This is a genomic window from Salipiger sp. ABF4_146 (genome assembly GCF_056161345.1).
In genome coordinates, this window is sequence record NZ_JBSWYX010000001.1 from 275,498 (window position 1) to 333,168 (window position 57,671).

General features: G+C 65.3%; 49 protein-coding genes (2 of these 49 running past the window's edge). 24 read left to right on the forward strand and 25 right to left on the reverse strand.

Annotated features, from left to right (window positions below):
- The 3 genes from ACXAJT_RS01390 to ACXAJT_RS01400 all read right to left on the reverse strand — a co-directional run.
- Positions 1-631, reverse strand: the start of a protein-coding gene (locus ACXAJT_RS01390; RefSeq protein WP_475232185.1) for a xanthine dehydrogenase family protein molybdopterin-binding subunit. The gene continues 1,730 nt to the left of window position 1, outside the view; the window shows 631 of its 2,361 coding nt (coding positions 1-631); the start codon lies at positions 629-631; its stop codon lies beyond the left edge, outside the window.
- A 229-nt stretch (positions 632-860) separates the two neighbouring features.
- On the reverse strand, positions 861-1,346 hold the full coding sequence (locus tag ACXAJT_RS01395) for a (2Fe-2S)-binding protein (protein WP_475232187.1): 486 nt from the start codon (positions 1,344-1,346) through the stop codon (positions 861-863).
- Positions 1,347-1,404: 58 nt separating this feature from the next.
- Complete coding sequence (locus tag ACXAJT_RS01400; RefSeq protein ID WP_475232189.1) at positions 1,405-1,935, reverse strand: CoxG family protein; 531 nt, start codon at positions 1,933-1,935, stop codon at positions 1,405-1,407.
- A 268-nt stretch (positions 1,936-2,203) separates the two neighbouring features.
- Here ACXAJT_RS01400 and ACXAJT_RS01405 point away from each other — a divergent pair, with 268 nt between their 5' ends.
- Positions 2,204-3,256, forward strand: coding sequence for an Ldh family oxidoreductase (locus tag ACXAJT_RS01405; protein WP_475232191.1), 1,053 nt, complete (start codon positions 2,204-2,206; stop codon positions 3,254-3,256).
- A 3-nt stretch (positions 3,257-3,259) separates the two neighbouring features.
- Here ACXAJT_RS01405 and ACXAJT_RS01410 read toward each other — a convergent pair whose 3' ends face one another.
- Positions 3,260-3,682, reverse strand: coding sequence for a PaaI family thioesterase (locus tag ACXAJT_RS01410; protein WP_475232194.1), 423 nt, complete (start codon positions 3,680-3,682; stop codon positions 3,260-3,262).
- A 54-nt stretch (positions 3,683-3,736) separates the two neighbouring features.
- On the opposite strand from ACXAJT_RS01410, the gene ACXAJT_RS01415 reads away from it, so the two are divergent.
- Positions 3,737-4,537, forward strand: coding sequence for an enoyl-CoA hydratase (locus ACXAJT_RS01415; protein WP_475232196.1), 801 nt, complete (start codon positions 3,737-3,739; stop codon positions 4,535-4,537).
- A 103-nt stretch (positions 4,538-4,640) separates the two neighbouring features.
- Positions 4,641-5,018 carry an excinuclease ABC subunit A gene (locus ACXAJT_RS01420; protein ID WP_475232199.1) on the forward strand — a complete coding sequence of 126 codons (378 nt, stop codon included), beginning with the start codon at positions 4,641-4,643 and terminating at the stop codon, positions 5,016-5,018.
- Between the two features lie 142 nt (positions 5,019-5,160).
- Here the strand turns inward: ACXAJT_RS01420 and uvrA are convergent, their stop codons facing one another.
- From uvrA to ACXAJT_RS01450, 6 genes are all read right to left on the reverse strand, one after another.
- A complete protein-coding gene (uvrA, locus tag ACXAJT_RS01425; protein ID WP_475232201.1) occupies positions 5,161-8,052 on the reverse strand; it encodes an excinuclease ABC subunit UvrA in 2,892 nt (963 codons plus the stop codon).
- Between the two features lie 187 nt (positions 8,053-8,239).
- A complete protein-coding gene (locus tag ACXAJT_RS01430) occupies positions 8,240-9,331 on the reverse strand; it encodes an ABC transporter ATP-binding protein (RefSeq protein WP_475232203.1) in 1,092 nt (363 codons plus the stop codon).
- Positions 9,332-9,367: 36 nt separating this feature from the next.
- Entirely contained in the window at positions 9,368-11,014 is a 1,647-nt protein-coding gene (locus tag ACXAJT_RS01435; RefSeq protein WP_475232206.1) for an alpha-amylase family glycosyl hydrolase, read from the reverse strand.
- Between the two features lie 15 nt (positions 11,015-11,029).
- Entirely contained in the window at positions 11,030-12,169 is a 1,140-nt protein-coding gene (locus ACXAJT_RS01440) for a carbohydrate ABC transporter permease (protein ID WP_475232208.1), read from the reverse strand.
- 14 nt (positions 12,170-12,183) lie between these two features.
- Positions 12,184-13,182: a carbohydrate ABC transporter permease gene (locus ACXAJT_RS01445; RefSeq protein ID WP_475232211.1), complete on the reverse strand. Its 999-nt coding sequence runs from the start codon at positions 13,180-13,182 to the stop codon at positions 12,184-12,186.
- Between the two features lie 84 nt (positions 13,183-13,266).
- Positions 13,267-14,631 (reverse strand): ABC transporter substrate-binding protein, encoded by a 1,365-nt coding sequence (locus tag ACXAJT_RS01450; RefSeq protein WP_475232213.1) that lies wholly within the window; start codon positions 14,629-14,631, stop codon positions 13,267-13,269.
- Between the two features lie 282 nt (positions 14,632-14,913).
- Here ACXAJT_RS01450 and ACXAJT_RS01455 point away from each other — a divergent pair, with 282 nt between their 5' ends.
- From ACXAJT_RS01455 to ACXAJT_RS01505, 11 genes are all read left to right on the forward strand, one after another.
- On the forward strand, positions 14,914-15,939 hold the full coding sequence (locus ACXAJT_RS01455) for a LacI family DNA-binding transcriptional regulator (protein ID WP_475232215.1): 1,026 nt from the start codon (positions 14,914-14,916) through the stop codon (positions 15,937-15,939).
- A 39-nt stretch (positions 15,940-15,978) separates the two neighbouring features.
- A complete protein-coding gene (locus tag ACXAJT_RS01460; RefSeq protein WP_475232217.1) occupies positions 15,979-17,304 on the forward strand; it encodes a GH1 family beta-glucosidase in 1,326 nt (441 codons plus the stop codon).
- Between the two features lie 48 nt (positions 17,305-17,352).
- Positions 17,353-18,324, forward strand: coding sequence for a glucokinase (locus tag ACXAJT_RS01465; RefSeq protein ID WP_475232219.1), 972 nt, complete (start codon positions 17,353-17,355; stop codon positions 18,322-18,324).
- Between the two features lie 117 nt (positions 18,325-18,441).
- A complete protein-coding gene (locus ACXAJT_RS01470) occupies positions 18,442-20,817 on the forward strand; it encodes a glycogen/starch/alpha-glucan phosphorylase (RefSeq protein WP_475232221.1) in 2,376 nt (791 codons plus the stop codon).
- Positions 20,818-20,871: 54 nt separating this feature from the next.
- Positions 20,872-23,067, forward strand: coding sequence for a 1,4-alpha-glucan branching protein GlgB (gene glgB, locus ACXAJT_RS01475; RefSeq protein ID WP_475232223.1), 2,196 nt, complete (start codon positions 20,872-20,874; stop codon positions 23,065-23,067).
- A 61-nt stretch (positions 23,068-23,128) separates the two neighbouring features.
- The gene (glgC, locus tag ACXAJT_RS01480; RefSeq protein ID WP_475232226.1) at positions 23,129-24,391 is read left to right on the forward strand and encodes a glucose-1-phosphate adenylyltransferase; all 1,263 of its coding nucleotides are present in this window, start codon (positions 23,129-23,131) and stop codon (positions 24,389-24,391) included.
- On the forward strand, positions 24,388-25,809 hold the full coding sequence (glgA, locus tag ACXAJT_RS01485) for a glycogen synthase GlgA (RefSeq protein ID WP_475232229.1): 1,422 nt from the start codon (positions 24,388-24,390) through the stop codon (positions 25,807-25,809). The genes glgC and glgA overlap by 4 nt, the downstream gene beginning before the upstream one ends.
- Positions 25,806-27,863, forward strand: coding sequence for a glycogen debranching protein GlgX (gene glgX / locus ACXAJT_RS01490; protein ID WP_475232231.1), 2,058 nt, complete (start codon positions 25,806-25,808; stop codon positions 27,861-27,863). Before glgA ends, glgX begins: the two co-directional genes overlap by 4 nt.
- Positions 27,860-29,728 (forward strand): 4-alpha-glucanotransferase, encoded by a 1,869-nt coding sequence (locus ACXAJT_RS01495; protein WP_475232233.1) that lies wholly within the window; start codon positions 27,860-27,862, stop codon positions 29,726-29,728. Before glgX ends, ACXAJT_RS01495 begins: the two co-directional genes overlap by 4 nt.
- Positions 29,725-31,362: an alpha-D-glucose phosphate-specific phosphoglucomutase gene (locus ACXAJT_RS01500; RefSeq protein WP_475232235.1), complete on the forward strand. Its 1,638-nt coding sequence runs from the start codon at positions 29,725-29,727 to the stop codon at positions 31,360-31,362. The genes ACXAJT_RS01495 and ACXAJT_RS01500 overlap by 4 nt, the downstream gene beginning before the upstream one ends.
- Before the next feature lie 15 nt (positions 31,363-31,377).
- Positions 31,378-32,268, forward strand: a complete 891-nt coding sequence (locus ACXAJT_RS01505) for a DMT family transporter (RefSeq protein WP_475232237.1) — start codon at positions 31,378-31,380, stop codon at positions 32,266-32,268.
- 14 nt (positions 32,269-32,282) lie between these two features.
- Here the strand turns inward: ACXAJT_RS01505 and ACXAJT_RS01510 are convergent, their stop codons facing one another.
- Positions 32,283-33,470 (reverse strand): mechanosensitive ion channel family protein, encoded by a 1,188-nt coding sequence (locus tag ACXAJT_RS01510; protein ID WP_475232240.1) that lies wholly within the window; start codon positions 33,468-33,470, stop codon positions 32,283-32,285.
- A 249-nt stretch (positions 33,471-33,719) separates the two neighbouring features.
- Here ACXAJT_RS01510 and eno point away from each other — a divergent pair, with 249 nt between their 5' ends.
- Positions 33,720-34,997: a phosphopyruvate hydratase gene (gene eno, locus ACXAJT_RS01515; RefSeq protein WP_475232242.1), complete on the forward strand. Its 1,278-nt coding sequence runs from the start codon at positions 33,720-33,722 to the stop codon at positions 34,995-34,997.
- A gap of 211 nt (positions 34,998-35,208) precedes the next feature.
- Here eno and ACXAJT_RS01520 read toward each other — a convergent pair whose 3' ends face one another.
- Together ACXAJT_RS01520 and ACXAJT_RS01525 are read right to left on the reverse strand one after the other, a co-directional pair.
- Complete coding sequence (locus ACXAJT_RS01520) at positions 35,209-35,631, reverse strand: cell division protein ZapA (protein WP_475232244.1); 423 nt, start codon at positions 35,629-35,631, stop codon at positions 35,209-35,211.
- A complete protein-coding gene (locus ACXAJT_RS01525; protein ID WP_475232246.1) occupies positions 35,631-36,167 on the reverse strand; it encodes a hypothetical protein in 537 nt (178 codons plus the stop codon). The genes ACXAJT_RS01520 and ACXAJT_RS01525 overlap by 1 nt, the downstream gene beginning before the upstream one ends.
- A 334-nt stretch (positions 36,168-36,501) precedes the next feature.
- Here ACXAJT_RS01525 and tkt point away from each other — a divergent pair, with 334 nt between their 5' ends.
- Positions 36,502-38,520 (forward strand): transketolase, encoded by a 2,019-nt coding sequence (gene tkt / locus ACXAJT_RS01530; protein ID WP_475232248.1) that lies wholly within the window; start codon positions 36,502-36,504, stop codon positions 38,518-38,520.
- 146 nt (positions 38,521-38,666) lie between these two features.
- On the opposite strand, the gene ACXAJT_RS01535 is transcribed toward tkt, so the two are convergent.
- Complete coding sequence (locus ACXAJT_RS01535) at positions 38,667-39,635, reverse strand: DUF808 domain-containing protein (protein WP_475232250.1); 969 nt, start codon at positions 39,633-39,635, stop codon at positions 38,667-38,669.
- A 231-nt stretch (positions 39,636-39,866) separates the two neighbouring features.
- On the opposite strand from ACXAJT_RS01535, the gene gap reads away from it, so the two are divergent.
- Positions 39,867-40,868, forward strand: coding sequence for a type I glyceraldehyde-3-phosphate dehydrogenase (gap, locus tag ACXAJT_RS01540; RefSeq protein WP_475232252.1), 1,002 nt, complete (start codon positions 39,867-39,869; stop codon positions 40,866-40,868).
- A 100-nt stretch (positions 40,869-40,968) separates the two neighbouring features.
- On the opposite strand, the gene ACXAJT_RS01545 is transcribed toward gap, so the two are convergent.
- From ACXAJT_RS01545 to ACXAJT_RS01565, 5 genes are all read right to left on the reverse strand, one after another.
- A complete protein-coding gene (locus tag ACXAJT_RS01545; protein WP_475232254.1) occupies positions 40,969-41,520 on the reverse strand; it encodes an NADPH-dependent FMN reductase in 552 nt (183 codons plus the stop codon).
- Positions 41,521-41,686: 166 nt separating this feature from the next.
- A complete protein-coding gene (locus ACXAJT_RS01550) occupies positions 41,687-42,895 on the reverse strand; it encodes a beta-ketoacyl-[acyl-carrier-protein] synthase family protein (protein WP_475232256.1) in 1,209 nt (402 codons plus the stop codon).
- Entirely contained in the window at positions 42,892-43,152 is a 261-nt protein-coding gene (locus ACXAJT_RS01555; protein ID WP_475232258.1) for an acyl carrier protein, read from the reverse strand. The genes ACXAJT_RS01550 and ACXAJT_RS01555 overlap by 4 nt, the downstream gene beginning before the upstream one ends.
- Before the next feature lie 47 nt (positions 43,153-43,199).
- Entirely contained in the window at positions 43,200-44,312 is a 1,113-nt protein-coding gene (lpxD, locus tag ACXAJT_RS01560) for a UDP-3-O-(3-hydroxymyristoyl)glucosamine N-acyltransferase (protein ID WP_475232261.1), read from the reverse strand.
- Between the two features lie 30 nt (positions 44,313-44,342).
- Positions 44,343-45,971 (reverse strand): L,D-transpeptidase family protein, encoded by a 1,629-nt coding sequence (locus ACXAJT_RS01565; RefSeq protein ID WP_475232756.1) that lies wholly within the window; start codon positions 45,969-45,971, stop codon positions 44,343-44,345.
- Between the two features lie 344 nt (positions 45,972-46,315).
- On the opposite strand from ACXAJT_RS01565, the gene mepK reads away from it, so the two are divergent.
- The gene (gene mepK / locus ACXAJT_RS01570) at positions 46,316-46,885 is read left to right on the forward strand and encodes a peptidoglycan L,D-endopeptidase MepK (protein ID WP_475232263.1); all 570 of its coding nucleotides are present in this window, start codon (positions 46,316-46,318) and stop codon (positions 46,883-46,885) included.
- A gap of 137 nt (positions 46,886-47,022) precedes the next feature.
- Here mepK and ACXAJT_RS01575 read toward each other — a convergent pair whose 3' ends face one another.
- On the reverse strand, positions 47,023-47,541 hold the full coding sequence (locus ACXAJT_RS01575) for a 3TM-type holin (RefSeq protein ID WP_475232265.1): 519 nt from the start codon (positions 47,539-47,541) through the stop codon (positions 47,023-47,025).
- On the reverse strand, positions 47,538-48,167 hold the full coding sequence (locus ACXAJT_RS01580) for a holin-associated N-acetylmuramidase (protein ID WP_475232267.1): 630 nt from the start codon (positions 48,165-48,167) through the stop codon (positions 47,538-47,540). The genes ACXAJT_RS01575 and ACXAJT_RS01580 overlap by 4 nt, the downstream gene beginning before the upstream one ends.
- Positions 48,168-48,277: 110 nt before the next feature.
- On the opposite strand from ACXAJT_RS01580, the gene ACXAJT_RS01585 reads away from it, so the two are divergent.
- Positions 48,278-48,700: a cupin domain-containing protein gene (locus ACXAJT_RS01585; protein WP_475232759.1), complete on the forward strand. Its 423-nt coding sequence runs from the start codon at positions 48,278-48,280 to the stop codon at positions 48,698-48,700.
- Between the two features lie 70 nt (positions 48,701-48,770).
- Here the strand turns inward: ACXAJT_RS01585 and ACXAJT_RS01590 are convergent, their stop codons facing one another.
- From ACXAJT_RS01590 to zwf, 4 genes are all read right to left on the reverse strand, one after another.
- Positions 48,771-49,466 carry a PRC-barrel domain-containing protein gene (locus tag ACXAJT_RS01590; RefSeq protein ID WP_475232269.1) on the reverse strand — a complete coding sequence of 232 codons (696 nt, stop codon included), beginning with the start codon at positions 49,464-49,466 and terminating at the stop codon, positions 48,771-48,773.
- Positions 49,467-49,577: 111 nt separating this feature from the next.
- Positions 49,578-51,179, reverse strand: coding sequence for a glucose-6-phosphate isomerase (pgi, locus tag ACXAJT_RS01595; protein ID WP_475232761.1), 1,602 nt, complete (start codon positions 51,177-51,179; stop codon positions 49,578-49,580).
- 18 nt (positions 51,180-51,197) lie between these two features.
- Positions 51,198-51,875 carry a 6-phosphogluconolactonase gene (gene pgl / locus ACXAJT_RS01600; protein WP_475232271.1) on the reverse strand — a complete coding sequence of 226 codons (678 nt, stop codon included), beginning with the start codon at positions 51,873-51,875 and terminating at the stop codon, positions 51,198-51,200.
- Positions 51,872-53,329, reverse strand: a complete 1,458-nt coding sequence (zwf, locus tag ACXAJT_RS01605) for a glucose-6-phosphate dehydrogenase (protein WP_475232273.1) — start codon at positions 53,327-53,329, stop codon at positions 51,872-51,874. The genes pgl and zwf overlap by 4 nt, the downstream gene beginning before the upstream one ends.
- A 228-nt stretch (positions 53,330-53,557) precedes the next feature.
- Here zwf and ACXAJT_RS01610 point away from each other — a divergent pair, with 228 nt between their 5' ends.
- The 5 genes from ACXAJT_RS01610 to ACXAJT_RS01630 form a co-directional block, all read left to right on the forward strand.
- Entirely contained in the window at positions 53,558-54,493 is a 936-nt protein-coding gene (locus ACXAJT_RS01610; protein WP_475232275.1) for a nucleoside hydrolase, read from the forward strand.
- Positions 54,490-54,933 (forward strand): N-acetyltransferase family protein, encoded by a 444-nt coding sequence (locus tag ACXAJT_RS01615; RefSeq protein WP_475232277.1) that lies wholly within the window; start codon positions 54,490-54,492, stop codon positions 54,931-54,933. The genes ACXAJT_RS01610 and ACXAJT_RS01615 overlap by 4 nt, the downstream gene beginning before the upstream one ends.
- Positions 54,934-54,981: 48 nt before the next feature.
- Complete coding sequence (locus ACXAJT_RS01620; protein WP_475232279.1) at positions 54,982-56,400, forward strand: protein adenylyltransferase SelO; 1,419 nt, start codon at positions 54,982-54,984, stop codon at positions 56,398-56,400.
- Positions 56,401-56,546: 146 nt separating this feature from the next.
- Positions 56,547-57,278: a DUF533 domain-containing protein gene (locus tag ACXAJT_RS01625; RefSeq protein WP_475232287.1), complete on the forward strand. Its 732-nt coding sequence runs from the start codon at positions 56,547-56,549 to the stop codon at positions 57,276-57,278.
- Between the two features lie 15 nt (positions 57,279-57,293).
- Positions 57,294-57,671, forward strand: partial view of a DMT family transporter gene (locus ACXAJT_RS01630; protein WP_475232289.1) — the start only. The gene runs 588 nt beyond the window's last position; 378 of the gene's 966 nt are visible here — the first part of the coding sequence; its start codon is at positions 57,294-57,296; its stop codon lies beyond the right edge, outside the window.

Genomic DNA, 57,671 nt, shown 5'->3' on the forward strand with positions numbered 1-57,671 from the left:
TGTACTCGCCAAGCGCCACGCGCGGCTCCATCGGGTTGGCGACCAGCCGGTTGTTGACCAGCTCCAGCGTGGTGACATGGGCCGCGTCGGCAAAGGCTTGGTCCACCGCCTCCTGATCCGAGCCGAACTGCCAGTCGTAGCAGAGGTTGTCCGCCAGATCGTCGTGCACCTTGGCCGAACCGCTCTCCAGCGCCGCCTTCATGTCGACCACCGCCGGAAGGTCTTCGATCTCTACCTCGATGGCCTCGGCCGCATCGCGCGCCTGATCCAGCGTGTCGGCGATCACCGCGCAGATCGGATCGCCCACGTGCCGCACCTTGCCCTGCGCCAGCACCGGGTGCGCCGGTTCCTTCATCGGCTCGCCGTGCTTGTCGGTCACCTGCCAGCCGCAGGGCAGCCCGCCGATGCCTTCGAAATCCTTGCCGCTGAAGATGCGCACCACGCCGGGCATCGCCTCGGCGGCGCTGGTTTCGATCGAGGTGATCTTGCCATGCGCCACGTCCGAGCGCAGGAAATGGCAGTAAGCCTGCCCGTAGGTGTTGATGTCGTCGGTGTACTGACCTGCGCCGGTCAGAAAGCGCACGTCCTCGCGCCGCTTCTGCGACGCGCCGATACCATGATCCTTCGGCATGGGGTCTCCTCCCTGATATGCCGGCGGGCCTGCCCGGGCTGTCTGTCGCGCCCGGCCCGCCTAGAACTCTCCATCCGGCGCTCTTTGCTTCGGCCGGTCCTCCCGTCACCGATGGCGGTCTCCCCTCCGCCTCCGGTCCGTCAAAAGCGCCGCTCAGCGCCTTTCATCTTTCCCAAAATACTCACAGCCGAACGCCTCCAAACGTCCCGCCGGTATTATTTCGCCCGCGTCACTCCGCCGCGATGCTGCTCACGTCCTGACCGCTGGCGGCCATGATCGCCTTGACGATGTTATGATAGCCGGTGCAGCGGCAGATGTTGCCCTCAAGATAGTGCCGGATCTCGGCCTCAGTGGGGCTGGGGTTTTCCTTCAGCAGCGAGGCGGCGGCCATCACCATGCCCGGCGTGCAAAAGCCGCACTGCAGGCCGTGGTGGTCCTGAAACGCCTGCTGGATCACGTTCAGAGACCCGTCGGCATTCGCCTGCCCTTCGATCGTGCCGACCTCTGCGCCGTCGCATTCGGCGGCGAAGATGGTGCAGCCCTTCACGTTCTCGCCGTCGACGTGGATCGTGCAGGCGCCGCACTGCGAGGTGTCGCAGCCCACATGGGTGCCCGTCAGGTGCAGCTCGTCGCGCAGGAACTCGGTCATCAGCATATTGCCCCTGACCTCCTTGCTGACGGATTTGCCGTTCACCGTCATCGTTACCTTGGTCATACGTACCCTCCCTGGGATGACTGTTCGGTTGTCGGTTGGCGTCACTCTGGCACGGGCGTCAGCCCGAGACCATCCGTTTGAACCAGCCTTTCTTCTTGCCCTCTTCCGCAGCGTCGCCCTCGGCTTCGGGGGCCGCGTCGGGATCGGCCGGCCCTTCGACCGCGTCCTGCAGGTTGGTGAAGAACTGGTCGGCCATCTTCTTGGCGAAACCATCGATGATCCGGCTGCCCAGCTGCGCCAGCTTGCCGCCGACCTTGGCGTCGACGTGATAGGTCAGCTCGGTGCCCTCATCGACCTGCTTGAAGCTGACGTCAGCGCCGCCCTTGGCAAAGCCCGCGGCGCCGCCCTTGCCCTCGCCCGACAGTGTCAGGCTCTCCGGCTCGTTCATGTTCGACAGGGTCACGGTGCCCTTGAAGGTCGCCTTCACCGGGCCGACCTTCTGCACCACAGTGGCCTCGTACCCGTCTTCGGGCGTGCCGCTTAGCTCGGTGCAGCCCGGCACGCATTCCTTCAGCACCTCGGGGCTCAGGATCGCCGCCCAGACCACCTCACGCGGGGCCTTGATCACGCGGGAATCGTTCATCTGCATGGCTCAAATCCTTCTTCGGGTGCGCCCAGCTTACCAGCCCGTGCCGGGGCGCCTATTAGACCATCGGCTGAGGCGCGGCGCAGTGCGCGCGCGCGTGCCTTTCAGGCGCAGAGGATTGCGCCGATGGCGGCGCTGCGCAACCCCCCGTTCGCAGCAGGCCCCGGCGTAACCCTCGCCGCGGCGCAGAGAAAGTGGCCTGCGGGCACCCGCAGCGGTCTTGCGAGGGAAAACCGTTGACCCGGCGGAAGCGCCGCACGACAACATCGCCATGAGCCAGACATTCGACCGATCCGCCCTCTACGCCCTTGCCCGCAGCCTGCTGGAACGCGGCGGCCTGCCCGCCGACAAAGCCGCCACCGTCGCCGAGCTGCTGATCCAGACCGACGAGATCGGCGTCACCACCCATGGCATCTCGATGGTGTCCTACTATCTGCCCGAGCTTGCCAAGGGGCTGATGAGCGCCGAAGGCACGCATGAGGTGCTGGCCGACAACAAGGTCACGCTGCTTTGGGACGGCAACTACCTGCCCGGCCATTGGGTGATGACGCAGGCGCTCGAGACCTGCATGGCGCGCGCCGCCGACTACGGCATGGCGGCCATGGCGATCCGACGCAGCCACCACATTGGCTGCCTTTCGGCGCTGACCCGCATCGCCGCCGACAAGGGCTACATGTGCTATATCGCCACCTCTGATCCCTCGGGCGAATGGGTGGCGCCCTATGGCGGCTGCGAGCCGCTGCTGACCCCCAACCCTTGGGCGGTGGGCTATCCGGGCCGCGATCATCCGGTGCTCATCGACACCTGCGCCTCGATCACCACGCTGTCGAAAGTGCGCGAGCACATCAATTCCGGCACCGAGTTCGCACATCCGTGGATGCTCGATGGTGCGGGCCACGCGACCACCGATCCCACCGTGATCAACCAGACGCCCAAGGGATCAATCCTGCCGGTGGGCGGTGTTGACCACGGCCATAAGGGGTTTGCCATGGGGCTGATGGTCGAGATGCTGACGCAGGCGCTGGCCGGGCATGGCCGGGTCGAGGCGCCCACGCGCTGGGGCGCCAATGTCTTTCTGCAGATCATCGACCCCGAGGCCTTTGGCGGGCGCGAGGCCTTCATCGCGCAGGTCGAGCATCTCAACGCCGCCTGCCGCGCCAGCAGGCCCGTCGATCACGCCCGCCCGGTCCGCATCCCCGGCGACCGTGCCGCCAGCGCCGCAACCCGGTCGAAGACCGAAGGCATCGCCCTGCCCGACGAAGTGCTCACCCGCATCCGTGCCTGCGCCGCCGAGGCCGGGCTGGCCTTCCCCGCGCCGCGCTGACCGCTAACGGCGCGGCGGGATGGCGTAGGTCAGCGAGGCATGGGCGACCGGATCGCCCGAGCCTTCGCTGTAGAGCAGCACGTCGGTCACGCTCAGGCTGCGCCCCAGCTTCAGCAGCCGGGCCTCGGCCAGCAGGTCGCACCCGGCCTCGGGCTTGCGCATGAAATCGATGGAACAATGGGTGGTGACGGTCAGCGCCTGCCGCCCGATCCGCGCCAGCGTCGCCACATAGGCCGCCACATCGGCCAGAGCGAACATCGACGGGCCCGAGACCGTGCCGCCGGGGCGCAGATGCTGATCGCCGGTCAGCAGCCGCATCACCAGCATCTCCTCGTCCATCCGGTCGATGCCGAACATCCCCTCGACCTGCGGAAACACCTCGGACAGGTAGCCCGTCATCTCCGGTATGGTGAACTGCAGCGTCATGCGACCTCCCGCCTCTTTCGCCCTGCACCCTCGCTGGCTAGGCTGCCCGCGAGGATGGAGGAGGACAAGATGGCAATTCTGGAACGTCACGACACCGGGCCGGTCGCGCATTTGCGGCTGAATGCGCCCGAAAGGCTCAACCCGCTATCGGACGAGATGCTGGCGGCGCTGCAGGCACAGATCGACGCGCTGGCGCAGGATCGCGCTGTCCGCGCCGTGGTGATCTCGGGCGCGGGCAAGGTGTTCTGCGCCGGGCATGACCTGCGCGAGATGCAGGCGGCGCGTCAGGCCGAAGACAAGGGTGCGGCCTATTTTGCCGATCTCTTCGCCCGCTGCGCCAAGGTGATGACCGGGCTGACCCTCCTGCCCCAGCCGGTGATCGCGCAGGTGCATGGCATCGCCGCCGCCGCCGGCTGCCAGCTGGTAGCCAGTTGCGACATGGCGGTGGCCGCCGAGGATGCGCGTTTCGCCGTCAACGGGGTCAACATCGGGCTCTTCTGCGCAACGCCGATGGTGGCGCTGACCCGCAACCTGCCCCGCAAGCAGGCGTTCGAGATGCTGACCACGGGCCGTTTCATCGACGCCGAAGAGGCGCTGGCCATGGGGCTGGTCAACCGCGTGGTGCCGGTCGAAGACCTGCCCGCCGCCGCGCAATTACTGGCCGAAACGGTGGCGGCAAAGCTGCCGCAAGCGGTGAAGATCGGCAAGGAGGCCTTCTACGCCCAAGCCGAGCTGCCACTGGAGCAGGCCTATGCGCTGGCCGGAGAGGTGATGGTGGAAAACATGCTCGAACGCGACACCAGCGAGGGCATCGCGGCGTTTCTCGACAAGAGAAAACCTGACTGGAGCGTGTGAGCCGCTGGCGGAAAGCCGCTGATCCCGGGCGCTTACCTGGAACTCATGCGGCGGAGCCGCGCGTTCTCTGCGTATACCTCCGCACCACGTTCAGGAGAGCACTATGTTGCGTACCCTCACTTTCGCGGCCCTGTCGGCCGCCGCTCTGACCACACCGATGGCCGCATCAGCCGCCCCCAAGGGCTGTCCGCCGGGCCTTGCCAAGAAAAACGCCGCCTGCATGCCACCGGGCCAATACAAGAAGCAGGCCCCTGTGCGCCATGACGGGGAGCGCGACCGAGACCGCGGCGAGATCCGCATTCACCGGTTCGACCGCGGCGACCGCATCCGCGACGGCTATGTCCGCCTCGACGATCCGCGCCGCTATGATCTCGATCCACGCCGCACCTATTACAACGTCGACGACTATATCTACCGGGTCGACCCCGACACCGGCGCCGTGCTCGACATCATCGGCGGCATCGCGCAACTCGCGCGCTGAGCCTCCGCAGGGGGGCGCTGCCCCCCTTCCCCCCGGGATATTTCCGTCTAGACGAAGAAAGGACCGGCGCCCCTTTCCGAGCCCGGTCCTTCTTCTCTTTTCAAATACGCGCTGGCGCGCCGCAGAAGCCGCGCCACGCGGCTTATTCCGCGGCCACCTTGCCGCCGGGCTTCAACATCGGCTTGAGATAATGCCCGGTGTGCGAGCGCCCAACCTCGGCCACGTCCTCGGGCGTGCCGGTCGCGACGATCTCGCCGCCGCCGTCCCCGCCCTCGGGGCCGATGTCGATGATGTGGTCGGCAGTCTTGATGACGTCGAGGTTGTGCTCGATCACCACCACAGTATTGCCCTGCTCGACCAGTTCGTGCAGCACTTCCAGCAGTTTGCGGACGTCCTCGAAATGCAGGCCGGTGGTCGGCTCATCGAGGATGTAGAGCGTGCGCCCGGTGGAGCGTTTCGCCAGTTCCTTCGACAGTTTCACCCGCTGCGCCTCGCCGCCCGAAAGCGTCGTCGCCTGCTGGCCGACCTTCACATAGCTCAGGCCGACTCGCATCAGCGCGTCCATCTTCTCGCGGATCGAGGGCACCGACTGGAAGAACTTCTGCGCCTCTTCCACAGTCATATCAAGCACATCGGCGATGCTCTTGCCCTTGAACTTGATCTCCAGCGTCTCGCGGTTGTAGCGCTGGCCCTTACAGGTCTCGCATTCGACGTAGACGTCCGGCAGAAAGTGCATCTCGATCTTGATGACGCCGTCGCCCTGACAGGCCTCGCAGCGCCCACCCTTCACATTGAAGCTGAAGCGGCCCGGCTTGTAGCCGCGCGCCTTGGCCTCGGGGAGCCCCGCGAACCAGTCACGGATCGGGGTGAAGGCGCCGGTGTAGGTGGCCGGGTTCGAGCGCGGCGTGCGGCCGATCGGGCGCTGGTCGATGTCGATGACCTTGTCGAGATACTCAAAGCCCTTGATCGTCTCGCAGGGCGACGGCGTTTCCCGCGCACCGTTGAGCCGCATGGCGGCGTTCTTGTAGAGCGTTTCGATGGTCAGCGTCGACTTGCCGCCGCCCGACACGCCGGTGACGCAGACGAATTTGCCCAGCGGAAATTCGGCGTCGATGCCCTTGAGGTTGTTGCCGGTGGCCTTGACCACCTTGAGCGTCTTGCCGTTGCCCTTGCGCCGTTCCGTCGGCACGGCGATCTCGCGCGTGCCTGCAAGATACTGGCCGGTGAGGCTGGCGGCATCGTCGGCGATCATCGGCGGCGTGCCGTGGCTGACCACATTGCCGCCGTGCACCCCGGCACCGGGGCCGATGTCAAAGACGTAATCGGCCTGACGGATCATATCCTCGTCATGCTCGACCACGATCACCGTGTTGCCCTGATCGCGCAGCGATTTCAGCGTGCCGATGAGCCGGTCGTTGTCGCGCTGGTGCAGGCCGATCGACGGCTCGTCGAGCACGTAGAGCACGCCGGTCAGCCCCGAGCCGATCTGCGAGGCCAGCCGGATGCGCTGGCTTTCACCGCCCGACAGCGTGCCGGCGGCGCGCGACATGGTCAGATAGTCGAGGCCGACGTTGTTCAGAAAACCAAGCCGCTCGCGGATCTCTTTCAGGATGGCGCGGGCGATCTCGTTCTTCTGGCCCGAGAGCGCGGCGGGGACGGTCTCGATCCACTCATGCGCTTCGCGGATCGATTTCTCGACCACATGGCCGATGTGCAGCAAATTGTCCTGTCCAGCCTTGCCATCGCCGATCTTCACTGCCAGCGCCTCGGGGCGCAGGCGATAGCCGCCGCAGCTGCCGCAGGGGCGATTGTTCTGATAGCGCTCGAACTCCTCGCGCACCCAGGCGCTGTCGGTCTCGCGGTAGCGGCGCTGCATGTTGGGGATGACGCCCTCGAAGGCGCGGCTCACCTGATAGACGCGGCCGCCCTCGTCGTAGCGGAACGGGATCTCTTCCTTGCCCGACCCGTAGAGGAACACGTCCTGCACCTTCTTCGGCAGGTCCTTCCAGCGGGCATTCTTGTCAAAGCCGTAATGCTTGGCGATCGACTCGATGGTCTGCAGGAAATACGGCGATTTGCCTTTGCGCCACGGCGCGATGGCGCCGTCGGCGACCTTCAGCGTGATGTCGGGCACCACGAGGTTCTCGTCGAAGAACAGCTCCACCCCAAGGCCGTCGCAGTCCGGGCAGGCACCGACAGGCGCGTTGAAGGAGAACAGGCGCGGTTCGATCTCGGAGATGGTGAAGCCGCTGACCGGGCAGGAGAAGTTCTCCGAGAAGGTGATCCGCTCGGGATCGCCCTCGCCGTCGCGCGGCGCGGTTTCCAGCACGGCGATGCCGGAGGCGAGATCGAGCGCGGTGCGGAAACTGTCGGCCAGCCGCGTTTCCAGCCCCTCGCGCACGACGATGCGGTCGACCACCACGTCGATGTCATGGCGGAACTTCTTGTCGAGGGTCGGCGGCTCATCCAATTCGTAGAACGCGCCGTCCACCTTCACTCGCTGAAAGCCCTGCTTGCGCAGCTCGAGGAATTCCTTGCGGTACTCGCCCTTGCGGTCGCGGATGATCGGCGCCAGCAGGTAGCCGCGGGTGCCCTCCTCCAGCGCCATGACGCGGTCGACCATGTCCTGCACCTGCTGCGCCTCGATGGGCAGGCCGGTGGCCGGGCTGTAGGGCGTGCCGACGCGGGCAAAAAGCAGGCGCAGATAGTCGTAGATCTCGGTGACCGTGCCGACGGTCGAGCGCGGGTTTTTCGAGGTGGTCTTCTGCTCGATGGAAATCGCCGGCGACAGGCCCGCGATGTGATCGACATCGGGCTTTTCCATCATGTCGAGGAACTGCCGCGCATAGGCCGACAGGCTCTCGACATAGCGGCGTTGGCCCTCGGCGTAGATCGTGTCGAAGGCCAACGAGGACTTGCCCGAGCCCGACAGACCGGTGATGACCACCAGCTCGTCGCGCGGGATATCCACGTCGATGTTCTTGAGGTTGTGCTCGCGCGCGCCGCGAACTTCGATCTGCTTGAGCTCTGGCATGAAGACCCTCGGGAAAGGAACGCCCCTACACATAGGGGAAACGCCCCGGATCGCAATGGCCGAAAGAGAACTTTTGCAGAACAGAGGCGGGACGCCTGTCGCTTTTCACTTTAGAGCACCGGCGCGGCGCGCGGAAGCAACTCTCTTCTCGGAGAGTTGCAAAAGCCCTTGCCGCAGTCTGCAGTGCTTAGCGGTAGCGCAGAGAGATGCCCTCGGCGAAGAGATGCACCTTGTCAGAGGCCGCCGTCAGCCCGACGTCATTGCCGCGCAGGCCCTGATGGATGCCCGGAAGCTTGGCGATCACCGGCTCCTTGGCGCCTTCGGTGGGCTCGAAATGCAGCAGCGTCACCTCGCCGAGCGCCTCGGTCAGCGCGACCTTGCCGTGAAAGCTCGCCTCGCCCTCGGCGATGGTGAAATCCTCGGGGCGGATGCCGACGTTCACCTTCGCCCCTCTGTCCGCCTCGGTCGTCGGCACCTCGGAGATGACGGTGCCGCCGCCCTGCAGCGCGACGGTGGTGCGCGCGCCTGTCGCGGTCACCTCTCCGGCCAGCATGTTCATCGCTGGCGAGCCGATGAACTGCGCCACGAACTCGCTGTTGGGCGTCTCGTAGAGCTCCAGCGGCGAGCCGACCTGCGCGACGCCCTTGTTGGCCAGCACCACGATGCGGTCGGCCAGCGTCATCGCCTCGACCTGATCGTGGGTGACGTAAATCATCGTGCGGTCGGGCATGGCCTCCTTGAGTTGCGCGATCTCGATCCGCGTGGCCACGCGCAGCGCCGCGTCGAGGTTCGAGAGCGGCTCGTCGAAGAGATAGACCTTGGGGTCGCGCACGATGGCACGGCCGATGGCGACACGCTGGCGCTGGCCGCCCGACAGCGCCTTGGGCAGCCGGTCGAGATAGGGTTCAAGCTGCAGCATTTTGGCGGCGCGCTCCACTGACGCGGCGATTTCCTCCTTGCTCTTCTTAGCGATCTGCAAGGCGAAGGACATGTTGTCGCGCACCGTCATGTGCGGATAAAGCGCGTAGCTTTGGAACACCATGGCGATGCCGCGCTGCGCGGGGGGCACGTCGTTGACCAGCTGCCCGTCGATTTCCAGCGTGCCGGCGGTGATCCTTTCCAGCCCCGCGATCATCCGCAGCAGCGTGGACTTACCGCAGCCCGAGGGGCCGACGAAGACGATGAGCTCGCCCGCCTTGATGTCGAGGTCGATGTCCTTCAGCACCTCAACGGTGCCGCCGTAGGTCTTGCCGACACCGGCCAGTTTCAGATCCGCCATGGTTTCCGCTCCCGCCTTGTTCTCATTGCCTGCCGATCACATCCGCAACGCCAGCGCGGGCTGCCACGGCCCGAGATGAAACTTGCCGTCGGGTGCCGTGCCGGTTGACCCCAGTTCGACCCCCACCTGCTGCCAGTTTCCCGCCGGAGCGTCGATCGCCGCCGGATCGCGGCCGATGTTGAACGCGCAGAACAGCTCTTCTTTCTCGTCGACCCGGTGGAAGCTGAGCACGTGGCCCTGCGCTTTCAGGTCGGTGATCTCTCCCTTGCGCAGCGCCGAGTGGGCGTGCCGGAAGGCGATGGCGCGGCGGTAATGGTGCAGGATTGCCGCCGGGTCGCGCTCTTGGTCGGCGACCGTCATCCGCAGGTGCTCATGGCTCACCGGCAGCCATGGCTGGCCCTCGGAAAAGCCGCCGTGGTGCGCGTTCGGCTCCCAGACCATCGGCGTGCGGCAGCCGTCGCGCCCCTTGAACGCGGGCCAGAAGCGGATGCCGTAGGGATCCTGCAGATCCTCGAACGCCAGCACCGCCTCGGGCAGCGCCAGTTCCTCGCCCTGATAGATGCAGGCCGAGCCGCGCAGGCACATCATCAGCGTGTTGTAGGCGCGCGCGCCGCCGTCGCCAATGCCCCAGCGGGTGACATGGCGCACCACGTCGTGGTTGGAGAACGCCCAGCAGGCCCAGCCATCGCTGGCCACCTCGTGGACCTTGTCCATAACATCCTTCACGTAGGCCGCAGACGGCGGCTTGTCGGAAAGCAGCTCGAAGGCATAGGACATCTGCAGGTGCGCGTTGCCCGAGGTGTATTCGCCCAGAACCTCCAGCCCGCGCAGGTCCTCGCCGATCTCGCCCACGGCGGCGGCGTTGTAGCGGTCCATCAGCTTGCGCAGCTTGGCGAGAAACTCGAGGTTCTCGGGCTGGGTCTTGTCGTAGAGGTGCTCTTGCCACGTGTAGGGGTTCACCGCCGGCGCGGTGATCGGGTTCCGGCGCTCGGGTGGCAGCGGCGGGTTGTCGCGCAACTCGGCGTCATGGGTGTAGAAATTCACCGTATCGAGGCGGAAGCCATTGACCCCGCGATCCAGCCAGAACTGTGCGGTCTCAAGCAGCGCCTTCTGCACGTCCGGCTCGTGGAAGTTGAGGTCGGGCTGCGAGGTCAGGAAGTTGTGCAGGTAATACTGGCAGCGCACGGTATCCCATTGCCACGCCGAGCCGCCGAAGATCGACAGCCAGTTGTTGGGCGGCGTGCCGTCGGGCTTGGCGTCGGCCCAGACGTACCAGTTGGCGCGCGGGTTGTCCTTGGAACTGCGGCTTTCCTCGAACCAAGGGTGCTGGTCGGAACTGTGCGACATCACCAGATCGATCAGCACCTTCAGGCCAAGCTGATGCGCCGTCTCGATCAGCGTGTCGAAATCCGCAAGGCTGCCGAACATCGGGTCGACGTCGCAATAATCGCTGACGTCATAGCCGAAGTCCTTCATCGGCGAGCGGAAGAAGGGCGAGATCCACACCGCATCCACCCCCATCGAGGCAATATGCGGCAAGCGCCGCGAGATGCCGAGAAGATCGCCGATGCCGTCGCCGTTACTGTCCTGAAAGCTGCGCGGGTAGACCTGATAGATCACCGCGCCGCGCCACCAGTCGCGGTCTTCGGTCGAGGGCACGGGAAGGTTTGTCGTCTTGCTCATACCATGGACTTTCGATCACTTGACGGAGCCGGCCAGCAGGCCGCGCACCAGATATTTCTGCATCGCGAAGAACACGAGCAGCGGCACCACGATCGACACGAAGGCCGATGTGGCAAGAATTTCCCATTGCCCGCCGCGCGAGCCCATGAGGTTGACCAGCCGCGCGGTCAGCACCAGCCGGTCGTCGTCGGTGCCGAGAAAGACCAAGGCCACCAGCAGGTCGTTCCACGTCCAGAGGAACTGGAAGATGGCGAAGCTGGCCAGCGCCGGGAACGACAGCGGCAGCACGATCTTGGTGAAGATCTGGAAGTCCGAGGCACCGTCGACGCGGGCGTTCTCGATGATGTCTTTGGGCAGGCCGACCATGTAGTTGCGCAGCAGGTAGATGGCGAGCGGCAGGCCAAAGCCGGTGTGTGCCAGCCAGACGCCCAGATAGCCCTTGCCGATGCCGATATTGTTGTGCAGCTGCAGCAGGGGGATCAGCGCAAGCTGCAGCGGCACCACCAGCAGCGCCACCACCGCCGCCACCAGCAGCGCCCGACCGGGAAATTCCATCCACGCCAGCGCATAGGCGGCAAAGGCGGCCACAAGGATCGGGATCACCGTCGCCGGGATCGACACCGTCAGCGTGTTGAGGAACGCCTGCCCCACGCCCGCGCCCGCCGTGGTGCCGAACAGAACGTTGCTGTAGTTCTCCAGCGTGAACTCCGGCGGCGTGGTGGCGGTGCTGAACACCCGCGGCAGACGCTCTCCCTCAAAACTCTGCGGCGCGCTGAGACGGAAGTCGCCCGATTGCGCCACGGTCAGTTGCCAGTCATCGTCAAGATCGACCGTCGCGCCCGGCTCATAGGCCTCGGGTTCGCGCGACGAGGTGCCCCACGCCGACAGCGTGGTTTCGGCGGTGCCGAAGAGATTGCCGTCAATGACATAAAGATCGCCGTCCTGCGCCTCCTCGCCCTCGATGCGGATCGCCGGAAGCTGGCCCTTCTGGGCAGAGAAGGCCGACCACCAGCCCGAGTTGCTGATCTGCTCGGCGGTGCGGAACGACGACACCAGCAGACCGACCGTCGGGAACAACCACAGTGCCACCAGCAGCGCCACCGAGATATGCACCGCCCATGTCAGGTGGGATTTGTGCCCTGCGATATTGTCCATCTCGCCGCCCTCCCTCAGCGCGTCTCGCGGCGCGCGTTGATCACATTCCACACCAAGATCGGCGAGACGAGGATCATGATCACCATGGCCGAGGCCGAGCCGACGCCCCAGTCGAACGCACGGAACAGCTTGTCGTACATGTAATTTGCCAGAACCTGCGTCTGCCATTGGCCGTTGGTCATGGCGAGCACGATGTCGAAGATTTTCAGCACCACCAGCGTGATCGTCGTCCAGACCACCACGATGGTTGAACGGATCTGCGGTACCTTGATCTTGAAGAAGATCTGGAACGGGTTGGCACCGTCGACGATGGCCGCCTCCACCGTCTCTTCGGGGATGCCGCGCAGTGCCGCGCCGAGGATCACCATGGCGAAACCGGTCTGAATCCAGATCAGCACCACCATCAGCAGGAAGTTGTTCCACGGGGTGATCGTCAGCCACGTCTGCGGCTCTCCGCCCAGCCACACCCACACGGCGTTCAGGATGCCGATCTGTTCCTGCCCGATGGGACGGAAATCATAGACCAGTTTCCAGATCACCGAGGCGCCGACGAAAGAGATCGCCATCGGCATGAAGATCAGCGACTTGGCGATATTGCCCCAGCTGATCCGGTCGGTAAGCTGCGCCGCCAGCAGGCCGAACGCCGTGGAGGCGGCGGGCACGACCACCAGCCATAGCATATTGTTGCGGATCGCCTCCCAGAACTTCGGGTCGGCGGCCATCTGCGTGTAGTTCGCCAAGCCAACGAAGGCGCCGCCTTGGTCGCGATCGGTGAGTGAAAGCCAGAAAGTCGCCAGCACCGGATAGGCCAGATAGAGCCCGAGGGCGAACATCGCGGGGAACAGAAAGAGCCAGGGCCGGATCATCTCGGCGCGGCGGATGTTGCGCCCGATGTTGGGCCCGCGCGCCGGAAACAGCACCTTGTCGAGGAACTGGTTCGACAGCCAGAAATAGCCGATGCAGCCGCCGAGCCCGATCACGATGGTCAGCACCGCCTGAAATGCCGGATGCATGCTCTCCTCCCCTTCGCTTGCAGTCGTCAGGGGCGCCGCAAAACCCATGGGATTTGCGGCGCCCCGAGTTGAGATCAGGCGCGGTTACTTGGCGGCGTCCCAGCTGTTCTGGATCTCGCTGGCGACGTCCTCGGCGGATTTGCCTCCGACGTAATCGACCATGCCGGTCCAGAAACTGCCCGCGCCCACCGCGCCCGGCATCAGGTCGGAGGCATCAAAGCGGAAGGTGGTGGCATCAAGAAGGATCTCGCCCATCTTCTTCAGCGTCGGCGTGCCGTAAAGCTCGGCGTCGGCCTCCTTGTAGGGCGTCAGGAAGCCCGATTGCGCCATCCAGATCTCATGCGCGATCGGGGTCTGCAGGAACTCGATGAAGGCGCGTGATGCCTCGCTGTCCTCGGTGATAAAGGCCAGCGTCCCGGCGCCCAGCACCGGCTGGCCAAGGTCCTTACCCTCATAGGCGGGCATGTAGAAGAAATCCGCGTCCAGCCCCATTTCGGTGCCTTCGGGGAAGAAGGTCGGGATGAAGCTCGCCTGATGGTGCATGTAGCACTGCGGCGGCGAGGCGAAGAGCCCGTTCGGGCTTTCGCGGAAGTCGGTGGTCGCCACGGCGCCAGTGCCGCCCGCGACGAAGTCATTGTTCTTGGCGAACCAACCAAACTCCTCCAACGCCTCGATCACCTTGGGATCGTCGAAGGCGATCTCGTTGCTGACCCACTGGTCGTAAACCTCGGGCGGCTGCACGCGCAGCATCATGTCCTCGACCCAATCCGTCGCCGGCCAGCCGGTGGCTCCGCCAGATCCAAGGCCGATGCACCACGGCGTCTCGCCCTCAGCGACGATCTGCTCGGTCAGCGCTTTGAGGTCTTCCATGGTCTCGGGCACTTCGTAGCCCGCGTCTTCGAAGTTTTCGGGCACGTAAAACACCAAAGATTTCACGTCGATCTTGTAGGGGAAGGCATAGAGCGCCTCTTCCCCATCGGGGCCTTCGTAGGACCCGAGGCTGACCCAGCTGTCGCCCGCGGCATAGTTCTCGCGCAGCCACTCGGCTGTCTCGTCGCCCAGCGGTTCGACAAAGCCCTTGGACACAAGGTCCTGAATAAGCCCCGGCTGCGGCAGGATCGCGATGTTCGGCGGGCTGCCCGCCTCGGTGTCGATGACGATCTGCTGTTCATAGGTTTCCGACGAGGCATAGCTGACCGTGGCGCCCGTGGCCTCTTCGAAATAGGCCAGCACGGTTTCCACCAGCGCCTGATCGTCGCCGCGCCACGGGCCGAAGATGCTCAGCGTCTGGCCCGAGAGATCGTGCTCGGAGCCGAAGCTGTCGAGGCTCTCCCAGTTGAAATCGCCCTCGCCCGGCGTGAACACGAGATCAGCCTGCGCCGCGCCCGCGCAAAGCGCCAGTGCCGCAACCGAGCCGAGAATGGCGCGCGCGCCAGTTTGCTTCGTCATGCCAATGGTCATGTCGTCAAAATCCTCCCGTCATGTCGCGGCCTCCCGTGCCGCGCGAATGTCCCAGTGTCAGCGCAATTGGAGGCAAAATGCCCCAAAGCGGTTTGAGATTGCCGAAGCGTCCCGCGTTTGCCCCCCGTTTGTCAATCACGCAATACGCTGCCGTTGTGTAAATTCCGTGCTGCAGTGCAGCTAAAAAAGGCAGTTGTGAAAAGGTCTTTCCGCGATCCTGCTTTTGACGATAATGTCGGGCAATACCGAAGCGCTTTGGAAAACCCCGCGATGAACCTCAAGCAACTGGCCGCGCATCTCAATCTGTCGCAGACCACGGTGAGTCGCGCGCTCAATGGCTATCCCGAGGTCAGCGAGCAGACCCGCAAGCGCGTGGCGGAGGCGGCACAGGCGCTGAACTATGCCCCGAACGCGCGGGCCAAGGGGCTGGCGACGGGCCGGGCCATGGCGATCGGCCATGTGATCCCGATCTCGACCCAGCATCAGATGATGAACCCGGTGTTTGGTGACTTCATAGCTGGCGCCAGCGAGGAATACGTCAAGGCCGGGTATGATATGACCCTTTCGGTTACCGGCGACCGCGACGAGGAGGACAACTACCGCCGCCTCAAGGCCAAGGGCAATGTCGATGGGATCATCGTGCATGGCCCGTCGATGCAGGACGGGCGGATCCCGTTCCTGCGCACGCTCGGCCTGCCGTTTGTCGTGCACGGCCGCGCCTCGGAACTCGACACCGCCTATAGCTGGGTCGACATGAACAACACCCACGCCTTTCAGCGCGCCACCAGCTTTCTGCTCGACCTCGGGCACCGGCGGATCGGGCTGATCAACGGTCTGGAATTCATGGATTTCGCCTATCGCCGGCGGCTCGGCTTCGAACAGGCCCTGCGCGAGCGCGACATCCAACCCGACCCGCGCTACATGATGGGCGGCGAGATGACCGAAAGCTACGGCTTCGAGGCCGCCGCCCAGATGCTCGCCCTGCCCGACCGGCCCACCGCGCTGCTCACCTCCTCGGTGATCGCCGCCATCGGCATCCGGCGCGCCATCCACGCCGCGGGGCTGCAGATGGGCCGCGACGTGTCGGTGATCACCCATGACGACGATCTGAGCTTTCTGCGCAACGGGCCCGATTTGCCGATCTTCACCGCCACCCGCTCGTCGGTCTACGAGGCCGGGCGCATCGCCGCCGCGATGCTGCTGGAGCATATCGCCGACCCCACCCGCCCGGCGCAGTCGCGGCTGCTCGAGGCGCAGCTGATCATCGGCGGCTCCACCGGCCCGGCGCCCACCTAAGCCCAACCGCACCACCGCCCAACCCCACAAGGACAGGCCATGCAGTTCACCCGCAAGGATTTCCCCAAAGACTTCCTCTTCGGTGTCGCCACCTCGAGCTATCAGATCGAGGGCCATGCCTTCGGCGGCGCCGGGCGCACCCATTGGGACGATTACGCCGCCACCCCCGGCAATGTCGTGCGCGCCGAACACGGTGGCCGTGCCTGCGATCACTACCACCGCTTTGAGGCGGACCTCGATCTGGTGCAGGCCGCCGGGCTTGATGCCTACCGTTTCTCGACCAGCTGGGCGCGGGTGCTGCCCGAGGGGCGCGGCACGCCCAACCCAGAGGGGCTCGATTTCTACGACCGCCTCACCGACGCCATGCTCGAACGCGGCATCAAGCCCTGCGCCACGCTCTACCATTGGGAACTGCCCTCGCCGCTCGCCGACCTCGGCGGCTGGCGCAACCGCGATATCGCAGGCTGGTTCGGCGATTTCACCGAGGTGCTGATGAAGCGCATCGGCGACCGCATGTATTCCGTCGCCCCGATCAACGAGCCGTGGTGCGTGGCGTGGCTGTCGCATTTCATGGGTCTGCAGGCCCCCGGCCTGCGCGACATTCGCGCCACCGCCCGCGCCATGCATCACGTGCTGCTCGCCCACGGCACCGCCATCGAAGTGATGCGCGGCCTTGGCATGAATAACCTCGGCGGCGTGTTCAACATGGAATGGTCCACCGCCACCGATGACACCGACGACGCGCGCCACGCGGCGGCGCTCTACGATGGCATCTATAACCGCTGGTTTGTCGGCGGCGTGTTCAAGGGCGCCTACCCCGAGATCGTGCTCGACGGGCTGGAGCCGCATCTGCCGCAGAACTGGCAGGACGATTTCCCCACCATCACGCAAAAGCTCGATTGGTGCGGGCTCAACTACTACACCCGCAAGGTGATCGCCCCGGACGCCGGCCCTTGGCCGTCGCTGACCGAGGTCGAAGGCCCGCTGCCCAAGACCTTCATGGATTGGGAGATTTACCCGCAGGGCCTGTCGCAACACCTCATCCGCCTCGCGCAGCAATACACCGGCGATCTGCCGCTCTATGTCACCGAAAACGGCATGGCCGCGCCCGATCCGCTGGTGGATGGCGGCGTCGATGATCAGGACCGGATCGCCTATATCGACGACCATCTTGCGGAAGTGCGCAGCGCCATCGCCGCGGGCGCGCCGGTGAAGGGACATTTCATCTGGTCGCTGCTCGACAATTACGAATGGAGCCTCGGCTACGAAAAACGCTTCGGGCTGGTGCATGTGGACTTCGAGACGCTTGAACGCACGCCCAAAGCCTCTTACCACGCGTTGGCGAGAGCGCTAACGGCAGCATGAGCCGCCACGGCATCGACCGAAGGCGCGGCAAAACGGAATGAGGGCATCATGAGCAGCACCGACACGGCAGTTCTGGCGGACATCGGCGGCACCAACACGCGCGTTGCGCTCAGCGCGGGCGGCAAGCTGATCGAAGGATCGGTGAAACGCTACCGCAATGCCGACAGCGACGGCATCGGCGCGGTGCTCAGGCATTACCTGTCTGAGATCGGCGCGCAGCCGCAAGCGGCCTGCGTTGCGGTCGCCGGCCCGGTGCGCGATGGTGCCGGGCGGCTGACCAACATCGATTGGGAGATCGACCGCGACACCCTCGCCGACGCCACCGGCGCTGGCATCATTTCGGTGCTCAACGATCTGCAGGCGCAGGGCCACGCGCTTGGACATATCGCCGAAGACTGCCTGACACCGATCCTGCCCGGGCAAGCCGCCAGCCCGCAGGCCGCCCGCCTTGTGGTCGGCATCGGCACCGGCATGAACGCCGCGCCGGTATACCGCCTGGGCGATCGCACCCTCGTGCCGCCGTCGGAGTCGGGCCACGTTGCTATTCCCGTGCAGACCGACGCCGAAATGCGCCTGCTGCGCTTCATCGAGCGCAAGCACGACGGCCCCGGTGTCGAACATATCCTGTCGGGCCGCGGCTTCGAGCGGGTCTACGCGTGGCTCTGCGACGAGGACGGCGAAGGCACGCCGCTGGAAGCGCAGCAGATCATGGACGCCGTGCAGGCGGGCACCGACCCGCGCGCGCTGCGTGCCATCGACGCCTTTGTTGGCATGATGGGGCGGGTGTGCAGCAACCTTGCGCTGACCACCCTGCCCTTCGGCGGCATCTACTTGATCGGCGGCGTTGCCCGCCACTTTGGCCCCTATCTGACCACCGGCGCTTTTGAGCAGGCGTTCGTCGATCGCGGCCGGTTCAAGGAGTTCATGCGCCAGTTTCCTGTCAGCCTTGTGACCGACGATTATGCGGCACTCACCGGATGTGCCTGTCACTTGAGCGAAATGCCGGAATTCTCGGCGTAATGCGCAAGAAGGTCGCCTTTTCACAATAAAGTCTGTTCATCACTCAGGCAAACGCCCGCAAGCGCCCTAGGTCGACCGGCGCAACCCTTCGTCTTTTCCAAAGCGAGTGAGCCTCCCATGACCACAACCGCATCTCTGCGCGAGTCCGTCCTTCAGCACCTGCGCTATTCCTTCGGCAAGGATCCAGAACACGCGATCCTCGAGGATTGGCGTATGGCTCTCAGCTACGCGGTGCGCGACCGGATCACCGACGCATGGATCGACGCCACCCACAAGACCTACGACTCCGGCGCCAAGCGGGTGTACTACCTGTCGATGGAATTCCTCATCGGTCGGCTGATCGAAGACGGCATCGTCAACCTTGAACTCGTGGACGAGGCGAAGGCCGTCCTGCAGGAGTTCGGCAAGGATTACGCCGCGGTTCTGGCCGACGAGCCGGACGCCGCGCTTGGCAATGGCGGTCTTGGACGTCTCGCCGCCTGTTTCCTCGAAAGCCTGTCGACGCTGGGCTGCCCGGCGCATGGCTACGGCATCCGCTACGAACACGGGCTCTTCCGCCAGAGCTTTGTCGATGGCCGTCAGGTCGAACAGCCCGAGCTTTGGCTCGAACAGCGCCACGCGTGGGAGTTTGAGCGCCCCGAAGTGCGCTACCGCATCGGCTTTGGCGGCCATGTGGATGTGCGGGGCGAGGCGGTGCGCTGGCACCCCTCCGAGGTGGTCGACGCCGAGGCCTTCGACACGCCGATCGTCGGCTGGAAAGGCCGCTGGGCCAACACGCTGCGGCTGTGGTCGGGCCGGGCAATCCACCCGTTCGACCTCGACCGCTTCAACCACGGTGACTACGCCGGCGCGGCGCAGCCCGAGGCGCTGGCGCGCACCATCAGCCGCGTGCTCTATCCCGACGACACCACCGAGCAGGGCAAGGAACTGCGGCTCAAGCAGGAGTACTTCCTGACCGCCGCGGCGCTGCGCGACATCCTGCGCCGCTTCAACAACCAGTTCGGCGACCTGCGCAAGCTGCCGTCGAAAGTGGCGATCCAGCTCAATGACACCCACCCGGCGATTGCCGGGCCGGAACTGGTGCGCGTGCTGCATGACGAGCGCGGCCTGCCGTTCGAAGACGCGATGGAGATCGCCAAGGGCTGCCTGAGCTACACCAACCACACGCTGCTGCCCGAGGCGCTGGAGACATGGGACGAGGCGCTCTTTGGCCGCCTTCTGCCGCGCCACATTCAGCTGATCGACCAGATCGACAGCACCCACGCCAAGCAGAACCCTTCGCGCCTCAATTCCATGCGCGCCGACAATCAGGTGAAGATGGGCCCGCTGAGCTTTGTCATGGCGCATCACGTCAACGGCGTCTCGGCGCTGCACACCGATCTGATGAAGACCACCGTCTTCGAAGAGCTGCACAATCTGCACCCCGATCGCATCGTCAACGAAACCAACGGCGTCACCCCGCGCCGCTGGCTGCTGTCATGCAACCCGCGCCTTGCGGGCCTCATCACCGAGACCATCGGCGAAGACTGGGTCGACGATCTGGAACAGCTGCAAAAGCTGGAGCCGTCGATCGAAGATGCCGCGTGGCTCGACCGCTACACGCAGGTCAAGCGCGACAACAAGGCCGAACTTTCGAACTGGATGGCCGAGAAATACGGGCTGCACGTGGACCCCGAGATGCTGTTCGATGTGCAGATCAAGCGCCTGCACGAGTACAAGCGCCAGCACCTCAACATCCTCGAGACCATCGCCCATTGGGCCGAGATACGCGACAACCCCAACGCCGACTGGACGCCGCGCCTGAAGCTCTTCGGCGGCAAGGCGGCACCGGGTTATTTCTTTGCCAAGGACATCATCCGACTGATCAACGATGCGGCGATGGTGATCAACAATGATCCGGTCACCGCGCCTTATCTGAAGATCGCCTTCCTGCCGAACTACAACGTGTCGCTGGCAGAACGGATGATCCCTGCCGCGGATCTGTCAGAGCAGATCTCGACCGCGGGCAAGGAAGCCTCGGGCACCGGCAACATGAAGTTCGCGCTCAATGGCGCGCCCACGGTGGGCACGCTCGATGGGGCCAACGTCGAGATCCGCGAGCATGTGGGGGCCGAGAATTTCTTCCTGTTCGGCATGACCGCCGATGAGGTGACGGAACGGCGCAAGATCGAGGGCCACGCGCGGCAGGCGATCGACGCCGATCCGCGCCTGAAGCGCGCGCTCGATCTGATCCGTGAGGGCCGGTTCTCGCCGGGCGAGCCCGATCGGTACCACGGCATCACCAGCAACCTCGAAGGCGCCGACTACTTCCTCGTGTGTTCGGATTTCACCGATTACTGGCGCGCGCAGCGCGAGGTGGATGTGGCGTTCAAGGACACGCGGGCGTGGGCGCATATGGCGGCGCTCAACACCGCGCGGTCGGGGTGGTTCTCGTCCGACCGGACCATCCGCGGCTACATGGGGGACATCTGGGGCGCGAAAAGTCTTCTTTGACGTTACGTGTCTTAGATCATTGCCAGCGCTTGCGAAGCAGCTACAGTCACCTCCATGACCAGCGCTTCGCATCCCCCCGACTCCGCGCTGCTACGCCTGCTTCGCGGGCAGCATGATGATCCCTTTGCCGTGCTCGGCCCGCATGAGGTGGACGGGGCACGGCATGTGACAGCCTATGATCCCGGCGCCGACAGCATGTGGGCGGTGATCAAGGGCGTCAGCCATCCGCTTTTGCCCACCGATGTGCCCGGCTTCTTCCGCGGGCCGGTTCCGGGGGAATTGCCCTACCGGCTGCGCGGCGAAGGACACGGCGACGAGGGGCCGTTTTCGTTCGAGAAGGAAGACCCCTATCGTTTCGGTCCGGTGCTGGGCGATATCGACGAATATCTCCTGGGCGAAGGCAGCCACCTGCGGCTGTGGGAGGCGCTCGGCGCACATGTGATGGAGCACGAAGGCACCCAAGGCACGCATTTCGCGGTCTGGGCGCCCAATGCCAAACGCGTGTCGGTGGTGGGCGATTTCAACTGGTGGGACGGGCTGCGCCACCCGATGCGCAGACGGGGCGCTACCGGCGTGTGGGAGATTTTCCTGCCCGAGATTGGCGATGGTGCCTTCTACCGCTACGAAATCGTCGGCCCCGACGGCACCGTGCAGCCACGCAAGGCCGATCCCATTGGCTTCGGCTCGGAACACCCGCCCGCCAATGCCTCTATCGTGCGCGACATCTCGGGCTATGGCTGGTCTGACGACGACTGGATCGAAACCCGCGCGGAGGCGCATAAGCGCAGCGCGCCGATCTCGATCTACGAGGTGCATCTGGGCTCGTGGCGGCGCAAGGACTGGGGGCGTCCGATCTCCTACGTCGAAGCGGCAGAGGAACTGATCGACTACGTGGCCGAGATGGGCTTCACCCATATCGAGCTGATGCCGGTCAGCGAGTATCCCTTCGATGGCTCATGGGGCTATCAGCCCATCGGCATGTTCGCCCCGACCATCCGCCACGGCCTGCCGCACGAGTTCCGCGACATGGTGAACGCCGCCCACCGCGCCGGCATCGGCGTCATTCTCGACTGGGTGCCCGGCCACTTCCCGACCGACGCGCATGGCCTTGGCCGGTTCGACGGCACCGCGCTCTACGAGCATGCCGACCCCAAGGAAGGGTTCCACCACGACTGGAACACGCTGATCTACAACTACGGGCGCGCCGAGGTGTCGAACTATCTGACCGCCAACGCGCTCTATTGGCTTGAAGAGTACCACGCCGATGGGCTGCGCGTAGATGCCGTCGCCTCGATGCTCTACCGCGATTATTCCCGCCCCGAGGGTGAATGGGTGCCCAACAAGGACGGCGGCCGCGAGAACTACGAAGCCATCGCCATGCTGCGCCGGATGAACACCGAAACCTACGGCCAGCACCCCGGCATCCTCACCGTCGCCGAAGAGAGCACCGCCTATCCGGGCGTATCCTCGCCGGTCGATCAGGGCGGGCTCGGCTTTGGTTTCAAGTGGAACATGGGCTGGATGAACGACACGCTCGAATACATCCACAAAGACCCGATCCATCGCAGCCATCATCACCACCAGATGACCTTCGGTCTGGTCTATGCATTCTCGGAAAACTTCATCCTGCCGATCAGCCACGACGAGGTGGTGCACGGCAAGGGCTCGATGCTGGGCAAAATGCCGGGCAACGGCTGGGAGAAATACGCCAATCTGCGCGCCTACTATGGCTTCATGTGGGGCCATCCGGGCAAGAAGCTGCTGTTCATGGGACAGGAGTTCGCGCAGGCGCACGAATGGAACCATGACGCCGAGATCGACTGGCCCTGCCTTGGCGATCCGCAGCACGCCGGGATGCAGCGGTTGGTGCGTGACCTCAACCACCTCTACCGCGACACGCCCGCCCTGCACGCCAAGGATTGCGAGCCCGAGGGCTTTGCTTGGATCGCCGGCGGCGACACCGGCAATTCGGTGCTGTCGTGGATCCGCCGCGGCCGCGCCGACGAGCCGGAAGTGGCGGTGATCTGCAACTTCAGCAACGCCGAGCAGCAAAGCTACCGCATCGGCCTGCCCGACAGCGGCGTCTGGCGCGAGGCGCTCAACACCGATGCCGAGATCTACGGTGGCGGCAACCGCGGCAATTTTGGCCGTGTGATCGCCGACGACGAGCCCAGCCACGGCTACCCGGCCTCGGCCGAGCTGTTCCTGCCGCCACTGTCGGCGATCTTCCTCGTGCGCGAGGAAACGTGAAAATTTCATACCCGTGTCACGGCAACCACCGACACATTGCATTCAAGTGAGGAGGAGATTTATGCCCCGACGTTCCCAGAGGCTCGCCGCTCGAAGCATGGCGTTCGTCCTTGCCGGCGGACGCGGCTCGCGCCTGCATGAGCTGACGAATTTCCGAGTAAAGCCAGCGGTTTATTTTGGCGGCAAGGCGCGGATCATCGATTTCGCGCTGTCCAACGCGCTCAACTCCGGCATCCGCAAGATCGCGCTCGCGACGCAGTACAAATCGCACAGCCTGATCCGCCATTGCCAGCGCGGCTGGAACTTCTTCCGCGCCGAGCGCAACGAGTTCCTCGACATCCTGCCCGCCTCCCAGCGCTACAATGAACAGACATGGTATCGCGGCACGGTGGACGCGGTGGCGCAGAACATCGACATCATCGACAGCTATGACATCGACCATATCGTCATCCTTGCGGGCGACCACATCTACAAGATGGACTACGAGGCGATGCTGCAGCAGCACGTCGACAGTCAGGCCGAGGTCACTGTGGGCTGCCTGACCGTGGACCGCGCCGAGGCCAGCGCGTTTGGCTGCATGGCGGTGGATGAGAGCGACCGCATCACCTCGTTCCTCGAAAAACCCGCCGATCCGCCCGGCCTGCCCGATGATCCCGAGAAGACCTTGGTCAGCATGGGCATCTATGTCTTCAGCTGGGAGTACCTGCGCGGCAAGCTGATGGAGGATCTGGGCTCGGAAAGCTCGACGCATGATTTCGGCAACGACATGATCCCCGAGATCGTCGCGGCCGGCGGCGCGCAGGCACACCGTTTCGAGGACAGCTGCGTGCGCACCAACGGCAAGCCCGCCTACTGGCGCGACGTCGGCACATTGGATGCCTTCTGGCGCGCCAACATCGACCTCACCAACTTCGATCCCGATCTTGACCTGTGGGACACCGACTGGCCGATCTGGACCTATGCCGAGGTGCTGCCACCCGCCAAGTTCATCCACGACGAAGAAGACCGGCGCGGATCGGCGGTCAGCTCGCTGATTGCCGGCGGCTGCATCGTCTCGGGCACCGAGGTCCGCGAGTCGCTTCTGTTCACAAAGGTCCACACGAATTCATACGCTTCGCTGGAACGCGTGGTGCTTCTGCCCAATGTTTACGTCTCCAGACATGCGCGGCTGTCGAATACGGTGGTCAATCGGGGGGTGCATATCCCCGAGGGGCTTGTGGTCGGCGAGGATCCGGAAGAAGACGCTAAGTGGTTCCGTGTTACCGCTGCGGGGGTGACACTGATCACGCAAGGAATGCTCGACCGAAGGGAAGCCGCCAAATGACACGTGTCCTGTCTGTCGCCTCGGAATGTGTGCCGCTGATCAAGACCGGGGGGCTTGCCGACGTTGTCGGCGCCCTGCCCGCAGCGCTGGCGGTGCATGGGGTCGACATGCGGGTGCTGATCCCCGGCTATCCGCAGGTGATGGCCAAGCTGCCGACGCAGGAGTCGGTTTCGGAATACGACGATCTGTTTGGCGGCCCGGCGCGGGTGCTGAAGGCGCCACTGGGCGATCAGGTGCTGTACGTGCTTGAAGCGCCGCATCTCTATGACCGTGATGGCGGGCCCTACATGGACAAGGCCGGCAACGACTGGCGCGACAATCCCGAGCGCTTTGCCGGGCTCAGTTCGGTCGCGGCGATGATCGGCGCAGACGGCATCGACGACTGGCACCCCGAAGTGCTGCACTGCCATGACTGGCAGGCCGGCTTCGCGCCGCTCTATCTGCGCGAGCTTGGCGCGGCGGGGCGTGTCGCTACGCTGATGACCATCCACAACATCGCGTTTCAGGGCATGGCCTCGGCGTCGCGCATCGGCACGCTTGGGCTGCCGCGCACCGGCTTTCACCAGCGCGGCTATGAGTTCTGGGACAGCGTCTCGGCGCTGAAAGCCGGTCTGGTCTACGCCGACAAACTGTCGACCGTCTCGCCCACCTACGCCAGCGAGTTGATGACCCGCGAGTTCGGCATGGGGCTCGACGGCGTGCTGCGCGAGCGGCAGGAGGATCTGGTCGGCATTCTGAACGGGATAGACGAAACGCTCTGGACCCCGCCCTACACCAAGTTCGCGGAAAAGGCCGAACACAAGGCGGCACTGCGCAAGGAATTGGGTCTGCCCGACAATTGGCCCGGCCCGCTGTGCGTGGTGATCTCGCGGCTGACCGAGCAAAAGGGCCTCGATATTCTGCTTCAGGCGCTGCCCGCGCTGCTGGATCGCGGCGGTCAGCTGGCGCTGCTGGGCTCGGGCAATCCCGGGCTCGAAGAGGCGTTCCAGCGCAAGGCGCAGAACCACCCCGGCGTTTCGGTCCACATCGGCTACGACGAGGATCTGGCGCAGCGCCTCGTGGCGGGGGGTGATGCCATCCTCGTGCCCTCGCGGTTCGAGCCCTGCGGCCTCACCCAGCTTTACGGGCTGCGCTATGGCACGCTTCCACTGGTGGCGCTGACCGGCGGTCTGGCCGACACGGTGATCAACGCTTCGCCTGCTGGATTGGCAGCGGGATGCGCCACAGGCGTACAATTCCACCCGGTGACCGCACAGGCACTGGCCCAAGCGCTTATGAAGCTTATAACTCTATACCAGGACAAGGAAACCTGGACACGTATGATGACAAACGCCATGGCCTCGCCGGTCAGCTGGACCCATTCCGCCGCGAAATATGCAGCGCTCTATCAGGACATGGTTAAGGCCAAGAGCCGATGAGCGATCCGGTGATCCTTGCGGGGGCGTCGACCCCGCTGGGCGCGACCTTCGATGGCGATGGCGTCAATTTCGCGGTGTTCTCCGCCCACGCCGAGTCCGTCACGCTTTGCCTGTTCGATCCGGATGGCAGCGAAACCCACCGCCTGCCCCTGCCCGAACGCGACGGCGATGTCTGGCATGGGCGCGTCCCCGGTCTGACTCCGGGCCAGCATTACGGCTACCGCGTCGACGGGCCGTTCCAGCCCAAGCAGGGCCACCGGTTCAATCCCCACAAGCTGCTGCTCGATCCTTACGCCCGGCGCATCACCGGCCACCCGGTGTGGAACGACGCGCTGAGCGGCGGCACCGATGCGCGCAACACCACCGACAGCGCGCCCTTCATGCCCAAGGCGGTGATCGAGGATCCCAGCTTCGACTGGGGCGTCCACCTGCCGCCCGAGACCCGTTTGGCAAAGAGCGTGATCTACGAGGCGCATGTCAAAGGTCTTACCCAGAAATTCCCCGGCGCGGATCCGGCGGGAAAATTTCTCGGCATCGCGTCGGACCCGGTGCTGGATCACCTGACCAACCTCGGCGTCACCGCCATCGAACTGCTGCCCGTGCAGGCGTTCCTCAACGACCGCTTTCTCATCGACAAGGGGCTGGTGAACTACTGGGGCTATCAGACCTTGGGCTTCTTTGCGCCCGATCCGCGCTACCTGCACCAAGGCGCGCTGTGGGAGTTCCAGCACATGGTCGCCCGGCTGCACGCCGCCGGGATCGAGGTGATCCTCGACGTGGTCTACAACCACACCTGCGAGGGCGATGAGTTTGGCCCGACGCTGTCGTTCCGCGGCTTCGACAATCTCAGCTACTACCGGCTGCCCGAAGACCGGCGGCGCTACATCAACGACACCGGCACCGGCAACACGCTCAACCTCGATCATCCGATGGTGCTGCGGATGGTGATGGACAGCCTGCGCTACTGGGCCGACACCATGGGGGTCGATGGCTTCCGCTTCGATCTGTGCTCGACGCTGGGCCGCACGCCAGAGGGTTTCGACCGCAACTCGAGCTTCTTCAAGGCGCTGCGTCAGGACCCGGTGCTGGCGGGCAAGAAACTCATCGCCGAGCCATGGGACATCGGGCCCGGCGGCTATCAGCTGGGCGCCTACCCGCCGCCCTTCAGCGAATGGAACGACCAGTACCGCGACGGTGTCCGCCGGTTCTGGCGCGGCGATCTGGGGCATGTGCCGGTGATGGCCGACCGGATCACCGGCTCTGCCGGTCTGTTCGACCATTCGGGCCGCAATGCCACCGCCTCGGTCAACCTGCTGACCGCCCACGACGGCTTCACCTTGATGGACACCGTGTCCTACAACGAAAAGCACAACGAGGCGAACGGCGAGAACAACCGCGACGGCCACGGCGAGAACCACTCGGACAACATGGGCGTCGAAGGCCCGACAGAAGATGCCGAGATCAACGCCGCCCGCGCGCAGCGCCGCCGCAACATGATGGCGACGCTGCTGCTCAGTCAGGGCACGCCGATGATCCTTGCTGGCGACGAGATCGGCAATTCTCAGGGCGGCAACAACAACGCCTATGCGCAGGACAACGCCACCGGCTGGATCGATTGGGAGAGCAAGGACGAGGACTTCCTCGCCTTCACCCGCAAGCTCATCGCCTTCCGCAAGGCGCACCCGATCGTGCGCCAGCGCCGCTATCTGCATTCCATCCCGCGCCGCGTCGACGGTGTGCCGGATCTCTTCTGGTGGCGCCCCGATGGCGAAGAGATGACCCGCGCCGACTGGACCAACGGCCACCTGCATGTGCTCTGCGCCGAGTTCCGCATGGCATCGGGAACGCCCGCCTACGCGCAGCGCGAAGAGGCGATCTATCTTGCCTTCAATTCCGGTGACGCGGTCGAGCTGACCCTGCCCGACCCCGGCGATGATTTCGTCTGGGTCCGCCATATCGACACTGCCGATCCGACCGCAGAGCCCACGCCGGTGGACGGCACAATCACGCTTGCCGCCCATGCGGTTTTGGCCTTGGTGGAGGAACCGCGATGAGCGATCTCGACGCGCGCGCCGAAGCTGCCGGTATCCTTGGCGAATACCGCGACCTTTACGGCGACTGGCACGACACCCCGCCCGAAACCAAGGCCGCGCTTCTGGCCGCCATGGGCCAAGACGCAGGCGCCGAAGCCCACAGCCGCACCCTGCCCCGATGGCATGTTTGCGTGCACGCCGAGCCACCCTCTCTGGGCGTTCCCGGCCTGTGGCAGATCACCCTTGAGGACGGGCGCGGCTTCGAAGGCGAAGGCCGCCTGCCCGCGCTCCCGCTGGGCCGTCACAAGCTGCAGGCGGTGGGCGAGACCTGCTGGCTGCTCAGCGCGCCGCCGCGTCTGCCGTTGCCCGAGCGGGACTGGGGTGTGATGGTGCCGCTGGCCTGCCTGCGCCCCGCCGATCAGGGCGGCATCGGCAGTTTCAGCGATCTGGCGGTGGTGGCCGAAGGTGCCGCCGCGCAGGGCGCCGGGTTTCTTGGGGTCAATCCGATCCACGCCGGGTTTCACGTCGCCGATCCCGGTGGCTTCAGCCCCTACACCCCGTCGCACCGCCGCCGTCTCGCGCCGCTCTACCTGCCCACCGGGAACTCCGCCGCGCCCGGACCGCTCGTCGATTTTGCCACCGAAACCCCGGCCCGTCTTGCCGCGCTAGAGGCGCAATTCCAAGATGCCCCGCCGGGCGATGCCTTCGACGCTTGGCTGCGGCACGAAGGCGAGGAGTTGCAGAACTTTGCGCTACATCAGGCGCTATCGGAAAAGCTGGGTGCCTATTGGGATGCATGGGATCCGGCCTATCAGGACCCCGCCAGCCCGCAGGTTCGGCAAGCCGCGCATGACCTGCGCGACCGCGTGCGGTTCCACGCATGGCTGCAATACGCCGCCGAGGGGGCCGTCACCGAGGCGCAGCGCCGCGCCAAGGCGGCGGGCATGACGCACGGGCTCTATCTGGATTTGGCGGTCGGCACCCATCCGCATGGCGCCGAGACATGGACCGACCGGGACAACTTCGCCACCGGCGCCAGCCTTGGCGCGCCGCCCGACGCCTTTGCGCCGCAGGGGCAGAATTGGCGGCTTGCGCCGTTCAACCCGATGGTGCTGGAACAGACCGGCTTCGAGGCGCTCGCCCTCACCCTGCGCCAGCAACTGCGCTTCTCGGGGATGCTGCGGATCGACCATATCATCGGCTTTGAGCGTGCCTACTGGGTGCCGGATGAAGACGGGCTGCCGGGCGCTTACGTGAAGATGCCGCGCGAGGCGATGTTTGCCGTCGCAAGGATCGAGGCGGCGCGCTGCGATGGGGTGATCATCGGCGAAGACCTCGGGGTGATCCCCGACGGGCTGCACCACGCGATGGATGAAAGCGGTCTGCTGGGCTGCCGGCTCGCCTGTTTCGAACACGATGGCGACCCGCCCGCCTTTAAACGCCCTGAGCATTACGACGAGGCGGTGATCGCCAGTTTCACCACCCACGACCTGCCCACGTGGAAGGGCTGGCGCGCCGGGCGCGAGATCGACACGCGCGAGGCGATTGGCCTCACCCCGCCCGAGCATGCGCACGGTATGCGCGGCTGGCGCGGGCGCGAGATCGCTGGCTTCGACTGGCTTTCCGGGCAGTTCCGCGGCGACCTGCCGCCCGAGGCCCCCGAGGCGATGTTCCACGTGCTCGCCGCCACCAACGCACGACTTGTCGCCGTACAGGTCGAGGATCTTCTGGACAGCGACGTCCAACCCAATCTTCCGGGCACCGTCTCGGAATATCCCAATTGGCGCCAGCGCCTGCCAGTGGGGCCGCAAGAGATTGCAGATGCCCCGCTTCTTGCCAACGCCGGCCGGATCATGGAAGCATCCGGCCGAAGGAGAAATTCATGACGCACAGCATCCGCACCGTACCCACCGAGCCGATCGAGGGTCAGAAGCCGGGCACCTCTGGCCTGCGCAAGAAAACCCCGGTCTTTCAGGGGCACCACTACCTCGAGAATTTCATCCAGAGCATTTGGGACGGCATCGGCGGTGTCGAGGGCAAGACCCTCGTGCTCGGCGGTGACGGGCGTCACTTCAACTCGCAGGCGGCGCAGGTGGTGCTGCGCATGGCCGCCGCCAGCGGCGCCAAGAAGGTGATCGTCGGCGAGCGCGCGTTGCTTTCCACGCCTGCCGCCTCGAACCTCATCCGCAAGCGCGGCGCCGACGGCGGCATCATCCTGTCGGCCAGCCATAACCCCGGCGGCCCCGAGGGCGATTTCGGCGTGAAGTTCAACGCCGCCAATGGCGGCCCGGCGAACGAAAGCATCACCGGCAAGATCTTCGAGGCCACCAAGACCATCAAAGAGTTCAAGATCCTCGACAGTCAGGACATCGGCCTTGCCGGCACCGGCACGGTGATGCTGGGCGACATGGAGATCGAGATCGTCGATCCCGTCGCAGACTATGCCGAGCTGATGAAAGAAATCTTCGATTTCGAAGCGATCCACACGCTGTTCCGCTCGGGCTTCACCATGCGCTTTGATGCGATGCACGCGGTCACCGGCCCCTACGCGCGGATGATCCTCGAAGGCGAACTCGGCGCCGGCCCCGGCACGGTGATCAACGCGATCCCGCTGCCCGACTTCGGCAAGGGTCACCCCGACCCGAACCCGATCTGGGCCAAGACGCTGATGGACGAGATGATGGGCGATCACGCGCCTGATTTCGGCGCCGCCTCGGATGGCGACGGCGACCGCAACATGATCGTCGGCAAGCATTGCTACGTCACCCCCTCCGACAGCCTAGCGGTGCTGGCCGCCAACGCCACGCTGGTGCCGGCCTACGAAGGCGGCCTGAAAGGCGTCGCGCGCTCGATGCCGACCTCGGGCGCGGTGGACCGTGTGGCCGAGGGGCTCGGCATCGACTGCTACGCCACGCCCACCGGCTGGAAGTTTTTCGGCAATCTGCTCGACGCCGGCCGTGCCACGCTCTGCGGCGAGGAAAGCGCCGGCACCGGCTCGGACCACGTACGCGAGAAAGACGGCCTCTGGGCGGTGCTGTTCTGGCTGAACGTACTGGCCAAAAAGGACTGCTCGGTCGCCGAACTGATGGACGCGCATTGGAAGGAATTCGGCCGCAACTACTACTCGCGCCATGACTACGAGGGCGTTGACAGCGATGCGGCGAACGGCCTGATGGATCACGTGCGCGAACAGCTTGGCACGCTGCCGGGCAACGAGGTCGCGGGGATGAAAGTCACCTCTGCCGAAGAGTTCGCCTACGACGATCCGGTCGACGGCTCGCGCGCCGAAAAGCAGGGCCTGCAAATCGGCTTCGAAGGGGGCTCGCGGCTTGTGCTGCGCCTGTCGGGCACCGGCACCGAGGGCGCCACGCTGCGCGTCTATCTTGAGAAGGTCGAGACCGACCCCGCCAAATTCGCACTGGATCCGCAGCACGCGCTGGCGCCGGTGATCGCCGCCGCCGAGGCCATCGCGGGCATCAAGACCCGGACCGGACGCGACGCGCCCGACGTGATCACCTGACCGGAAGGCGGTAAAATGGACACCCTTCGCGCCATCGCTTTGATGGTGCTTGGCATGGCGTTGCTGGCTCTCAGCGACGCCTTTATCAAGCTGTCGACGTTTCAGGCGCCCTCCGGTCAGGTCATGATGGCCATTGGCCTCGGTGGCTGCGCCGTCTTCCTGACCCTCGCCCGCCTCAAGAAACTGCCGCTGCGCCGCGCCGACGCGCTGAACCCGCGCGTGCTGCTGCGCAATGTCTTCGAGATGGTCGGCGGGCTGGGGATGATCATCGGCCTGACCTACATCCCGCTGTCGGTGATGGCGGCGATCATGCAAACCGCGCCGCTGGCGGTGACGCTGGGCGCGGCGCTCTTTCTTGGGGAAAGCGTCGGCTGGCGCCGCTGGTCGGCCATCGGCGTCGGCCTTGTCGGCATGCTCATGGTGATCCGCCCCTTCGGCGCGGAATTCACCGGTTGGGAGATCTTCGCGGTCATGGGGGTCGTTGGCCTTGCGGCCCGAGACCTTGTCACCCGCGCCCTGCCCCCGGCCATTCCCTCGGTGGCGGTCTCGGCCTGGGGGATGCTCTCGATTGCGCCCGTTGGCCTTGTTCTGCTGCTGTTGTCCGAGCGCGCCCCGGTCTTCACCAGCGCGGCGCTGCTGCCGATGGCCGGTGCCGTGGCGGTCACCGCCGGAGGATACCTCGCGGTCACCAACGCCATGCGCATGACCGAGGTCGCGGCGGTCTCGCCGTTCCGCTACACGCGGCTGATCTTCACCGCCAGCCTCGGCATGCTGATCTTTGGCGAGCGGCCCGACGGCTGGACCTTCGCCGGGGCCGCGCTGATCCTCTGCGCCGGGCTCTACACCTTCGTGCGCGAGCACCGGCTGGCCCGCGCCAGAGAGCGCGACGTGAACCGCGGGCTCTGAGCCCGCGGTGCGGCTCACCCGCCGATCACCTCGACGCTGGGATGCATATCGTCCCGCGCGCCATCCACCGAAACCGTCTCGCGCGTGCGCGGCAGCGCCTCGGGCATGTCACGCTGGATCCACGTGATCAGCTTTTCTCGGATCTCGCAGCGCAAATCATAGGTGCGCGGCGCATTTCGGGCCGAGGCAAGGATGCGGATCTCCATCACCCGCTCGCGAAAATCGTTGACCTGCAGGTGGCACACGTTGCCGTCCCACAGATCGCTCTCCCGGCAGACCTCTTTCATCTTTTCGCGGATCCGGTCGATGTCGGCGCAGTGATCGAGATACAGCAGCACCCCGCCGATCAGCGAGGCCCCGTCGCGCGTCCAGTTCTGGAACGGCTGCTCGATGAAATAGCTCAGCGGCACGATCAGCCGGCGCCAGTCCCAGATCTTGATCACCACGTACGTGCCGGTGATCTCTTCGATCCAGCCCCACTCGCCTTCGACGATCACCGCGTCGTCGATGCGGATCGGCTGGGTGATCGCCAACTGGATCCCGGCGATGAGGTTCTTCAGCACCGGCTGGAAGGCAAAACCGACGACGATACCCGCCGCGCCTGCCGAGGCCAGAAGCGAGACGCCCCATTGCCGCACCCCCGGAAAGGTCATCAGGATGGCCGAGACGGCGATGATGATGATCAGCCAGCCCGCCAGCCGCACGAGGATGCGGCTCTGCGTGACGTGCTTGCGCGCCAGCGTATTGTCCTCGGCATCCAGCGAGAACTTGCGCAGGTGCACCGTGGTCCAGATCTGCAGCGCGGTATGGACCACCCAGGCCACCAGCACCATGAAGGCGATCAGCAGCGCATGCTGCGGCAGATCCCGCCACCCCTCGTCCATCGGTGCCACGGCGACGCCAATGGCCAGAAAGGTCACCACCAGCCCCATGCGCAGCGGCCGCCGGGTGCGCGACACGAGACTGCGCCAGAACAGATCGCGTTTCGCCACCGCCTTGGTCAGCGCCCAGAACACCAGCCGATAGGCCGAGACCCCGGCCACAAAGGCGAGGCAGATCACCAGTGCCGGCATCACCCAATGCGGCAGCACCGGAATGATCGCCTCGACCGTATTGGAAAAATCCGCCACCTGCTGCTCAAGCTGATCCAGTTCCGAGATCTCTGCAACCTGCTGCCCGATCTCGCTGATTTCTTCGTCCATACACGTATTCCCGCATCGCGCCGTCCTCCCAGCGGCGCGGGCTCGCGGCCTTTCCTGTTGTTTGCCGTTTTTTCGCTATTGCAGAAAAACCTAGCGGGCTTTCGCTGCAGGGCAAAACCGCTGGCGCCGCATCGCCGCATTGTTAGCGCAACCCAATGGGATCACGTGCTGTTAGCGATAGCACAATTGTTTACATCTTCGCCTCCGCTGCTATAGCTCGAAGCAAACCCATTCCTTTGCGAGGGACCCATGAGCATCATCATCGACATCCACGCCCGCGAGATTCTCGACAGCCGCGGCAACCCCACCGTCGAAGTCGACGTCACGCTGGAAGACGGCACCATGGGCCGCGCCGCGGTGCCCTCGGGCGCCTCCACCGGCGTCCATGAGGCCGTGGAAAAGCGTGACGGCGACACGTCCCGCTACATGGGCAAAGGCGTGCTTGAAGCGGTCGAAGCGGTGAACGGCGAGATCGCCGAGACCATCGTCGGCTTCGACGCCACCGAGCAGCAGGCCATCGATATGGCAATGATCGAGCTCGACGGCACCGAGAACAAGGGCCGCCTAGGCGCCAACGCCATCCTTGGCGTCTCGCTGGCGGTGGCCAAGGCAGCGGCGGATTACGTCGGCCAGCCGCTCTATCGCTACGTCGGCGGCACCTCGGCGCGCGTGCTGCCGGTGCCGATGATGAACATCATCAATGGCGGCGAGCATGCCGACAACCCGATCGACATTCAGGAATTCATGATCATGCCGGTCTCGGCGACCAGCATTCGCGAAGCGGTGCGCATGGGCTCCGAGGTCTTCCACACGCTGAAGAAGGAACTGTCGGCCGCAGGCATGTCTACCGGTCTCGGCGACGAGGGCGGCTTTGCCCCCGAGCTTGGCTCGACCCGCGAGGCGCTGGACTTCATCCTCAAGTCGATCGAGAAAGCCGGCTACAAGCCCGGCGAGGACATCTACCTCGCGCTCGACGCCGCCTCGACCGAATACTTCGAGAACGGCAAGTACGAAATGAAGGGCGAAGGTCTCTCGCTCACCCCGGCCGAGAACGTCGACTACCTTGCCAAGCTCTGCGACGACTATCCGATCATCTCGATCGAGGACGGCTGCGCCGAGGATGACTGGGACGGCTGGAAGCTGCTCACCGACAAGCTCGGCGCATCGGTGCAACTGGTCGGCGACGACCTCTTCGTGACCAACCCCGAGCGCCTTGCCATGGGCATCGAGAAGGGCGTCGCGAACTCCATGCTGGTGAAGGTCAACCAGATCGGCTCGCTGTCCGAGACGCTGAAGGCCGTCGATATGGCCCATCGCGCGCGCTACACCAACGTGATGTCGCACCGCTCGGGCGAGACCGAGGACGCCACCATCGCCGATCTTGCCGTCGCCACCAACTGCGGTCAGATCAAGACCGGCTCGCTGGCGCGCTCGGACCGGCTCGCGAAGTACAACCAGTTGATCCGCATCGAGGAGATGCTGGACGAAGCGGCTGAATACGCCGGCGCCTCGATCCTCAAGCGCTGAGCGCTGTCACAACACATGACAAAGGGCGGGAAAATTTCCCGCCCTTTTGCATTGGCCCTGGCGCTGTCTCGTCGCCGCCCGCCGCGATACTTGCCCAACGCATCACCCGGCCACCCGCCACGCCCAACCGACCGGCGGCGCGCGCCCCCAGCCCTTCTTCTCTTCAAAAATACGCAGATCCCGCCGGCACCGCAGGGCGCGGCGGCAGAGGTCACCCCCCTGCCTTCTCGTCCACTTCCGCGGCCAGCGCCTCGGCCCGCGCAGCAAGTTCGGCCATGGCTTCGGTCACCCCCTGCGGGATCACCGGCACTTCGACCCTCTGCGGCTCGGGCGGCGGCGCATCGCGCAGCGCGCGCACCTCTGACGACATCGCCGCCAGCCGGTCTTCGGCCTCGCGCAGCCGCGCCTCCGTCTCGGTCAGCCGGTCTTCGAGCCCTGCGGTCTTGTCGGCCAGCATCAGCCCCGACATCAGCAGCATGCGCCCCTCGGGCATGCGGCCGATCTGGCTCACCAGCACCTGCGCTTCGGTGTCCAGCATGCGCGCTGCGGTCTGCAGGTATTGCTCTTCGCCCTGCTGACAGGCGACCTCGAAGCTGCGCCCGCCGATGATGATTTCGACCTCGATCTGCGACATCACTGCTCCTCCGCGTCTGTTTGCGCTGCATCGCCACCCAGCAGCGGCGCCAGCCCGGCGATCAGCGCCTGCGCCTCGCTGCTTTCGGCGGCGCGCGCGGCACGCATCGCGTCAAGCTCGGCCAGCATTGCCTGATTGACCAGATGCGGCTCGCCAAGCCCGGCCTCGAGCGCTGCGCGCATCTCCTGCTGCGACGACAGCAGCGCCGCGTTGGCCTGCCGCAGGCGCTGCAGGTCTTCGTCGAGCGCCGCCATAGCGCCGCGCTGGCTTTCGATCTGCGCGGCCAGCGCATCCGAGGCGGCGGTGCCTTGCTCTGCTGGCGCGGCTTCGATCTGCGCGTGCAACGCGCGGACCCGCTCCTCAAGCTGGGCATTGGCCATACGTTCGTCCTCGAGCGCCTTGCGCAAGGCTGCGATCTCTTCGCTCTCACCGCTTTCTGCGGCGGCGCCCGGCGCCGTGCCCAGCATCTCGACGCCGGTCGAGATACGGTCGAGTGCGCGGGTGATCCGTGAGTGCAACTCGTCGATCTGGGTCATCCTGCGTCCCTTGTGTCCTTGTTCTTGCGTCCCGCCTTGGCGCGGGTTGTGTCGTACGGTTCTGGTCCGGCGCGCCGACGCGCCTCTCAGGTCGGTGTCTGGCCGGCCCGGGCCTGCGCGCGGACTATACCATCGCGGCCCGAAAGGCGAATCAATGCGCGCGGGTTTCGGAAAAGGATAGCAAGCGTGCCGGGAAAATGCGCGCCATATGTTCCAAGGCCTTACAGCCCGCGCTTCATCCTGCGCATGACAGGTTTTGCCCGCAATACTTGAACTTATCTACCACGCTGCTATTGAGCCCGCTGACAGGCTTCCGGCAAGAGGACAAAGCCCCGTGGATATCGACGCACTCCGAGCCAACAACCCCGAGCACTGGACCCGCGCCTGCGCCATTCGCGCGCTGACGCTGGATGCGGTGACCGCCGCAAACTCCGGCCACTCCGGCATGCCGATCGGCATGGCAGACGTGGCCACCGTGCTCTATTCGAAGCACCTGAAGTTCGACGCCGCGAACCCGACGTGGCCGGACCGCGACCGCTTCATCCTCTCGGCGGGCCACGGCTCGATGCTGCTTTACTCGCTGCTCTATCTCACCGGCGATCAGCAGATCACCCTCGACGAGGTGAAGAACTTCCGCCAGTGGGGCGCCCGCACCGCCGGCCACCCGGAGAACTTCCACGCCGACGCCATCGAGACCACCACCGGTCCGCTCGGTCAGGGCATTGCCACCGCCGTGGGCTTCGCCATGGGCGAAGAGATCCTGCGCGCGCGCTTCGGCAAGAAGGTCGTGGATCACCACACCTATGTCATCGCCGGTGACGGCTGCCTGATGGAAGGCGTGAGCCAAGAGGCGATCACCCTCGCTGGTCGCTACAGCCTCGGCAAGCTCATCGTCTTCTGGGACAACAACGGCATCACCATCGACGGCAAGGTCGAACTGTCGGACGCCACCGATCAGCCGGGCCGCTTCCGCTCGGCGGGCTGGGAAGTGATCGAGATCGACGGCCACGACCCGGCGGAAATCGACGCGGCCATCACCGCAGCGAAGAAAAGCGCGCAGCCGACGATGATCGCCTGCAAGACGCACATCGCTCTCGGCCACGCCGCGCAGGACACCTCCAAGGGCCACGGCGCGCTGACCAACGAAGAGCAGAACACCGCGGCCAAGCAGGTCTGGGGCTGGACCTCGGGCCCGTTCGAAGTGCCCGCCGACGTCAAGTCGTGGTGGGAAGAGGTCGGCAGCCGCGGTGCCGCCGACCGTGCCGAGTGGGAAACCCGTCTGGGTGGCCTGTCGGACACCCGCCAGAAGGAATTCGCCCGCCAGCAGGACGGCGACGCGCCGAAGAAACTCTCGGCGGTGATCCGCGCGCTGAAAAAGCAGGTCACCGAAGAGGCCCCGAAGGTCGCCACCCGCAAGAGTTCGGAAATGGTGCTCGAGGTGGTCAACCCGATCATGCCCGAAACCGTGGGCGGCTCGGCCGACCTCACCGGTTCGAACAACACCAAGACCGGTGACATGGGCGTCTTCGACGTGTCCGAGCGCAAGGGCCGCTACGTCTACTGGGGCATCCGCGAGCACGGCATGGCCGCGGCGATGAACGGCATGGCGCTGCACGGTGGCCTGCGCCCCTACGGCGGCACCTTCATGGCGTTCACCGACTACGCCCGCCCGGCGATGCGCCTCGCGGCGCTGATGCAGACCCCGACGGTCTTCGTGATGACCCACGATTCCATCGGTCTGGGCGAAGACGGCCCGACGCACCAGCCGATCGAGCATCTGGCGATCAGCCGTGCCACGCCGAACACGCTGGTGTTCCGCCCGGCCGACACCGTCGAGACCGCCGAGGCGTGGGAAATCGCGCTGACCCAGAAGAGCACGCCGTCGGTGCTGTCGCTGACCCGTCAGGGCCTGCCCACCGTGCGTAAAGAGCACAAGACCTCCAACCTCGTGTCGAAGGGCGCCTATGTGCTCGCCGACGCCGAGGGCAAGCGCCAGGTGATCCTGATCGCCACCGGCTCTGAGGTCGAGATCGCTCTGGCGGCGCGCGAGGCGCTGCAGGCCGAGGGCATCGGCACCCGCGTCGTCTCCATGCCCTGCATGGAACTGTTTGCGCAGCAGGACGAGGCCTACCGCAAGCGCGTGCTGCCCGCCGGCCCCGTGCGCGTCGGCATCGAGGCGGCGACGCGTCTGGGTGGCTGGGACCGCTGGCTGCTGGGCGAGCGTGGCCGCGAGGCCAAGCAGGCCTTCGTCGGCATGGACAGCTTCGGCGCCTCGGCCCCGGCAGAGGTGCTTTACGAGAAGTTCGGCATCACCGCGGAGAACGTGGTCGAAAAGGCCAAGGGTCTGCTTTGATACGGCGCGCGTAAGGGGGCGCTGCCCCCTCGCCCTGCGGGCTCACCCCCGGCGTATTTTTGAAGAGAAGAAGCATGAAGGGCGCCTCTGAGGGGCGCCCTTTTTCTTTGCCCGCTGTCGGGCTTTGCGGGGATTGGAGCGGGCGCTCAGTGCGCCGCGCTCTTGCCGCCTCCGAACAATGGCAGGATCAGCTTGGTGACGATCGGCACGAGGATCATCCCCCAGATCACCCCGAGGATGCCGTCGCAGACCGCCGTGACAATCCACAGCGCCGCGGGCTGCAGGTCTTCGGAGACCATATGCGAGGCGCCTTCGGCAAGATGGTGGATGGTCTCTTCGGGCATGTGCCAGCCCATCTGCGCCAGCGAGTGCACGAGGATCGAGCCGCCAACCCAGAGCATCGCCACGGTACCAACGGTCGAGAGCAGCCACATCACCACCGGCATGGCCTTGACGATGCCGCGCCCGAGCGCGCGGGTGATGCCAAGACGTCCGACACGGGTGAGCCACAGGCCGATGTCGTCCATCTTCACGATCAGCGCCACGGCGCCATAGACCACCGCGGTGATGCCGACGCCAACCAGCCCCAGCGCCACAGCCTTGACCCAGACCTCGGTGACCTCGATGGCCGAGAGCGAGATGGTCATGATCTCGGCCGAGAGGATGAAGTCGGTCTTGATCGCGCCCTTAACCTTCTGCTCTTCAAGGTGCACCGGATCGCCCTTCTCGACCTGCTTTTCCGGGCCACTCTTTTCATGGCCGGGTTTGAGCACGTGCAGCACCTTTTCGGCGCCCTCGAAGCACAGGAACGAGCCGCCGGCGATCAGCAGCGGCGGCAGCAGCCACGGCGCGAAACTCGACAGCAGCAGCGCCAGCGGCAACAGGATCACCACCTTGTTGAACACCGAACTGCGCGCGATGCGCCAGATGATCGGCAGTTCGCGCTTGGCCTCGAAGCCATGCAGGTATTTCGGCGTCACCGCGGCGTCGTCAATCACCACGCCCGCGGCCTTGGACCCGGCCTTCGCGGCACTGGCCGAGATGTCATCGACCGAGGCCGCGGCGATCTTGGCGATTCCCGCCACGTCGTCGAGAAGTGCGAGAAGCCCGCTCATGTCCGTCTCCGTTCTGTTTCGCCGCAAGGTAATCCGGCGGGCGCGAGACGCAAGTCCGCAAGCTGCCGCCGGGGCATTGCACAAGGTTATGCGCTATCAGTGAGTCATGTTAGCGCCCGCAGCATGGTTTATCGCTAACATATTGCAATTCTTGCATTTTTTGCGTTGCCGAGGCGGTGTGCACCTGTATACGGAAAGGCAAGTTCCGCCATATGACCAGGAGACCCCTCCATGACCGTGACCGTCGGGATCAACGGATTTGGCCGTATCGGCCGCTGCACGCTCGCCCATATCGCCGAGAGCGCGCGCAACGACGTGCAAGTGGTGAAGATCAACGCCACCGGCCCGATCGAAACCGCCGCGCACCTGCTGCGCTATGACAGCGTGCATGGCCGTTTCGCCGGCGACGTGCGGGTCAGCGGCTCGACCATGGACCTTGGCCGCGGCCCGATGGAGGTCATGTCGACCTACGATATGGGCGAGTTGGACTGGTCCGGCTGCGACGTCGTGCTGGAGTGCACCGGCAATTTCAACGACGGCGAGAAGGCGGTGCAGCACATCCATCAGGGCGCGCGCTCGGTGCTGATCTCGGCCCCCGCGAAGAACGTGCAGAAGACCATCGTCTACGGCGTCAACCACCGCGATCTGGTCAAGGGCCACACGATGATCTCCAACGGCTCGTGCACCACCAATGCGCTGGCACCGCTGGCCAAGGTGCTGGACGAGGCGATCGGCATCGAAAGCGGCATCATGACCACGATCCACTCTTACACCGGCGACCAGCCGACGCTGGACCGCCGCCACAAGGATCTCTACCGCGCCCGCGCCGCCGCCATGGCGATGATCCCCACCTCCACCGGCGCTGCAAAGGCCATCGGCGAGGTGCTGCCCAACCTCAAGGGCAAGCTCGACGGATCTTCGATCCGGGTGCCCACGCCGAACGTCTCGGCGGTGGACCTGACCTTCCAGGCCGGCAAGGACGTGACCGCGGCGGATGTGAACGAGATCGTGCGCGAGGCCGCTGGCGGCCGCATGGGCTCGGTGCTGGTCTACGACCCGGAGCCGAAGGTGTCGGTCGATTTCAACCACACCACCGCAAGCTCGATCTTTGCGCCCGATCAGACGAAAGTCATCGGTCGCACGGTCCGCGTGCTGGCGTGGTACGACAACGAATGGGGCTTCTCGGCGCGCATGGCCGATGTGGCTGCCGAACTGGGGCGCACGCTGCACTGATCGCAGCACCGGACCTGAACACGCAAAGGGCGGCCCGCATGGCCGCCCTTCTTCGTTCTGGCATGGCTTCGATCTGGCATGGCTTCGATCTGTGCCCGGCTCAGGCGTGCTTTTCGATGAGACCGGCAAAAGCGCTCATGATGCTGCCGAGATACTGCTTGGTGTCGTCCTTGAGCACCTCACCGTCTTCGGAAATCAGCTGCATGATGTTGCCGATATAGGCTTCGGGCTGCTGCAGCGGGTGCATGTTGAGAAACACCATCGATTGGCGCAGCTGATGGTTTGCGCCATAGCCGCCCGGGCCGCCCGGCGAGCCGGTGACCACGGCGGTGGCCTTGCCGTCCCACACGCTGTCTCCATAGGGGCGCGAGCCCACGTCGAGCGCGTTTTTCACTGCGGCGGGCAGACCGCGGTTGTATTCGGGCGTGACGAAAAGCACCGCCTCGGTCGGCTTCATCTGCGCCCTGAAGCGCTGCCACGCCTCTGGCTGGGTATCCCCGTCGAGTTCGGGGTTGTAGAACGGCAGATCGCCGATCTCGACAAATTCGAACTCCAGCGTCTCGGGCGCGGCCTCGGCCAGTGCCTTGGCGAGCATGCGGTTGTACGAAGCTTCGCGGAGCGAGCCCACGATGACGGCGACTTTTCTGGACATGACGGTCTCCTTTCCGTGCGTTGACCTAGAGGTAGGCGTTTGCGCCGAAAAAGGGAGAGGCAATTTTCGCACCGGGTCTGCGCGGAAGCGCGCGGAACGGCCCCAGCCTCTGTGCGCGGGCTGGCCGTGTGCGAGTGGAGGCCGGGCCCGCGCCCGGCCTGCCGGATCAGACCTTGCGCAGCGCCAGCACAGCGTTGAGCCCGCCAAAGGCGAAGGCATTCGATAGCACCACCGAAACATCCGCCTCGCGGGCCTCGTTGGGCACCACGTCGAGCGCGCATTCCGCGTCGAACTCTTGGTGGTTGATGGTTGGCGCGATCACCCCATCGCGCAGCGCCATGACACAGGCCAGCAGTTCCACCGCCCCGGTGCCGCCGATGCAATGGCCGTGCATGGATTTGGTGGAGGAGATCATCAGCCGGTCAGCCTGCGGCCCCATGGCGTCGGCCACGGCGGCGCATTCGGTCTTGTCATTGGCGGCGGTGCCGGTGCCATGGGCGTTGATATAACCCACCTGATCGCGGTCGATCCGGCCATCGCGCAGCGCGCCAGAGATCGCCCGTGCCGCGCCCTGCTTGGAGGGCATGACGATATCGGCGGCGTCCGAGGTCATCGCAAAGCCGACCACTTCGGCCAGGATCTCGGCGCCGCGGGCTTTCGCGTGGTCGTAATCTTCGAAGACGTAGACCCCCGCGCCCTCGCCTTGCACCATGCCGTTGCGGTTGGCCGAGAACGGGCGGCAGGCGTCCTTCGACATCACCCGCAGCCCCTCCCATGCCTTCACCCCGCCGAAGCAGAGCATCGACTCCGACCCGCCGGTGATCATTGCCGGGCAAGCACCCGAGCGGACCATCTGAAAGGCCAGCCCCATGGCGTGGTTGGAGCTGGCGCAGGCGGTGGCGACGGTGAAGGTCGGGCCGCGCAGGTTGAACTCCATGCTGACGTGGCTGGCGGCGGCGTTGTTCATCAGCTTCGGCACCACGAAGGGGTGAACGCGGTTCTTGCCCTCTTCATAGACCGAGCGGTAATTCTCGTCTTGGGTGATAAGACCGCCGCCCGAGGTGCCTAGCACGACGCCGGAGCGGTCGGCGAGATCGCCGTGGAACTCCAGCCCCGCCTGCGCGATCGCCTCGCGCGCCGCGATCAGCGCGAATTGGGTGAACCGGTCATATAGCGCCAGTTGCTGCCGGTTGAAGGTCTCTTCCGGCTCGTAGCCCTTGACCTGCCCGCCAATGCGGATGGCGAGCCGTTCGACGTCGCGAAATTCAAGCTCACCGATGCCGCAGCGGCCTTCGCGCATGGCTTCGAGGGTGGCCGGCACGTCGCGCCCCAGCGCGTTGATCGTGCCCGCGCCGGTAATGACTACCCGTTTCACGCGTTCTGCTCGGCCACCAGTTTCTCGATCCCGGCCACGATGCTGGCCACGTTCGAAATGTCGAATTCGCTTTGTTCGGGTTCGTTGGCGTTGAACGGAACCGAGATGTCGAAAGCTTCTTCAATGGCGAAGATGCTTTCGACGAGACCAAGGCTGTCGATCCCCAGATCCTCCAGCGTGCTGTCCATCGTCACGTCAGACGGTTCCAGAACAGCCTGTTCGGCGATGATCTCGATGACCTTGTCTTTTACACTCATGGTGCGGCGCTCCCAATTATCGTCGCAGCTTCGGCGTCAAGGTCGGCTTACTCATTCCCCGTGAGCTTGGAAACAGCTTTCTTGAGATCGGCGACTTCTTTGAACAGCCGCGGCAACCTGCGCAGGCCTTTGTAAGTGTCTACGTGGGTTTCCATTTTCATCGCCGGATAGCCGAGCATCACGCGCCCTGCCGGGATATTGGACAGCACCTTGGTGCCGCCGCCGGTGATCACGTTGTCGCCGATGAAGATATTGTCGGACACACCGGTCTGACCCGCCAGCACGACGTTGTTGCCGATCTTCGTCGAGCCCGCGATGCCGCAGCAGCCGCAGATCAGCGTGTTGTCTCCGACCACCACGTTGTGGCCGATCATCACGAGGCTGTCGACCTTGGTGCCGTTGCCGATGCGGGTGTCGCGCACCGAGCCGCGGTCGATGCTGGCGTTGGCGCCAACTTCGCAGTCGTCCCCGATGGTGACCGCGCCGAGCGAGTGGATACGTGCCCACTGCTGGGCGTCTTGGGTGCCCTCCTCGCCGAGGCTGGCGCGGGCTTTTTCGACCCCCGAAACCTCCGGGGTCACATAGCTGAAACCGTCGCCGCCGATGGAACAGTTGAACTGCCCGAAGAAGCGGTCGCCGATGGTGCAGCGCGCGCCGATACGCACGCCCGAATGGATCACCGCCTCTTCGCCGAGGGTTGCATCCTCGCCGATAAACACCTGCGGCCCGATGACCGAGCGCGGGCCGACCTTCACCCGTGCGCCGATCACCGTGTAGGGGCCGACGCACACGTCATCGGCCAGTTCGGCGGTGGGATCGATCAGCGCGGTGGGATGAATGCCGCTGCCGTAGCCATTGCCGCGATCCAGCATGGCCGACAGGCCCGACAGCGCGTGGCGCGGACGTGGCGCAAGGATAGCCGCCTCGAGCCCCATCTGCTGCCAATCCGCGCCTTCCCACAACATGGCGGCGCGGGCCTTGCCGTCTCCGAGGGTTGCGGCGAATTCGGGTTTCATCGCCAGCGCCAGCTGTTCGGGCCCGGCCGAGGCGGGTTCAGCGACCGAGGTGACGCGCAGATCGCCGTCGCCCTGAGCCTGAAGGCCAAGCGCGGCGGCGATTTCTGCGATGCTGTGGCTTTGCACCGTGGTGTCTAGAGACATGGGATCCTCCGGGATGCTCTCCCGCAGGATTTAACTCGGGCCGCCAGCCAGTACCACCCCTGCGGCGCTCAGCGCGTCCCAAATCCGCCCGTCGCGGCCATAGACATCTTCGCGATACTCCATTTCACCCTTCACCGTAGTGAAGGCGGTGCGGTAGATCAGGTGCACAGGCACCGACTGGTCGAGGTTGACGCGTTGTTCGCGCCCCGTCGCCAGACGCGACTGGAAGAAGCCCTGCGGGTCGGCCGTCTGCGCCGACAGAAGCGCATAGGCGAACTCATGCGGCTCGCTCAGCCGGACGCAGCCGTGAGAGAAGGTGCGCGTGGTGCGGTCGAACAAAGATTTCGACGGCGTATCATGCAGATAGATGTGGTACTTGTTCGGGAACATAAACTTCACAGTTCCCAGAGCGTTGCGCGGACCCGGCGGCTGGCGCATGGAAAACGGAAAGCTCGACTTCGTATATTGCGCAAAGCCGTTGGCCCGGTTCACCTTGCGCCCTTGCCGGTCGGTGATCTCTATATGGCTCACGGCACCGGGGTTGCCGCGCAGTTGCGGCAGGTACTCATTGACCACGATCGAACGCGGCACGTACCACGACGGGTTGATCACCATATGGTTCATCTCGTCCGAGAACTCGGGCGTCTGGCGGTCGCTCTCCTGCGAGCCCACCACAGAGCGGGTCTCGAAGGTAACCTTGCCGTCGTCGATGATCTCGGCGTGGAAATCGGTGAGGTTGACGGTGATGTGGCGCTTGCCCAGGCCGCCGGGCAGGTTCATCCAGCGCTCCCGCTCCATTGCCACCAGCACCGATTGCAGGCGTTCCTCGGCGCCGATGTTGAGCTGGCTGAGCGTGCTCGACCCTGCAATGCCGTCCACCGCCAGACCGTGGCGGGTCTGAAAGCGTACCACCGCATCGCGCAGCGCATCGTCGTAAGAGGCCGAAAGCGTCGGCTCCAGATAGCCCATCGCGATCAGCCGGTCGCGCAGCACGATCACGTCGCCACCGCTTTCCCCCGGCTCGAGTTTGGCGGTGCGCACCGCGGGGCCCCAGCCGCCGCCTGCCACCACCCGTTCAAGGCGCATCTTGGCGCGCATCAGCCGGGCATATTCGTCAGAAGAAGGCGCAAGGTGCTGCAGGACCTGATGCGGATCGCTGGCGGCGAGAACTTCAAGCAGGATTTTCGGATCGCGACGCGGTGCGTCGCGCTTGATGCCGGAATCGGCCTTGTTCGGGGTCAGGATACCGCTCTGCAGATCGGAGGCGAATTGCAGGTACGTGCGGCTCAGTTCAACCTCCAGCTCGCCGCGGGCGCGTTCGCCTTCCACATGGCGCAAACGGCGGATCAGCCCGTCGAGATCATAGCGCCGCGCCGGCAGGCCGTGCGCCTGCGCGGTGCCAAGCGCCTCGATCAGCGCCGCGCGGCGCAGCGCAGCGGTGTCATCCGGGCCGGTCCAGAGCGGTGCGAAATCGCGTGCACGGTAGAAAGCCGCCATGCCCGAATCTCTCGACAGATTCTCGGCCACGGCCTGCCGGTAAGCGGTCATTCCGAGGCCGGCAGAGAGCGTTTCGGCGCTCGCGGAAGCTGGCTGAAAGGCGAAAAGCGCCCCAGTCAGCGCCAACACCGCAAGGCTGCGTCCGTTCCTGAAACTCTGCATCATGACCATGGCTACCCGACTAATTATCATTCATCTCGCGTGCCGATTTTCCGGTGCGCGGGTTGAAGTTGTCCACACACAATTGCGCTGTTCACGCGAGTTTTCGGCACCTGATACGTCAATGCATCGCGTGGCGGCAGGTTCCTGTATTGCGCAAGTCAGGGTTTCCACACGTGCGCAAGATTTCGCCGATTTCCCTATGGGAACCACTATACACGGGAAAACATCCTTCATCCATTAATCCCCATGTGCCATAAAAGCCGCACATCTGGGGGAAAGATGGTAGGTCCGTCCAACGAGGCGGAACAAACAGGCACAGCGACTAAACGGGACAGGCGCTTCACATGACAAAAACGACTGCAAGCTGCATTTCGCGGCGTGGCCTTCTTGGCGCGTTCGCGGCAACCGTCGTCACGGCAGCACCGACGTATTCGAGCGCGGCGGGTTTCCTACGGGGTGCAGGTGATGTCCGGAGACTCCGGGCTTACTCCGCACGCACCGGCGAAACGCTCAACATGATCTACTGGATCGAAGGGGAATACATCCCCGACGCGCTCAGGGAAATCTCCTACTTCATGCGCGACTGGCGGACCGACGATGTCAAGAACATCGACGCCCGCACCATCGACATCATGACGGCAGCCCACAACCTTCTGGACGTGAGCGAGCCCTACATGTTGATCTCGGGGTACCGCAGCCCGAAAACCAACGCGATGCTGCGCGCCCGTTCCTCGGGGGTTGCGAAGAACTCGCGGCACCTCAAGGGCGAAGCCGCCGATCTGCGTCTCAACTCGCGCTCGGTGAGCCAGGTGGCGCGTGCGGCCACGGCCTGCAACGGCGGCGGCGTTGGTCGCTACTCCAGCTCGAACTTCGTCCATATGGATTGCGGTCCGGTCCGCAGCTGGGGCCGCTGATCGCGTCCAATTTACCGGTCTTTATGTGACACGGGCGCCCCTGTCGGGGCGCCTTTGTTCGTTCTAAAACCGCGCTCCTGGGCGGCCGTGCCTGGTCCAGCAACCCGTCCGCGCAACGGCAAGGCGCCCAGAGCGGCCTATGCGCCCTGCCCGCACAGCGACCGCCACTCGGCCAGCGCCGGGTTCTCATCCTCACGCCGCTCCGTCTTCTGGACTGGCATCGCAGGCTTTGGCGCCCCGGCTGCCGCGAGGCCGGTGATGATCTGGCGCTGAAACTCCTGCCCCTTGGCCTGATGCCGCGCGCCGAAGTAAAAGCTCACGACGGCGCCCAGCAACCACCAAAGTGGCTGCGGCACATGCGCCAGCCCCGCCATCCGCGCCGAGAACCACTCGGGCGCGGCCATGGCACTGGCCAGAAGCGCCAGAGTGCCAAATGCCATCGCCGGACGCGGCAGCCGGTTGAGCCCGTCGATGACCCGGTCGAACCTGCCACCGGGACGCCGCGCGAACTCTTGCGCGAATTGCGCCAGCGCCGCCTCGCTGAGCCCCGCGCGGCGGGCCGCTTCGGCCTCTGCGTTAACCCGGAACACCTCGGCGGTTTCGCGCAGCGCGCTGCCCCCAGCGCCAAAGACCATCTGAAAAAGCCGCTCGATCATTTTACCGCTCCCCAAGCTGCCGTGCGCGCCTTGAACTGCGCCTGTGTGAGATGGAAGCGCGGTGCGATGAAGCCTTCGGCGCGGCGGATCCAGCCGCCCTTGTCACCCGTCCGGCTGCGCGCGAACTTGCGGCTTGCAGGGCGGCGGTCTGCCAGCGCGAAATAGTAGTTCCGCCGGGCAATGCCATAGGCGTCGGCGATGTGGTCTGGCGCCGCCCGAGCCGCCCGCGCGGCTGCGGTCTCGGTCTGCGGGCCGATCACCCCGTCAACGGCAACCTGCTGTTCCATATCGCATAGCAGGCGTTGCAGCAGCTTCACCGCCGCCGCCCCGGCGTTGACATACATGTCAAACACCGAAGGCTGGAGCACCGCGGGAAGGCGCGACACGCCGGGGGCATGGAAATAGTGGCGCAGGAATATCTCGGTTGCTTCGGTGGGCTGCAATTGCTGCACATCCCGCGCATCGACGTCGCCATCGCCGTTAACGTCGCGCCCCAAGCGGCGCAGCGTGCCAAGCGTGACGCCATGTTTTGTCGCCCCACCCGGATCATCGGGATCATTCACATAGCCGCCTTCGCGGGCGACGATGTCTTCGGCCATGCGGCGGACCTGCGGATCATCATTCATGTCACTGCTCCTGACTGGAACCTCTCGGGGGTTCCTCACCGCCCCATGCTTTGCCACAAAGCGTAAACAGCCCATCAGCGCAGCGAACGGAGGATGCCGTGACGACCCCTATGACCGCCGAGGAGATCATCAGCCTTTTGCGCCTCACGCCGCATCCCGAAGGCGGGCATTACCGCCAGACGTGGGTGGCGGATCGCGAGGGCGACTCCCGCCCGGCGGGCACCTGCATCTACTTCCTGCTGCGCGCCGGTGAGCGCAGCCACTGGCACCGCGTCGATGCCGCCGAGATCTGGCATTATTACGCCGGGGCCGCGCTGGAACTGTCGATCTCCGAGCATGCGACCGGCCCGCGCACCGATCATCTGCTTGGCCCGGAACTGGCGTCGGGCGCGCGCCCGCAGCGCGTCGTGCCCGAAGGGCACTGGCAGGCGGCACGCAGCTTGGGCGCGTGGACGCTGGTTGGCTGCACCGTCTCGCCCGGCTTTCGTTTCGAGGGATTCGATCTGGCCGAGCCCGGTTTCGACATTCCCTAATGCCGAAAGTTCGCACGCAAAAAGGCCGGGGCAATGCGCCCCGGCCTTTCCGTGTCAAAGCGAGAAACTCTTAGTTCATCGGGCCTTCGTCGATGTCTTCAAGGTTCTCCAGTTCTTCGGCGGTCATGTTGGTGACGACCGAATAGGAGCCATCGTCGATCGGCACGAACTTGGCGTTGTTGATCTCGAGCATCACGTGCTTGTCACCGATGTCGAGGAAGCCGCCAACTTCGGCCACGATGCCCTTGAACGAGCCGTCGGCGTTCAGAACGATGTCTTCGATCTCGCCAACGTTGTCCCATTCGTCCGAGACGCTGTCGTAGGTCGTCTCGCTATCCCAGTCGCTGGCTTCGCCGTCCGCGTCGATTGCGTAGACTGCGCCGCCGGTGATGTCGCGGGTGCGGATCAGGCCGTCTTCGTCATTCTCGAACGGGTTGCCCATGGAGTTGGCCATCTCGTTGGCTTCCTGCTCCATTTCGTCGCCGGCTTGGGCCATCTCATTGCCCATTTCCTCGGCTTCCTGCTCCATCTCGTTGCCAGCTTCGGCCATCGCGTCGCCGGCCTCTTCCATGGCCTGCTCGCCTTCGGCAACCGTCTCTTCGGTCTCGTTGGCAATCGCGTCACCGGTGTTTTCCAGCGCCTGCTCGGCGTTTTCCACGGCGGCGTCGGCGTTCTCCATCGCGGCGTCGGCGTTGTGGTTGTCGGCGTAAGCGGCGGTACCTGCAGTCAGGGCGATGATTGCGGCGGTGGTGGTAAGACGTTTCATGGTGTCTCCTCCTTCATGAGTTCGTCATCTTGTCTGCCACCACAACACGCAGGGCCCGGCAGTGTTCCTGCCGGGCCCTACAATTAATTCCATTGAATCTATGGAACTTTTTTACGTATTCCGTTGTGCGTATGCGACGAGTTGCCGGGTCGAGCCGTCTTTGTCGTCGGCGCTGGCCTCGCCGGACACGATCGGGCCGAGCGCGGTCGCAAGCTCTTTGCCAAGCTCCACACCCCATTGATCGTAGGAGTTGATATCAAGGATCACCCCTTCGACGAACACCCGGTGCTCATAGAGCGCGACGATCATCCCCAGCGTGCGCGGATCAAGCTGCTGGTACATCAGCGTGGTCGACGGGCGGTTGCCCGGGAACACCCGGTGCTTGGCCTGGCGCTCCAGTTCTGCACCCTCGAATTTCCCGGCAACCTTGCCGCGCGCCTCGTCCAGATCGCGCCCGCGCATCAGCGCCTCGGACTGCGCGAGGCAGTTGGCCAGCAGCAGCTCGTGATGATGCCGCAGGTCCGGCTCGTGGCTGCGCGCGCCGACCATGAACTCGCAGGGGACCACGCGGGTGCCCTGATGGATCAGCTGGTAAAAGGCGTGCTGACCGTTGGTGCCGGGCTCGCCCCAGACCACCGGCCCGCTGTCGAACGCCAGCGTCTCGCCGTCCATCGCGACGGACTTGCCGTTGCTCTCCATCTCCAACTGCTGCAGGTAGGCCGGCAGCCGCGCGAGACGGTTCTCATAGGGCAGCACGGCGCGCGTGGCGTGGCCCAGCACCTGATTGTGCCACATGCCCACCAGCGCCAGCAGCACCGGCATATTGGCCTCCAGCGGCGCGCTGCGGAAATGCGTATCCATCGCCTGCCCACCTTCGAGGAAGGCACGGAAGTTCTCGGGGCCCACGGCGATCATCATCGAAAGCCCGATCGGCCCCCACATCGAATAGCGCCCGCCGACCCAGTCCTCGAACCCGAAGACGCGGCTCTCGGGAATGCCCCATTCGCCCGCCTTCTCTTTGTTGGACGACAGCGCGACGAACTTGCCGTCGGTGCTGACGCCCTTTGCTTCGAGCCAGTTCCAGGCGGTGCGCGCGTTGGTCATCGTCTCGATGGTGGTGAACGTCTTCGAGGCGATGATGAACAGCGTCGTCTCGGGCGCGCATTGCGCCAGCGCATCGGCGATATCGGCGCCATCGACGTTGGACACGAAATGGCAGCGCGGACCGTCGTGATAGGGCGCCAGCGCTATGGTGCCCATCTTGGGGCCAAGGTCCGAGCCGCCGATGCCGATGTTCACCACATCGGTGATCTGCGAGCCGCGCACCTCGGTGGCCAGCGCCTCCATGCGTGTGAGCGTGTCCAGAACCTCGGGCATGACGTCCTTGCCATCCACCTCGACGGGGGTTCCGGCAAGATTGCGCAGCGCGGTGTGCAACACCGCCCTGCCCTCGGTCTCATTGATCTTTGCGCCGCCGAACATCGCATCGCGCCGCGCTTCGACATCCGCGCCTTTGGCCACCTCCAGCAGTGCCGCGAAGACCTCGGCATCGATTTGCGTCTTGGAGTAGTCGAAGAGCATCCCCTCGGCGCTGACCGAGAAGCTTTCCGCCCGGTCCGCGTCTTCGGCAAAAAGCGCGTCGATCCGGCGGCCTTCACGCGCGGTCGCAAGGCGTTTGAGGTCATCCCACATAAAGGTTCTTCCCGTGTTGATCCGTGCGTAGAACTAGCGTTACTCGGCCCAGTGCACCACTGCCTGATCGAGCACCGCGTTGATCGGCGCCTCCTCGGGCGGCAGACCTTTGGCGTTTTCCAGAGCCGCGCGTTTCTCCGCCCCGAAAATGAGCACATGCTTGCTCAGTGCGCCGTCGAGCACCGGGGCTGTCAGCGTGATACGCGGCTCGGGCGCGCCGGGCGCGCGCATCGGCAGCAGCACCGGCGCCTTGGACGAAAGCGCCTCGGACAGCTTGTCGGCGCCGGGGAAAATCGACGCCGTGTGCAGATCGGTGCCCATGCCCAGCAGCACCACCCCCAGCGGCAGCGACGGCTTGATCGCCTCGGACAGCGCGTCGAGCTTTTCCTCGGGGGTCTCAGCCTCGGCGTAGAGCGGCAGCAGCGTCGCCGCCGCGGCCTTGCCGGTCAGCAGCCGTTCGCGCAGCAGCTTGGTGTTCGAGCGTTCCGAGGTTTCCGGCACCCAGCGTTCATCGCCCAGCAGCACGTCCACCCGATCCCAGTCGAGCGACGTGGCGCTGAGCGCATCAAAGATCGGCCCCGGCGAGGTGCCGCCGGGCACGGCAAGCGACACGCGCTTGCTGTGCGAGAGCTGCGCCCGCAGCTCTCCGGCGATCATATTGGCCAGATCGATGGCCAGCATTTCGCGGTCGGGATATTCACGGAATTCGTAGGTCATGTCTTGATCGCCCGCCAGCGGCGGCCGTCCTTGTTGATCAGGAATGCGGCGTCATCCGGCCCGGTGCTGCCCGCGTCATACGGCTTGGGGTTGTCGCCGCGGCGCTCCCAGCCCTCGATCAGCGGATCGGTCCAAGCCCATGCGGCCTCGACCTCGTCGCCGCGCATGAACAGCGTCTGGTTGCCACGGATCACGTCCATGATCAGCCGCTCATAAGCGTCAGGTGCATCCTCGGCATCCGCCCCCAGCGCTTCGGCGAAAGACATGTCGAGCGGCACGTCAACCAGACGCATGCCGCCCGGGCCCGGCTCTTTGATGGTGACGCCCAGCGTCATGCCCTCGTTCGGCTGCAGGCGGATCGACAGCATGTTCCGGTGCCGCCCGGCGTCCATGCCGAAGATCGAATGCGGCGCGTCCTTGAACACCACGGCGATCTCGCTGGCCTGCGCCCCGAGCCTTTTACCCGTGCGCAGATAAAACGGGGTATTCGCCCACCGCCAGTTCGAGATGTAGCACTTCATGGCGATGAAGCTCTCGGTCTTCGAGGCGGGGTTCTCCACGTCCTCGCGGTAGGAACTCATCGACCCATCCGAGGTATACTGCCCGCGCACGATGCTCTCGGGGTCCACCGGATCGAGCGCACGGATCACCTTGAGCTTCTCATCGCGCACCGAGTCCGGCTCGAATCGCGCCGGCGGCTCCATGGCGATGAGGCACAAAAGCTGCATTAGGTGGTTCTGCACCATGTCCCGCATCGCGCCGGACTTGTCGTAATAGCTGCCCCGGCCTGCCACGCCGACGGTTTCGGCCACGGTGATCTGGATGTGATCCACGTATTGCGCGTTCCACAGCGGCTCGAACAGCATATTTCCGAAACGCACCGCCATCAGGTTCTGAACCGTCTCTTTGCCGAGATAGTGGTCGATGCGATAGATCTGCGTCTCGTCGAAGTGACGCGCCAGTTCCGCGTTGAGGGCGCGCGCGCTTTCCAGATCATGGCCAAAGGGTTTTTCGACGACGATCCGCACCGCCGGGTTGGTCAGCCCGTGGCTGCGCAGCCCCTCGGCGAGATCACCAAACAGGCTCGGCCCCACCGAGAAGTAGAAGGCGCGCACGATGTCGTCATCGTCGCGCAGAGCGTTCTTGAGGTCGTCCCAGCCGCCCTCGCCGCGGGCATCCACCGCCACATAGCCAAGCAGGTCAAGGAACTCTTCCAGCGCGGCCTCATCGCATTTGGCTTTGCTGAATTCGCGGATCGCCTCGCGCACCATGTCGCGATACTCGTCCACGCTCATGTCCGAGCGCGCGGCACCGATCACCCGCGACCCCTCGGGCATCTGCCCCGAGCAATAGCGGCGGTACAGGCCGGGCAGAATTTTGCGCCGGGCGAGATCGCCGGTGCCCCCAAAAATGACCAAGTCGAACGGATCGACGGGAATGACGCGGGAAACCATCTCGGGCTGTCTCCGATTCTTGTACGTGCGGCGGTTAGCGCTAACCGCCATCTGCCTACCCCATTGCTGCAGCCGAGTCTAACATCCTGCGACCACGCGGCAATGGCAGCGATAGGATAAAGCGGCGCGGGTAACCAGCCGGTGACCATTTGCCGAAGCCGCACAGTTCGCTTGAACCGGACCGGCCCCCGTGCGACGCAAGGATCAGACGAACAAGACGGGCAGAGCATGGCACGACGCATCATCATCGATACCGATCCCGGACAGGACGACGCGATTGCCATTCTGCTGGCGCTGGCCTCTCCCGAGGTCGAGCTTCTGGGCCTGACCGCCGTGGCCGGGAACGTCCCGCTGACACTGACGTCGCGCAATGCGCGGATTGTGCTGGAACTGGCGGGCCGCACCGACGTGCCGGTGTTCGCCGGATGTGACGCCCCGCTGTCGCGCCCGCTGGTCACCGCCGAGCATGTGCACGGCAAGACCGGGCTCGACGGCCCGGTGCTGCCCGACCCGGAAATGCCGCTGCAAGACGCCCATGCGGTCGATTTCATCATCGACACGCTGCGCCACGAGCCCGCCGGCTCTGTCACCCTCTGCCCGCTTGGCCCGCTGACCAATATCGCCACCGCCTTCCGCCGCGCGCCGGACATCATCCCGCGGGTGCAGGAAATCGTCCTGATGGGCGGCGCCTATTTCGAGGTCGGCAACATCAGCCCCGCCGCCGAGTTCAACATCTTCGTCGATCCCGAAGCCGCCGCCGAGGTGTTTGCTGCCGGGGTGCCGCTGGTGGTGATGCCGCTCGACGTGACCCACAAGGCGCTCGTCACCCCCACGCGCAACGCCGCGTTCCGCGCGCTTGGCACGAAGGTCGGCACGGCGGTCGCCGAGATGACCGACTTTTTCGAGCGGTTCGATCTGGAAAAATACGGTTCCGAGGGCGCGCCGCTGCACGATCCATGCGTCACCGCCTATCTGATCACCCCGGAGATCTTCTCGGGGCGGCACATCAACGTCGAGATCGAAACCACCTCGGACCTCACCCGCGGCATGACCGTTGCCGACTGGTGGCGCGTCTCGGACCGCGCGCCCAACGCCACATTCATCGGTGATCTTGATGCCGATGCCTTCTTCACCCTGCTGACCGAAAGACTGGCCAAACTATGAAATCGCTGCATCTCGCCGGCCCCGACGATCTCGAGCGCCTGCTGCCCATGGTGGCCAGTTTTCAGACCGAACGCGCCGGCCAGCCCGATGAGACCCATCTCGCCGCCGCCCTTACCCCGTTGCTCGAAGGCGCGCCGCAGGGCGCGATCTGGCTGATCGGGCCGCGCAAGGCACCGGTGGGCTACGTCGTGGCCTCCTTTGGCTGGTCGGTGGAAAGCGGCGGCCTGACCGCCACGCTTGACCAGATCTACGTGCGCCCCGCGGTGCGCCGGCGCGGCATGGGCAGCGAAGCGCTGTTCCAACTGACCCAAGCGCTGCGTCAGGGCGGCGTTACCGCGCTGCAGATGGAGGTCGCCCGCGAAGACGAGGCGCTGCAACGCTTCTGCCGCCGCGCCCGCCTGCAGGACCTTGAAGCGACCATGATGCGCTGCACGCTGTAGGCGCGCCGGGGGCTTTTCGTTCCCCGCCACGCGCCTTATGTCATGGGCATGACCCTCTCGATCCCATTCGACAACAGCTACGCGCGCCTGCCCGACGGCTTCTTCGCCCGGCTCGACCCGGCCCGCGTGGCCGCACCGCAGCTTATCGCGTTTAACAGCGCGCTGGCCAAGGACCTCGGTATCACCGGCGAGGACGACCCGCTGCTCGCCGCGATCTTTGCCGGCAACGCCCTGCCCGACGGCGCCGAGCCGCTGGCGCAGATCTACGCTGGCCACCAGTTCGGCGGGTTCTCCCCGCAACTGGGCGACGGCCGCGCGCTGCTGCTGGGCGAGGTGGTCGACGCCAGCGGCACGCGCCGCGACATCCAGCTCAAGGGCTCGGGGCCGACCCCGTTCTCGCGCCGCGGCGATGGCCGTGCGGCGCTCGGCCCGGTGCTGCGCGAATATGTGATCTCTGAGGCGATGCACGCGCTTGGCGTGCCCACCACCCGCGCGCTGGCCGCGGTGCGCACCGGCGACGACATCTACCGCGAAACCGTGCTGCCCGGCGCGGTGCTCACCCGCGTCGCCGCCAGCCATATCCGCGTCGGCACCTTCCAGCTTTTCGCCTCGCGGCAGCAATACGACCAGTTGCAGCAGCTGTTCGACTACACCCGCGCCCGGCACTACCCCGAAGCCGAAACACCCGGAGAACTGCTCGCCGCCGTCTGCGCCCGGCAGGCCGATCTGGTGGCGCACTGGATGTCGCTCGGCTTCATCCACGGCGTGATGAACACCGACAATTGCACCCTCTCCGGCGAGACCATCGACTACGGCCCCTGCGCCTTCATGGATCAGTATGATCCGGGCACCGTCTACTCGTCGATCGACCGTCACGGCCGCTATGCCTATCAGGCGCAGGCGGATGTGATCGTCTGGAACATGGCGCAGCTCGCGACGGCGCTGGTGCCCTTGGTGCAGGATCAGCAGGCCGCGGTGGACGAGTTCACTGCGATCGTCAACGGCATGCCCAACCTGATCCGCGCCGCGTGGCTGCGCCGGTTCGGTGCCAAGCTGGGGCTCTCCGAGCCACAGGCCGAGGATGCGCCGCTGATCGCCGACCTGCTGGGCATGATGCAGGCGGGCGGGTCCGATTTTACCAACACCTTCCGCGCCCTCGCGACCGGCTCGGCCCGCGACGAGATCACCGACCGCGCCGCCTATGACGCTTGGCATACGCGCTGGCAGACCCGGCTGTCGGATGCGCCGGACGCCGAAGCGCTGATGCGCCGCAGCAACCCGGCCTTCATCCCGCGCAACCACCGGATCGAACAGATGATCGCCGCCGCGCTCGAGGGAGACGAGCGGCCCTTCCATCATCTCAACGCCGTGCTTTCGCGCCCCTACGACGACCAGCCGGAGGCCGCAGAGCTGCGCCGCCCGCCGCTGCCCACCGAGGTCGTGCAGGCCACCTTCTGCGGCACCTAAAGCTCTCGGCGTCATTTCGCCAAAACGCGCAAAGGCGGGCCCAACGAGCAGACGCGCAAAGGTTTTCCCTTCACGCCTGCCGGTCGGTGCGGCAAGCTGCCCTTGGGGCGCCAGCTTGGGCCGCCCGCAACCAAGGGAGCGAGAAGATGAGCCTCATGGGCACACTGGCGAAGGTCGCCATCGGATACGCCGCCGCGCGCGGGGTCGACCGTCTCTCGGGCGAACAGGGGCTCGGGCCGCTGATCGGCGGCAAGGCGCAGATGCCGGGGTCCGAGCCGGGCACCAGCCTTCAGGCGCAGATGGGCAAGATGCTCGGCGGCAACGGCAACCCGCTCGGCGCGATCATGGAACAGCTGCAGAAAAGCGGCATGGGCAGCCTGCCCGGTATGGATCAGGCCGGTCAGGCGGCAAGCACCGGGCTGGCCGGGATGCTCGCCGCGGTGGCCAAGGCGGCCAATATGGGCGGCAAGAACATCGGCGGCATGCTCGACCAGATGAGCGCGGTGCAAAGCGCGCCCGAAGCCGAGACCGCCGCCGGCCTGATGCTGCGCGCGATGATCCAAGCCGCCAAAGCCGACGGCGATATCGACAAGGCCGAACAGGCCAAGCTGCTGGACACGCTCGGCGACGATGCCAGCGCCGAGGACATGGCCTTCGTCAAGGCGCAACTGGCGGCCAAGGTCGACCCCGAGGGACTGGCCAAGGACACGCCCGACGCGCAGAAGACGCAGGTCTATTCCGCCTCGCTGATGACCATCACGGTGGACACGCAGAAAGAGGCGGAGTATCTGGATCGTCTCGCCAAGGCGATGGGCCTGCCGGAGACCGCGGTCAACGCGCTGCACATGCAGATGGGCCTGCAGCCGCTGTACACCTGACCACCGAAGGCCCGCATGCAGAAATCGCCGCACTATGGCCTGGGGCTCGCCGCCCTGGGCGCCCTCGTCCTGACCCCCGACACGCTGCTGATGCGCATGTCGCAGATGGATGGGCTGGCGATGCTGGTGTGGCGCGCGCTGGCGCTCGGCGCGGTGTTCTGGGCGATTTTCCTGCTCACCAGCCGCGCCCCGCGCAACCTGCATCTGCTGCTCACCCGGCCCGGGCTGACCGTCATCGCCTGCCAAAGCGCCAACGCTGCGCTCTTCGCGCTCGGCATTGCGATGGCCCCGGTGGCGGTGGTGCTGCTGGCGGTCGCGACGATGCCGGTCTGGGCCGCGCTGCTCTCGCGGCTGCTCTACGCCGAGCCGACAAGCCGCGCCACATGGATCACC

Bases quoted from the DNA above. Each gene is read 5' to 3' on its own strand.
- ACXAJT_RS01395 (WP_475232187.1), bottom strand. From the start codon at position 1,346: ATGACCAAGGTAACGATGACGGTGAACGGCAAATCCGTCAGCAAGGAG.
- ACXAJT_RS01400 (WP_475232189.1), bottom strand. From the start codon at position 1,935: ATGCAGATGAACGATTCCCGCGTGATCAAGGCCCCGCGTGAGGTGGTC.
- ACXAJT_RS01405 (WP_475232191.1), top strand. From the start codon at position 2,204: ATGAGCCAGACATTCGACCGATCCGCCCTCTACGCCCTTGCCCGCAGC.
- ACXAJT_RS01410 (WP_475232194.1), bottom strand. From the start codon at position 3,682: ATGACGCTGCAGTTCACCATACCGGAGATGACGGGCTACCTGTCCGAG.
- ACXAJT_RS01415 (WP_475232196.1), top strand. From the start codon at position 3,737: ATGGAGGAGGACAAGATGGCAATTCTGGAACGTCACGACACCGGGCCG.
- ACXAJT_RS01420 (WP_475232199.1), top strand. From the start codon at position 4,641: ATGTTGCGTACCCTCACTTTCGCGGCCCTGTCGGCCGCCGCTCTGACC.
- uvrA (WP_475232201.1), bottom strand. From the start codon at position 8,052: ATGCCAGAGCTCAAGCAGATCGAAGTTCGCGGCGCGCGCGAGCACAAC.
- ACXAJT_RS01430 (WP_475232203.1), bottom strand. From the start codon at position 9,331: ATGGCGGATCTGAAACTGGCCGGTGTCGGCAAGACCTACGGCGGCACC.
- ACXAJT_RS01435 (WP_475232206.1), bottom strand. From the start codon at position 11,014: ATGAGCAAGACGACAAACCTTCCCGTGCCCTCGACCGAAGACCGCGAC.
- ACXAJT_RS01440 (WP_475232208.1), bottom strand. From the start codon at position 12,169: ATGGACAATATCGCAGGGCACAAATCCCACCTGACATGGGCGGTGCAT.
- ACXAJT_RS01445 (WP_475232211.1), bottom strand. From the start codon at position 13,182: ATGCATCCGGCATTTCAGGCGGTGCTGACCATCGTGATCGGGCTCGGC.
- ACXAJT_RS01450 (WP_475232213.1), bottom strand. From the start codon at position 14,631: ATGACGAAGCAAACTGGCGCGCGCGCCATTCTCGGCTCGGTTGCGGCA.
- ACXAJT_RS01455 (WP_475232215.1), top strand. From the start codon at position 14,914: ATGAACCTCAAGCAACTGGCCGCGCATCTCAATCTGTCGCAGACCACG.
- ACXAJT_RS01460 (WP_475232217.1), top strand. From the start codon at position 15,979: ATGCAGTTCACCCGCAAGGATTTCCCCAAAGACTTCCTCTTCGGTGTC.
- ACXAJT_RS01465 (WP_475232219.1), top strand. From the start codon at position 17,353: ATGAGCAGCACCGACACGGCAGTTCTGGCGGACATCGGCGGCACCAAC.
- ACXAJT_RS01470 (WP_475232221.1), top strand. From the start codon at position 18,442: ATGACCACAACCGCATCTCTGCGCGAGTCCGTCCTTCAGCACCTGCGC.
- glgB (WP_475232223.1), top strand. From the start codon at position 20,872: ATGACCAGCGCTTCGCATCCCCCCGACTCCGCGCTGCTACGCCTGCTT.
- glgC (WP_475232226.1), top strand. From the start codon at position 23,129: ATGCCCCGACGTTCCCAGAGGCTCGCCGCTCGAAGCATGGCGTTCGTC.
- glgA (WP_475232229.1), top strand. From the start codon at position 24,388: ATGACACGTGTCCTGTCTGTCGCCTCGGAATGTGTGCCGCTGATCAAG.
- glgX (WP_475232231.1), top strand. From the start codon at position 25,806: ATGAGCGATCCGGTGATCCTTGCGGGGGCGTCGACCCCGCTGGGCGCG.
- ACXAJT_RS01495 (WP_475232233.1), top strand. From the start codon at position 27,860: ATGAGCGATCTCGACGCGCGCGCCGAAGCTGCCGGTATCCTTGGCGAA.
- ACXAJT_RS01500 (WP_475232235.1), top strand. From the start codon at position 29,725: ATGACGCACAGCATCCGCACCGTACCCACCGAGCCGATCGAGGGTCAG.
- ACXAJT_RS01505 (WP_475232237.1), top strand. From the start codon at position 31,378: ATGGACACCCTTCGCGCCATCGCTTTGATGGTGCTTGGCATGGCGTTG.
- ACXAJT_RS01510 (WP_475232240.1), bottom strand. From the start codon at position 33,470: ATGGACGAAGAAATCAGCGAGATCGGGCAGCAGGTTGCAGAGATCTCG.
- eno (WP_475232242.1), top strand. From the start codon at position 33,720: ATGAGCATCATCATCGACATCCACGCCCGCGAGATTCTCGACAGCCGC.
- ACXAJT_RS01520 (WP_475232244.1), bottom strand. From the start codon at position 35,631: ATGTCGCAGATCGAGGTCGAAATCATCATCGGCGGGCGCAGCTTCGAG.
- ACXAJT_RS01525 (WP_475232246.1), bottom strand. From the start codon at position 36,167: ATGACCCAGATCGACGAGTTGCACTCACGGATCACCCGCGCACTCGAC.
- ACXAJT_RS01535 (WP_475232250.1), bottom strand. From the start codon at position 39,635: ATGAGCGGGCTTCTCGCACTTCTCGACGACGTGGCGGGAATCGCCAAG.
- gap (WP_475232252.1), top strand. From the start codon at position 39,867: ATGACCGTGACCGTCGGGATCAACGGATTTGGCCGTATCGGCCGCTGC.
- ACXAJT_RS01545 (WP_475232254.1), bottom strand. From the start codon at position 41,520: ATGTCCAGAAAAGTCGCCGTCATCGTGGGCTCGCTCCGCGAAGCTTCG.
- ACXAJT_RS01555 (WP_475232258.1), bottom strand. From the start codon at position 43,152: ATGAGTGTAAAAGACAAGGTCATCGAGATCATCGCCGAACAGGCTGTT.
- lpxD (WP_475232261.1), bottom strand. From the start codon at position 44,312: ATGTCTCTAGACACCACGGTGCAAAGCCACAGCATCGCAGAAATCGCC.
- ACXAJT_RS01565 (WP_475232756.1), bottom strand. From the start codon at position 45,971: ATGCAGAGTTTCAGGAACGGACGCAGCCTTGCGGTGTTGGCGCTGACT.
- mepK (WP_475232263.1), top strand. From the start codon at position 46,316: ATGACAAAAACGACTGCAAGCTGCATTTCGCGGCGTGGCCTTCTTGGC.
- ACXAJT_RS01575 (WP_475232265.1), bottom strand. From the start codon at position 47,541: ATGATCGAGCGGCTTTTTCAGATGGTCTTTGGCGCTGGGGGCAGCGCG.
- ACXAJT_RS01580 (WP_475232267.1), bottom strand. From the start codon at position 48,167: ATGAATGATGATCCGCAGGTCCGCCGCATGGCCGAAGACATCGTCGCC.
- ACXAJT_RS01585 (WP_475232759.1), top strand. From the start codon at position 48,278: ATGACCGCCGAGGAGATCATCAGCCTTTTGCGCCTCACGCCGCATCCC.
- ACXAJT_RS01590 (WP_475232269.1), bottom strand. From the start codon at position 49,466: ATGAAACGTCTTACCACCACCGCCGCAATCATCGCCCTGACTGCAGGT.
- pgl (WP_475232271.1), bottom strand. From the start codon at position 51,875: ATGACCTACGAATTCCGTGAATATCCCGACCGCGAAATGCTGGCCATC.
- zwf (WP_475232273.1), bottom strand. From the start codon at position 53,329: ATGGTTTCCCGCGTCATTCCCGTCGATCCGTTCGACTTGGTCATTTTT.
- ACXAJT_RS01610 (WP_475232275.1), top strand. From the start codon at position 53,558: ATGGCACGACGCATCATCATCGATACCGATCCCGGACAGGACGACGCG.
- ACXAJT_RS01615 (WP_475232277.1), top strand. From the start codon at position 54,490: ATGAAATCGCTGCATCTCGCCGGCCCCGACGATCTCGAGCGCCTGCTG.
- ACXAJT_RS01620 (WP_475232279.1), top strand. From the start codon at position 54,982: ATGACCCTCTCGATCCCATTCGACAACAGCTACGCGCGCCTGCCCGAC.
- ACXAJT_RS01625 (WP_475232287.1), top strand. From the start codon at position 56,547: ATGAGCCTCATGGGCACACTGGCGAAGGTCGCCATCGGATACGCCGCC.